The sequence below is a fragment of the Thermoplasmatales archaeon genome, from assembly GCA_026127925.1.
Classification (GTDB): domain Archaea; phylum Thermoplasmatota; class Thermoplasmata; order Thermoplasmatales; family Thermoplasmataceae; genus JAKAYB01.
Genome location: JAJSLM010000004.1, coordinates 1 through 57,671, shown reverse-complemented (window position 1 = coordinate 57,671; position 57,671 = coordinate 1). Strand labels below are relative to the sequence as shown.

Genomic DNA, 57,671 nt, shown 5'->3' with positions numbered 1-57,671 from the left:
CCAGAGTGATTTTCGGCTTGAAATTTTGAATAATAGAAATCCACAAGTCTATGCTCACTGTCAAATCCAACAAGTAATCTACCGTTACCCAACGGAAGATATCTAACCATTGGCTCTGCAATCGCACTTCGGTTTAAATCTTTGCTTATAATGCGTTAAAGATTCATCTGCCCAAATTTCACTAGTAAAAGCTCTGGAAATAAGTAACCCGAACTTTGGTTCTGTGGTTAGAATTCTTTACTCGATTTATTATGGTGAATTCATGAGATAAACTTTCAACTGTGTAAAGGCGAATAATTCTTTAAAGATCATAGGATTCACATGCTGTGAATATAAACAAAGAATGGCTTTTGGCGAACAGGAAGGGGAGTTATTCATCCTCCACTGTTAGTTTTGCGAACACAAGATCTTACCACGGACTTCTTGTTTCATCCATAAATGAGCATCATGATAGGTGGGTACTGTTATCCAAGCTTTTTGAAATATTCGAGAACAAAGGAGTAAAGTTCAGCCTGGATACGAATTATTACCCAAATACTGTATACCCTCTCGGTTACAAATTAATAAGGAATTACGCTTCATTCCCTTATCCGATCGTTACGTTCCAGCATGGGGACATCGCAATTCAGAAGGAGATAATAATGCACCCTCAGGAAGACCACTTGGTGATACGCTATACATTCCCCAAGGTCGTTCCGGAGAAAATATCTCTCTTCCCTCTTGTTGCTTTTCGGCCTTCTTATAGTTTGTTCGAGAAGCGCTCGTTCGATGCTGCGGAATCAAAAAGTGCGAGAATAACCTCCTTCAGATCAGGTGAACTAAAGTTTAACGTGATCTCACAGCTTAAGTATGTGCCTGGTGGTGACTGGTACAGGAAACTTGAGTATCCCGAAGAGAAGGTTCGTGGATACGCCTGGCAGGAAGATCTCTTCAATCCAGGTCATTTTGAGGGCGAATTGGTGAATCGGCAGCTTGAAATAAATATCTCCGAAACAGATCGCCCAATCGACTTCGAAACTGTCAAGAGCTATTACTTTAATGAAATGGGCCTAAGAAAGCGTGTGTCCGGTATAGAGGAAATAAAGGCAAGTTCGACTTTTTTCCTCACTAATGATAATATCATCGCAGGATTCCACTGGTTTGGAACGTGGGCAAGGGACGCACTGATATCTGTTCCGGGCCTGTTATTATGCCGCAGAAAATACGATCTCGCCAGGAAGATCCTGTCCAACTACTTGGAGCACAGCGAGAATGGCATAGTTCCAAGAAGCCTGGATACGAATGATAATAAAGTCACAGCCGATTCAACACTTTGGCTTTTCTATGCATTTTACAAGTACTATGCTTATTCTCGCGATAAGGAATTCCTTGAGGAGTTGTATGAAAAACTGGAAAGGTTGATTTATGACTATTCCAAAGGCAATGAATTCTTCGAGCTTGATGGTGGTTTTGTAACCCTCAAAAAACCTGGCTTGACCTGGATGGACGCAAGGATCGGCGATATTTCAATGACTCCAAGAATCGGAAAACCGGTTGATATTAATGCCCTCTGGTTTAACGCGCTCAGCACGATGAAATATTTTTCTGCTGAATTGGAGAAAGACTTTCCAAAGGACCTCGAGCAGATGATGACAGAGTTGAAGGATGCGTTTCCGCGAAAATTCATACGGGGCAAGAAATTTCTGGACACATACGATCCAGACGATTTCTCTCTAAGACCTAATTTCCTCTTTGCCTATTCTCTTCCATTTCCGGTGATGAAAACTCAATTCCATGATTACATTTCACAGGTTGATGAGTTTTTGTTGACACCTTACGGTCTCCGAACACTCTCTTCTGAAGATCTGAATTTTGAACCGATTTATGAGGGCGATCTTCACTCCAGGGACAAAGCGTATCACAACGGCACTGTTTGGCCGTGGTTAGTTGGGCCGTATATAACTGCTGCTAAGAGATTTGGCGTGAGTGCCAGTGATCTTTTTTCATATTTTCGTCCACTTTATGAACACAGTCTTGTGCCTGAGATATACGATGGCGTTGATCCACAGGTAGGGAGAGGATGTATTGCACAGGCTTGGAGTCACGCAGAGCTTATACGTGCTTACGAAGAAGATCTTAAGCCAACGTGAGGAACAGCCTCATCGAGATATCCGGATCGCAATATTATCCACCAACAACAGTCTGGGAAATCAATCGGAAAACAATAATAAGCAACTATTGATTAAGTTATTGTGAGGCATTGTTCATTTCTTATGTCTAAACAATATTCGACTTTTGATTACTTTTGTTTTAATAATGGAACGTGTTTACTGGACTCGGTGATTGGGCGGATATGAAAATAGCTGTTATAGGATGGGAACTTCCTCCTGCATTCTCTGGCGGTTTAGGAATACACACGCTCAACCTGTTCTCAGAGATAGCAGACTATGTTGACATCGATCTCTATGTTCCAAGCTTCAAAGGTTTGAAGCTCACCTATAAATTTAACGTAATTCCTGTTCCAATCGAGCATGGTATAGCCGGAAACCCGTACGAGATCACCTCGTTTCCGGACTTTTACGAATCCGTTTTGAGTTACAACGAGCAGGTTGTGAAGGCATTTGATCCAAGGGGTGTGAAGATTATACACTGCCATGATTGGATAACGTACCTGTCAGGGGTGCAGCTGTCAAAAAAGTACCACATCCCTCTTGTCGTAACGGTTCACAGCACGGAACTTGACAGATCAGCATATTTCAACCCACAAAAGAGGATAATGGAGATAGAAAAAATGGGTGTTATCGGAGCGGATCGCGTTATAGCTGTATCCAATTATACAAAAAGCATAGTTGTAAAAGAGTATGGCTGTGATCCAGATAAAATTAAGGTTGTATACAACGGCGTTAACAAAGATTATTACATATCTGAGGAAAAGGACTATGAATTGAAGAACAGGGTCCTTTATTTTGGCAGACTTACAAGCCAGAAGGGTGGAAAATTTTTCATGGAGACTGCAGCAAAGGTACTTAAAATAAAGAATGACATCGAATTTACTGTAGCAGGTAGCGGAGAACAGTCAAGCGAAATGAAGTGGATGGCAAAGGAATTGGGCATAACAAATCAAATTAAGTTCGAAGGTTTTGTGAGTTTCAGGGAGTCTGCCAAGTATTACAGGGACAGCGATATCTTCGTACTTCCTGCTGTTTCTGAGCCATTTGGTATGACTGTTCTGGAATCGTTAATTTCCGGAACGCCTGTCGTCATAAGTAACACGACTGGAGTCGGGGAAACACTTAGGAACGTCTTGAAAGCTGATTACTGGGACACTGATCTATTCTCCCAGTACATACTTTATGTAGTTAAGTACAAGAGCCTTAGAGGTACTCTCGGCTCGCTGGGGCAGATCGAAGCGTCGAGGTTTACCTGGAGGCGAGCTGCAGTGCAAACAATGGGGGTGTATACAGGTTTATGAAATCCGTGGTATTCTTTTTCGAAGCACATCAACCAATGAGGATAAGACCGTACAGAATAGCAGAAATAGGGGTTAATCATGATTATTTCTGGGAATCCAAAAACAGGGAAATTGTGCAGCGCGTCGCTGAAAAGTGTTACACTCCTGCCACTCAGATACTTATTGATAGCGGAATAAAAGCCAGCATATCCATTTCCGGCATTCTACTCGATCAACTCACAGCGACGGACTCCGGATCTCTTGATGTTTTCAAGGAATATTTTCGATCAGGATTGGGCGAACCTGTAGCTGAGACATACTACCATAGCCTATCGTCTATCTGGAACAAAAAAGAATTCATTTTTCAGGTGAACAAACATAGAGATGCTATATCAAAACTTTTTGGGCATGTACCGCAAACTTTCAGGAACACCGAACTGATCTATAACGACGACGTTTCTCGATTGGCAAAGGATCTAGATTTTAGGAATATTTTAACCGAAGGTACGGATAAAATCATTGCTTATAATAATCCGAATGTAAAGTATTCCTCTGTTTCTGGGATGAATCTTTTGTTGCGAAATTACAAGCTTAGCGATGATATTTCATTCCGTTTTTCAAATCATTCATGGAATGAATTCCCTCTTTATGCGGATAAGTTTTCTGACTGGGTGGCCAGATCGCCTGGTGAAGTTGTAAACTTATTCATGGATTATGAAACATTTGGTGAGCACCAGTGGAGGGAGACTGGCATATTTGAATTCCTAAAGGCGCTGCCTAAAGAACTTGAGAAACGCAATATATCCATACAGACGGTAGATGAATTCTGTAATAATAGTTCGAAAGGCAATACTCTCTCAATACAAGATTATGTTTCATGGGCGGATGTCGGGCGCAATCTTAACGCGTGGCTTGGAAACGACATGCAGAGAGATGCTTTCGATCTTTTGAAATCGCTGGAGATCAATAGCAACCCGGAGATCTGGAGGCGGTTGCAGGTTTCTGATCTCATTTACTATATGTCTGTATCCCGATTCAGTGATCAAGAGGTCCACGATTATTTCAATCCCTATGGATCACCGTACTACGCCTTCATGAACTACATGTCTGTTCTAGAGGACTTCCGCAGAACTTACTCATCAAAGTAATTTCGCCTAACGATTCCGATATTTCATTTAAACGAGAAGAAATTACTATTTCTTCATTACAAATTATTAACACAAAAATCTCTGGAATTCACTCTAAACGCATTTTAAAAGCAATTCAAAACGTATTCATGGCTTTGTAAAGTTCGAGTGCCTTCATGAAAATTTCCCTATGGTTTAGGAGTTCATCAACAGTCTTTTCCACATATTCGTACGTAGGTTCCATAGAAGTTATCTCGGGCTCTATTTTCGGAAGCCTGAGAATTGCGGTTTTCTCTGCCTTATAATTATTTTCTCTCAGTAAAATATCATACGCAGATAATTGGGAATAGTACTCATTGCTGATTTGGTTTGATGTTTTAAAGTCGATTATCGTTGGAATATCGTCCACGAGCAAAAACGCATCTATAGTTCCGCCAAACTTATGTTCTTCGCTGATCAGTGATTTTTCGGTTAAAATACGCTTTATAGAGTGGCCATTGTACCATTTCATAAAACCGTTAAAGCAGGAAAGAGATATGCTAATCTCCCTTTCTGTGTAGCCGCTGTCATCTATCGGAACTCCTTCCAAAAAGGCCTGGATTCTTGCATGAGTGAGCGTGCCGATTCCTGTTATACCTCGGTTATATTCCTCGACATTGATTCCCTGAAGACCCATTTTGTTAGCCCATTTCACAAGATATGGCTTGTTTATAATGCTGAGAACTGTTGTTACACTTGGGAGTTTTGTCCCATCAGCGGAAAAGTATGATGGATGCAAACTTTCTTTTGGAACAATCACTTTTCTATTGGAATAATCATCGTCAAGGTTAAGCCCACTCATACAGATACCCTTAGAAGAAATGTTCATGTTCTATTAAAACAGATCCCTGGGTAAAGCCTATGGCATCAAAGGTTAATGATGAAGCAACAAATACTGAAAAAAATTCATACCAAATCTTTGGTTCCGAGAATTTGGGATTCTAGATCATGTATCCATTTTTCTAGGTGATAATTAATTAGCCGTAACATATTTATAAGCCTCATGAATGAATACATATATGGATGGTTCTCAATTTAGGATGCTGGCTGCGATAAAAAATCTTCGTTCAGGTATGATTTTACTGCTTGTTTCCGTCTTATTGAGTCTCTTTCTTTCGGAATCGTTCATGTACGGTCTGGTCCAACCGCCAGAGATAGGGGTGCCAGCAGAAATACCTACCAATCTTGTCTTTTATAGCGGGATTTCTCAGACGGCATTTATTGTTGCGATGGTTTTACTTACGGTCGCTGGCATAACGTATGTCTCGTCATTCTATTTTTTTCACAGAGTATATGGAGTGAACAAGAATACGCCCAAGGAAATACGTTTGGGGAATCTGGGGTTATTGATCCTTTTCTCAGGATTTTTGGTTTTGATTCTGGCGTTTTATTTCACTACACTTTGTAGTCTCCTATATGCAGACACATATAATCAAATGATCACATTCTCTGCTTTGGATTTCTTTGTACTCCTTGGAAAGCATGTAACTTTGTTCGAGATTCAACTGTCATACATTTTTTCATCCATTCTGATATTTGTCGGATTCTTTATTATGGCCAGTGAAAATTTCAAACTTTCAATGAAATTCTCATCTCCGATGACAGCAGTAGGTTCCATTGCGCTGCTATCTCTTGGTTATTTCATTTGTACTCCATTTCCACCATCATATTCATCACTGATATTTCTAGGCATTATTCCTTACCTCATTCCAATTGTATCGGTAGGTGTACTTCTTGCTGGCTTTCGTGATATAACCAAAAAGATAAAAGGTGAAAGATCACCGGAAATATCCCTATATTATCTCTAATAAACAGGCCAGGGATATTGGATTAATGGATTATGGTATTTTGCATTCTCAATGGAAGGATGCCAGAAACAGTCCGGTTGATCATTCAATTACTAAATTGTATCACGCCCGAGCCGGGATTCGAACCCGAATCTGAGGCTCCGCAGGCCCCTAGGATATCCAGATTACCCCACTCGGGCTGGACATTTTCCGAGAGAGGAATCATTTCCTCTGTAATAATAAGATCGCATTTGTTCGACCTTAATCCTACTATACATTCCGTAGAAATTATACATTCCGTAGAAATTTTGTCCTTATCTCTTGTATTCCATTATGCTTATCATTCATCTAATCCTAGCAAACTGCTTCAATAATCTTTTAAGTGCCCTCATCGGTTAAAGAAGATGTTTTAATATACAGGAAAATGTTAATTTACCAAAGGATATGATGTACTATGGTCGAACTTTATGATGCCTTACATGAATTACGGAATGTTCCAGAACCCCCGGAAAGAATTATAAGTTTAAGTCCCGCAGTTACAGAGATTCTATTCGAGCTTGGGCTTGAAGATAAAATTATTGGCATTTCTGCCTTCTGCGCAAGGCCCATTGGGACGAAGAACATAAGGAAAATTGGAAGCTACGGCAGTGTGAGAACGGACTTGCTTGAGGAACTGAAGCCAGATTTGATTGTTATGGTCTCCGGTTACCAAAATGAATTTGCCAAAAATCTTTCCAAAAGATTTCCAGTGTATGTCTTCGAACTACCCTCCAGCGTGGGAGGGATATTAGATCTGGTTTCAAAAGTAGGAGTTGTGATGAATAAAATGGACGAGGCACGATATCTAAATTTTGAACTCTCAAAATATTTGGGAAGCATGCGGAGACACCTGAGCATTCGTGGGTACATAGAGATCGACCTTGCTGAACCGGTTACATTCGGTGCATTAAGCTATATAACTGATGCATTATCAATGCTTGGCGTCAACACTCTTTACCGAAATAGATACAAGGAATGGATTTCTCCAGATTTGAATGAAGTGGTACAATACGACCCTGAAGTTATTTTCTATGAGGCGAAAATGTATTCTAATTTTAATGATGAAAATCTGCGAAGATTGATTGATTCGAGAGGCTGGCAAAAGCTTTCAGCTGTAAAGAATGGGCGCGTTTTCCTTACGCCTGGAAAACTTGATTTTTTTGCACATCATGGCCCCTCTTTCATTAGGCAGGTAATACCATGGACTATGGAAAGGTTAGATCTTGTCGGTTTCTAATTCTAATCACTATCTTTCACCTTTATTCAATGCTACGTGGTCAGACGGTAATTGAATATATGCAAATTAGCAGCAGAATTGATAGGTATGCTGCAGTAATCGTTCTGGCAACCTCGAGAGACAATGGGCAAGAAATTACGTAATTCGCAAAGGGAATTAATTTTATCTTAATATACGGATTAATAGAAGTATTTAAATATCGAAATTGAATAGCAGTTTGTCTTTTTTCATAGAAGAAGAAAGGATGTAATAGAATGGAAGGCGTTACGAAAATAAAAGATCTCACGCCAGAATCGAGAAGTGTAAATATTCTCGCGAAGGTATTGAGCAAGAGTGAACCAAAGGCTATACAGACAAAATTCGGAGAAGAAAAATCCGTCACTGAAGTATATATTGGTGACGACACAGGAAAAGTTATTCTTTCTCTATGGGGCGACCAGGCCGCACAGACATCTGACGGGCAGGTTGTCTACATAGACAACGGATACGTTTCTCTTGTAAGAGGGCACATAAGACTTAATGTCGGAAAGTATGGATCCCTGAAACCATCCGAAGAGGAACTCGGCGAAGTTAACACCGAGCTTGATGTTAGCGAAGCTGAACACGAAAACACATACAGGAAAAGTTACAACAGAAGCTACGGTAACAGGGGAAACAGAAATTATAGGGGACGCAACGACGAAAACTGATCCCCATTATTGTTAGAAATTATTATTTTATACTTTTTTTCTGGGAGTTAAACATCTCCAAAATTTCTTTTGATGTTGTAGCATCTTCTGGTTTTTTATCCTCACGCCATCGTCCAGTGAATCTTGGAAATCTTATTGCCAGTCCAGCCTCTTTCTCGACTTTGCCATAGTCGCATGTGTGTATGGGTGAAACAGTTATCTCCGCACCTTTAACCTCCATCACCTGTTCGGGGTCAATCCAGAAGTCCGGGGTAAGCTTCGATTCGACTCTCGCTGGTTTGTCTTTTATAATCTTGTCTGCGAATTTTTTTGGAAGATTGAATAGTACGTCATCTGTAAACCCTGAACCAAGTTTGCATATGGTCTCGAACGAGTCATCCTCCTCATTGTAGGATGCTAGTAATAGGGCACCGTATGTCCCCTTCCTTCTGCCATGGCCCGTGAATGCGCCAACGACGACAAGATCGAGGGTATCATTGAACTCTGATTCATATTCCCTTTTCAGTTTGATCCATAGCCATCCTCTTGCGCCTGCACGGTAAACGGACTGATCTGATGTGTTCTTTGCGACCAAACCTTCACAACCGGAAGAAATGGCCTCATTGAAGAATGCAGTAACCTTCTTCTCATCTGAGCTAACTAGACGAGTTGCAAGTTTGAATTTGTCATCCTCTGTGAATAGGCCCTCAAGTATTTTCCTTCTCTCAGGATAGGGTACCTTGTGGAGCTGTTTTCCATTCAGGTAGATTATATCAAACAGGAAAACAACGATCGGCACCTCCTTCTCCATCTCTTCCAGATCGTGTTTTCTTCCCCTTCGCTGTGAAACCATCTGAAATGGGTACATCTCTCCAGTTTCACTGTTATAAGGTACCGATTCTCCATCAAGTATGCATGATTCACAGGAAAACGTCTCTTTTGCATTTCTAACGACATCCGGAAAATTCTTCGTGGTCTCCTCAGATCCTCTGGAATATATCCTCACTTCTCCCTTCCTTTTATGTATCTGCGTTCTGATGCCATCGTATTTGAATTCAAATGCTGAGTTTCCAGACATTTTTTCAATTATCTCGTGAACTCCTGGCAGCCTTTCGGCAAGCATAACTTTAGCGGGGACAAACAGTTCAGGGCCCATTGCACGTACTTTTTCTATTTCACCAGATCTGAGCAGTTCTGCTATAAGGCCAAGATCTGGGTGAAAATTATAAGCTTCATTGATTTCTTCTGCATGTTCTTTGTCCGCAAACGCTGAAATCAGTGCATCAAGGATTGTAGAGTCTGAAACTCCGAGTCTTAATTTTCCCGTTATTATGCGTGTTATGTACATCGCATCTTCTGGCGTGGAATTCAAGAGAAGATCCTCATATATTTTGAGTTTCTGTTCCACACTCCCTTTTCCTGATGTTCTGGAGAGGTTCATAAGCTGCTGATGAAGGTGCTTTACAGTCATTTCTTCACCGAAAAGGGCGTTCTGAGCTCTTGACGACATAATTTCTTTTGCCACGTTTCCAAGATCCCCCTCCTTAGCAAACTTCTCGTCAATAAAAGACTGTGGTTTTCCCGAGATCGCTGAAAGTCCCTTCGCAAGTTGCTTGTCTGCCATCCCAAGCTGTACGCCTTCATAATCAGGCGCAAGTTTTCCCTGGATTAGGTAAATGAGTTCTTTTAAATCATCCTCTGCCTCTTTTATTATATCAACAAGGATCGAGGTAAGTTCAAGTCTCTTACGCGTTTGTGACATTTCTGTGAATTTTTCTGAAACTTTTGAAAACTTCATCAATTGAAATTGAAGTGGTTATATTAAATATTGCCTGACAAGTGAATCGCTATGGCATTTAGGGCAATTTCAACGGGAGTGGTTTCCTGCATCCATAGACCGGAGTAAGTATATTTCACTGCGTAGCAATCTCGCTATTTCTGCGCTCTTTCCAGAACTCTCTCCGAACAGGTATTATGAGAAACGTGCAGAATATGCCTATGATCCCAATGGTTTCCCAGGATATCGGATAACCGTAATAATGAGAAAGTATCCCAAAGAAGAATGGCGTAGTTGATCCGATTATGTTCTGTATAAAATTCACTATAGAAAGCGAAAATGACACCATACCTCTGTCAGTTGTTCTCAGGACAATGAGCGAATAAAGCATGGAGAATCCATTGACAGTGAATATTCCAAGAAGTATCATGAGCGCAAGAAGGTAATAATAAGATCCGGAAAGCGGAATCATAGCTGTCATTACGGCGACTATGATAGAAACAATTAAGAAAGATATGAATTTCCTCTTCGTTTTCCCAAACACATATCCTCCGAGGATCCCTCCTACGAAGCCGATCAAGAGGAAGATACTCCCCAGAGAACTTGCCTCTGGGGAACCATAGTGCAGGTATTTTTCAGCGTAATAAACAAAAAGGTTCCCTATGATGGTCTCGGATAGGATTGCGGAGATAGCGACTATTGAAAATATCCATATCTCCCTGTTTTTGAAAACCTTCCATGCTCTCCTGCCTATATTCATGCTGGAGCTTAATGGATTCACCCCCCTTAGTACGAACCAGTTTTCTATTGCAACAGCAATAAGCAGAGCGCCAGCCATGATCAGAGGAGAACGCCACCCGTATGCGCTATCCAGAAAGGACCATCCTATTACGCCAATTCCACCGCCGAGGTTGAAGCTACCATTAAACAGACCAACGTGAAATGCATACTTTTCTTGCGGAACAATCTCGGAGACAAGGCCAAGCGCAGGGGAGAAAAAGAACGCAGACCCGAGTCCGGCGAAAAACCGCGAGGAAATAAGCTCTACGAGATTCTGGGATAAACCGGTAAATATCACAGCTGCCCCAAGTACCATTATCCCAAAAATTGCAGTATTGCGGTTTCCTATCTTGGAAGCCAGAAGCCCTCCAGCCATCTGAAAAACAGCAAGGCCAACATAGAAGGCTGTTGTCATCGCGCCGAGCTGTACAATTTCAATGTTGAAATCATGTGCAATGTAAGAGAGCCCCGGGGCTATGTTGAACCAGTTAAGGGCATAAAGGGCCCTTGACGCGTTTATGGATGATGTTTGAATCCGGTAATCCAAATCTATCGCTTATCCATTGGGAACTATTTATTTCATCTGTTTCAAAATTGAGTTAAATTGTTCAAATATCTGGGCACGCATCGACAATTCATTGATCATGTGTTCGAACGTCTCTATTTTTGACCTGTTCAAACAGCTCTTGAAGGTTCTATCTTTATAGAACACGTCCAGGAGAACGAGGGAATCAGGGTTCGATATAGCAGGGAATCTGGAATCCAGTTCGAACGGGTCGACGTTATTGCTGTCTGTTGAGTTTTTTAAGGCATAGGCAATCATTATCCTTATCTGATTCCATAGGAAACTCTTTCCTGCTATGTCAATGGCTAAAAACCTCCTCCCCTTGTGAAACTTGATGGAATTCACGGTCCTTATGGTGTTTCTTGTATCCCTTTTGCAAAAATATCTGAAGTCATGTGTACCAACAAACTCCAGCATGATCCTTTCGAAGTTTTCCTCGTTCCCAGAGATCATGCTTCTTGGAAGAATATATCTATAAGTCTTGAAATCACAATGCCTTGGATTCGTATCCTCTTCAGCTTCTGCCCAAGAGTGGAAAAGCATCCCATCAATCCTATGATTGAGGATGCCTAGAATTTTTTCCGGTTTTTCCTCTGCATCTATCTTGATAACATTGCCAAGAGCCGATACACCACGATCTGTTCTTGCAGCCGAACTCAGTTTATCTGAAATCCGCTGATCGATGAGCACTTTAAGGATCGTGTCCTCGATACTCAAACTCCCATTTCCTTTCTGGAAGCCGGTATAAAGCCATCCAATGTAACCAAATTTTATCAGGACGGAGGCCATAATTTACTAAACTCTATCTCTCTACCAAACTATATTACTCCGCCATCAACCGGTATCATGGCATCAGTTGTGACTCCGAATGTATCTTCGTCGAGAAGCGCGAGAAGAACATTTGCGACATGATCTGGCAGTACCTCTCTCCCCAAGAGATTCTGCGTTTTATATTGTTCCACAGTCTGTCCTTTTGCTTTTGCTCTGGCTTCAAGAACACCACCCTCCCAGATCTTTGATCCACGAAAGACCTTGTCTGGATTGATAATGTTCGCTCTGATACCATACTTTCCACCCTCCTTGGAAACGTAATGGGATATATAGGCAGCAAATGCTTTTGTTGTACCATATGAAAGCATTCCTGGGCCCGGATTTGTCAGGTTTTTGGACACATTGAAGACGATATTCCCGCCGTTACCTTGTGATTTCATGATCTTGAACGTCTCTCGAGTCATGAGAAATGTTCCCCTCGCATTCACCCTGTAATGGAGATCAAGTGTATCTGAAGTTATTTCCTCGATCGGCTCGCTCTTGAGTACTCCAGCATTGTTGAACAATACATCTACACCGCCAAATCTTTTCTTGATATATTCAAATGTTTCAATGATTTGATGCTCGTCTGATACATCGATTCTTCTTGGAACAACGAGGCCCCCTTTCTTTTTGTTTATCTCCTCGCTAACCTGATCCACGCTGCTGTCTAAGTCGCAGGCGATAACGATGCTTCCCTGTTCTGAAAGTTTCTCACATGCAACAAGCCCTATCCCGCTGGCTGCCCCTGTCACGATAGAAATCTTTCCTTCAAGCTTCTTTGGTTTCTTGATCTTCGCCTCTTCCAGGGACCAGTACTCCATATTGTATGCATCTTCTTTTTCCAGAAACTCATTCTTCGCTACATGACTCGCCATGGCGTCAACCTTAACGCTATGAACTATCTGATCCATAATAATGCCAGCCTCCTTGTCGTTTGATCCTGCGGTTATTATTCCGAAACCTCTGACGATTATAGCTGCGGGATATGGATCATGCATTTTATAGCCTTTGACATATTTCTTATACTCATCCTCGTAGTTTTTTCTGAAACTTTCTATGTCTCCAAGTATATTCTCTGGCTTTTCTGAATAAAGATAGGTGTACTTTGTGCGTATAAGCATATCAGGCGTTGCAACACCTACATTTTTCATTTCCTCTGCTTCGGAAGACAGTGCAATCTTCTTTCCGACACCCTCGCTGTCTATCCTTAGTACCTTGTGGTTCAATCTGGAGAGCGCGCCCCTGATCTGTGGCATCATACCATACACGGACGCTGCCTCAACGGCTTCAAATTTTTTCTGGAGAATATCGTCTGCTCCTTTTGACTTTAGAAATTTTTCAGCCTGGGAAACAACCGAAAGATGCTTTTCATAACATCGTTTTGGATCATCGGAGAACGTAAACAGTCCATGTTTTGATAGAATAATGCCGTTAATGTTCTCAGATAGCTTGTCAACTTTAGCATGGAGCGCTTTTGCAAGTGAAAATCCTGGTGGAATATATCCGACGACTATAGTATCTGGGAATATGGCCTCAATTTCTTTGGCTTTCAGGGTTGTGTTTGTTATCGAAAGAATGGCGTCGGCATGAGAATGCATGACAAACTTGAAAGGCAGAAAGGCATGAAGAAACGATTCAACGCTCGGAGAAGGTTCCGAGGGATCGATCATGCTCTTTTTCATGTACGATATCATTTCCAGATCGGACATAGATTGGATACGCGATGCTGAAAGCATATCATCAAGTCGTAACCCGGTGAATCCCTTCTCGCTTATATCCGCTAGATTAGATCCGCTTCCCTTAACTCTCAGAGCGTCTATTAATTTACCCGTATGATCAAGCTCTTTGTGCTTTATGGAAGTATTTCCACCACCATGCAGGACAAGATCCGGGTTTCTGCCAAGTTCTCTTGAATAGGAAATCAGGTCCTGCATTTCACCATTGTCGACACTGTATCTGTTATCAGGCATGCCTTTGCATAGTTTTGATTAATAAAGAGTTTATGGGTTCTGCAAGATGTGAATATACGGTCTTCCAGGCCAACCTATATGTTTGTCCTCAAATGGGTCACTTTCGCCCAGATCAATATCACAGTTGAATGTGTGCTTCAGATATTCAAGGTTGTTTGCAATGACCTCCATCTCGTTCCTGATGTTGAATTTCATGTTCTTTCTGTTCTTCATGAATTCCGGGATAAACCGTTTCATTCTAGGATCTATGTGATCTTTATTGCCCTCATCTATAGTCTCAGCCATCTTTCTTACTTCCGCATCGCATGTCCTGATCGTTATCATTTTTGGGTCCAGACCTGTGGCTTTTATGATCTGCTTTACATCGTCTATGAGATCCATCACGTATTCTTCTGATGCAATGATATCCTGGTCTGGAGCCGGAACTTCCTTCGGATCAAGCTTTGATGTGCTTGCAAACCCATCGTAGCCACTCTTCTCCCATAATTCTTCGCATGTGTGTGGAATCACCGGAGTTAGAAGTGTTAGCCAAATCTTCTTCACTCTGTTAAGGCATTCTGAAACATTTCCATAGCGTGCCTCAACATGCTTTAGATCGGACAATACCTCGTAGAAGATTGAAATGTAGGCGTCTCTTATACTGAACTGTTCCATCTTTTTGAAGTACTCGTGGACATTCATATAGAATTTTGACACAAACCAGTCTTCTATATACTGGTTTTTTTCATATTCTCTGGTGTCCGTGAAAAGGTCAACGAAGGCGTTGTATTTCTTTGTTAGCGTCGATATCTCGCTTTCGTTCCAGTCTGACGTGGACGATATGTCAGCATTCATGGCCACGAAGAGTCTGTAAATATCTGCCGAATACTCGTTTATAGTTTTTAGGAGAGTTATGACATTACCCTTGCTCTTTGAAATCTTTGACCCGCCAGAAGTGACCAACCCAGAAATTACAAGTGCTTTTGGCTGTTTATCAATGCCAAAAAGAGCAGCGTGATTCATAACATAGAAAGAAAGATGGTTACTGAGATGAGGGTACGCTGTTACCCTAAGATCAACACCGTACCAGTAATCCATCTGTCCCCTCGCTTCTTTAACGAGTTCCGAATTATGTTTATCTGTGTTTTCGGCACGTTCCGGCTTCCCGTTGAAGTATATGAAATCGAGAGTACCCTCGTCGATCCTCTTTCCATTTCTTTCGAAGACCTCTTTCACAAGAAAAGAATTAGTATAGACTGCAGGATATATTGTAGAGTCCGAAAGCGACTCTATGACCCATTCAGGATCGAAGGGTAACTTTGTTCCAAGTCCTCTCCTTCTTGCGCATGGGCGTTCCCGGAGCCACTCTATCGCCGCCTTCATTGCGTCCTTGTAATACTGGGGATAAAATTGCATTTCATCCACCACATTCAGCGACTTGTCCTTCCACCACCTGACTGAATAATCAATAAACCACTGATTGTGCATCACGGCCACGATAACCTTTGATCCGCCTCTGGTCTTGGCTTTCCTAGAGCATTCATAAACAATGAAACCAAGATCCTCTGAGAAGAGATCGGATTTTATCTTTTCCCTTGCTTCCTGTACGGAAAGGCCGCTGTATTTCTCATTCCTATCGTTCATGGCGCCGTTGTAGAATTCTTCCTTGTACAGTACCTGAGTAGCCTCTGATATTTTGTCCCTTTCGCTTATGGACGATATTTTTCCAGAGGTGACGAGGCTTTCAACGCTCGTTTTGGGCTTCGTCTCTATTACCTTGATGGGATCGATGTCTATTTTTTGCTCTTTCATTGCAACGTAATCCCACACTGCATGTCCTGGAACTGAATACACTACACCTGTGCCATTATCCGGATCCACGAATGCGGACGTGTAGACACCAACCTTCCTGTGCTGGAACGGCAACTTATACTGGTGGCTAACGATTTCAGGTACAGGTACATCCGATATGTATTCTACTTTGCTGTTCTGCAGCCTCAGCTTCTCATAGGATTCTGAGGAGACAACAATTTTTTTATCGTTAAATTTTAACAGAACGTATCTTGAATCAGGAGAAATCCACAGGTTTGTTATTCCAAATATTGTTTCAGGCCTCAAGCTTGCAGCGACTAAGGAATACTTTTCCCCCGTGAAGAAAACGCCAGTGAACTCCTCAATAGTTACCTTATTTATGTCTCCGTCCTGTATATCATCTTCTCCCACTGCGTTCTGGTCCTCTATACTGTAGAGTATAGGATAGTCCCCCTGCTTTATGAGTCCGAGCTCCTTCAATTTAAGAAATTGTATTTTAACAAACTCCTGATAAAATGGATCAGCAGAAGTGAATCTCCTCCGCCAATCAATAGAGTAACCGAGTTCCGTAAAGTCCTTTACGATTCTCTCTGAGAAATATTCGGCAATCTTCCTTGGATCTTTGAATTCCTCAATTCTTCTATCAATTTCCGTTTCTTCTTCATAGCCGGAAAGGTAGTCTCTGTACTGTTGTACGGTATCAGGGTCGTTATTTCTTAAACGCTCAGAAAACGCAAGAATAGGGGTCCCGCTCTGGTGAAATGCCATAGGAAAGAGAACGTTGTAATTCCTGATCCTCTTGTACCTTGCGATTATGTCGGCAATAGTGTAGGTTCTCCCGTGCCCTACATGAAGGGCTCCGTTAGTATATGGCCACGGTACCGTTATGAAATATTTTTCTCTGGAATGATCTATATCGGGCTCAAATATGCGTGATTTTTGCCATCTTTCTTGCCATTTTTTTTCTGTCTCATGATCCATGTTAATCTCCCATAATCATAACTGCTGCGGCAATAACCGTTGTCCACTCTCCAGGATTCAGGACCACAGCAGTCGAGCAAATGTTTTTCGTTGTCAAAATTTTATCCTTCAGAACGTATTCCTCTTTTTCCTGATTCCATTTCAGTTCAGACGCCTGGCCCATCGTGCTTGCAAGCATTTCTGCCGCAAGTTTTTCAGCAAAGAAGCCAGCTACTTTCTCTGTCTCCCCAAAGCTATGATGCTCACTCAGATAACCCCACTTGCTCCTATCCGTGGGGATGGCGTAACCGATGGCGGCAGATATCATCCTGTTGAGTTCATTTGAGGAATTTCGAGCAAGAACCGTAAATAATATTTGACCGGGCGAAAGCAGCTTGAGACCCTCATCCCTAGTCACAGTTTCGGCGAAGGGCGGAAAAATAGAGCTTATTCCAACTATATTGTATGGTGCGATCCCGCCATCTCGCAAAGCCTCCTCAAAAGATCTGAGTTCGCTCTGCCCCCTTCCAGTTCCTCGCGTAAAAAATACCTTCTTTGCAACAAGTGAAGACATACTCAGCGAAATGCTTTCACATTAAATAAATTCACGTTATGCTATCTTAGAAATTAAAAATTCACAGAACGAAACGTGGAGAACTCGAATTGATCAGCGAAAATGAATCTAATATCAATCTCTAATGTTATGGGAGAACGCGAACAAATAACAGGAGTTAACTCGTAAGAAGCCGTCGATCAGTGAACCGTATTCTCTTATGGAATTCGGCTTTGTTGGAAAAATAACCCTGTTTAGATGTCATAAATAATTTCTCCATAACCTTTCTCCGGAGAAAGGACAAAGTCATAATATGTTGGGGATTTGAGCAGATAGCGATAATTAAATTTTGGTCCAACTTTATAACCGGTAAGGGTTATTCTGGCTTGACCTGGAAATATTTCAGGAATATTTTCGGCATGATTTAATATTATTCGCTCTGTATCAAAGAAATATACCACTTTAGCCAGGATCTGTATCATAAGGTCCTCAGGTGTTTTGAACCGGAGCCGGACAGTTTTCTTAATTGGCATCGAATATGCATCGCGATCACCAATGAGATAAGCCGTTCCTTTCATCGCACTATTCAGAAGCGCCTTAAAACTATGCCCAAAGAAACGCAGGCCGACATCCGAAACATGATCTAAAACTTCAAATTTCAATAAAAAGGAAATTGGATTGTAATAAATAAAAAGTTAGGTTCAATTATCGGGTCTCTGAGATGATATGACCGGAATTGGTTCATCCAGGTTAAGACCTATCTCATCCTCTGATAATTTTCTTCCTATGCTGTTTTCGTAGAAAGCGAGAATTCTTCTCTTGTCTTCCTTCGAGTATTCCCTGAAGTACTTCTCTTTCTTGAGGATCTTTCCTGTCCTTTCTTCATACATTTTCGCTGGGATAGAATACTTCCTCTGAGTAGCATCTCTGTAAAGTTCAGGAATTACGTTAAACGCACAGAAGGGAACGACCCTGCCATCTGGCATCGCGTAGTGTATGTCGCATCTTTCTACTCTGTCAACATCGTATGTATATGGGTCCATAAAGTGCATGAAACCAATGAACATAGATTTATAATGGAAAGCTTTCAGTCCGTGGTAATCGCCTTCGGTGAAGGCGTTGTATATCATGTCCTTCAGCTTGAAATCCTTTGGTGCCTTTTCCTTGTCTACGAACTTTCCAATCTTCATAAGCAACTTTGGAACCGTCACTGCCTTTGTAAGAGATTTAAAGTTAGACACTTTAATTTCATCAGCCAGTTCGCCTATATACTCGAACATTCCTCTAACATCGATAAACCTTGTTATAGGTACGATCTTTTCATCGTCCTGGAACAGGTAAGTTCCCATCCCGCACGCAAAGTGTATTGAGAGTTTATAGGTTTCCTTGCCCTTCAGTTGTTCGACGAAGTTTGAAACCTTCGCAGTAGAAGGAACAGTAAAGAAGTCTTCCCTACCTATTAGCCCATCAGTTTGTTGCTCTATCTTCTTTATGCAGCCGGGAATTGTTACTCTCTGCTTTTCCCTCATTCTGTCTGGCATCCTGCCAACCAGACTGACTGGCTGGAAGTTAACTGCTCTGACAACATCTATGTTTGATAGACCGAATCTTATAATATCTCCCAGATACTGGTCGTTTATCCCACCGATCACTGTAGGAACAAGGACAACACCCAACGGTGCCTTCTTGTAATTCTCAAGTGCCGCAGGTACTTCCCAGAAGTTCTTAGGATTAGACCTTGGTGTAGGCCCGTCGAAACTCGTATAAATGACATTTGAACCCGCTTCTCTGACTTTTTTTGGGAAATCAGGATCGAAAGCTGCACGTATACTGTTAGTGTTCAACTGAATATGTTCATATCCTTCTTCTCTTGCAATCTTGATAACATCTATAATGTCATCACGGATCGTTGGCTCGCCACCTGTGATCTGAACTGCATTTGCCCCGACAGGTTTCTCGTTCCTCATTCTTCTGAGCATCATCCTTATCTGGTCCTGACTTGGTTCATAGATCGGCTCGTTTTCCTTCGCATAGAAGAAACAGTACCAACACGATAGATCGCACCTGTTCGTTACAACAATATTTCCGAGGCCGGTGTGAGATTTATGCTTAACGCAAAGACCACAGTGTGTTGGGCAAATTATCTTTGACTCATAGAATGCAACATGGGGATTAAGAATCTTTACTCCTGGGTCAAGCCACTTCTTTGCTTCTTCGTACATCTCATAGTCTTCCCAGTACTTCTCTTTTGTAACTCCATGTTCAGCGCACTCTTTTATTAGTTTGACTTCCCCGCCATTTTCGTACACAATAGCAGGAATCCTCATCTGATCAAATTTCTCGTCATCAACACAGATAGGACAAAGGCTTTCTGTGACCCTTATTATCATCATATCTGGCGTTATCAAATGCCCCATGGCATTTACAAATTCGTCTACCGTTTTAAAAGGAGCATTCTTACTGATCTCGAAATCACTCGCGAAACGGATTTCGGCATACTTGTTCCTTTCTTCTTCAAGTATCATCTAACTCAGTCACCTTAAAACCTATAGAATCATAATTGTTAAAAGAGTTTTGTAGTTATATGAGCTAATTGTCTTTCATTTTATATAGCGCCAACTGCTACAAACTATATTATTTCATCCATTAATATTTGCACGGAGCTCTGTTTTTACTGATTTTTGATAACATCCTCTTTATCATTTAATGGAGGATGCGGAAAATTACCGTATCCCTGAAATGCGTTACACTGGAAACGTGTGAAATTACCGCATTACGTAACTAGTCGACAATATGACGACTTAATTAGTGAATATAGCTAATTTCATGCCTCAAGCATTATTTGGTATTTTTGGAGGTGAATTTATGTGACTTATTGAGGACAGGCCCATGCTTAGATATGAACACTCTATAAGCGTTCTTAAGAGTTAACGAAGAAGCTGACCGGTTAGACAATTGTGACCTCCTCTCCCAGCTTTCGCAGGGAGCTTCCCACTTCAAAGGTTACTGGCGAAATCTCCATGGGCTTGAATTCCCCTCGGCCCGAAGGTACTCTGTTCTTCATGCTAAGCCATCTGACTTTACGGACGCAGGCACACATGAAGCAATATGCTGTCCGACCTCCTTCACTTCCATCTGCCAGCGGACAGTACTATCTGTTGGTAGAACAAATAAACTTTCACTCGCTTTCATCCCCTATCTTGCGGAAGGAGAATTCTCGCTCGCAAATGTTAAAAATTTTTGGATTCAGTAAAAGATGTGATGAAGTGTTTGAGAACTTTTTAATATCATATCTGTCAATTATATTTTTGTACCCACGGAATACGGTCAGTTCCTCAAACATTCCTTTACTACCTGTGTGATCAAATAAGCATGGAAAACTTAATAGTGATTTCTGAGTTTAACCCCTTGAGCGGGCGTGGTGTAGCCTGGTAACACGCGAGCTTGCCAAGCTCGTGCCTCGGGTCCAAATCCCGGCGCCCGCATATTAACTTTAGAGGGCTATATAATTTAAACTAGTGATTTGGGGAGATGAAAAATGTTTCCAGATAAGGTGATAAGATCCAACAGAAAAACGGTTTCTCTCCAAATTAATGAAAATGCAGAACTGGTCGTAAGAGTACCAGCTCAGCTAAGCACTGAAAGCATTCTTCGGATAGTCGAACAGAATAGCAACTGGATTGCCAGAAACAGGAGAACAATGCTATCTAAAATTTCCGAGTCGCAGCACAAAAATTTTACCGAAAACGAGGAATTTCTATATTTAGGGAAGAGTCTTAAGCTAAAAAATTCAAGAAAATTGAATGATCAATTGCACATAGAAGAGGATCACTTTATCATAGGCACAAAGGTTCTTGATCGAAAAAAGGTATTCATTGAATGGTACAGAAACGCCGCCTTTTTGAAGCTTTCAGAAAGAACAGAAATCATTGCCAGGAACACAGGATTAAAATATTCTGCAATAAAGATTACATCCGCTCAAAAGAGATGGGGATCTTGTTCTAAAAATGGAAATATTAATTACACCTGGCGGCTAGTAATGGCACCGATACCAATAATAGACTATGTTGTACTTCATGAACTGGCACACACGGTAGTAAGAAATCACTCCAGCAGGTTCTGGAACATTGTTAAGAAGAACATGCCGGATTATTCGGTCAGGCAAAAATGGTTGAGAGACAATGTATTCAGTTTAAGAATCTAATTATTTCATAAATTTGACTTAAATTGTAAATTACGCTGCATTTGTCTTATAATTTGCGGAAATACTTTCAGATTTGAATATTTAAGAGGAAATGGCAGTTAACATTGATTTTACTTATCTACACCCCATTGTTTCATTAGGGCTGTTTCAATTCCAAGCATGTTCAGTGCTCTTCCTACAGTAAGATCTACCATCTCATTTATATTCTTAATTTTAAAATAAAAAGGTGGCATCGGAGGCATAATAATACCTCCGGCTTCTGCCACGCTGACCATGTTTTTCAGGTGAATGATATTGAAAGGTGTTTCCCTTACCATAACAATTAATGGTCTTTTCTCTTTTAAGCTTACCATGGCTGTTCTGGAAACTAGATTCTGTTCATATCCATTGGCAATGGCGGAGAGCGTTTTCATCGAGCAAGGTGCAATTATTGTTCCATCCGTAATGAACGAGCCGCTCGCTATTGGCGCTTGAAAATCATTCTCATCGTAAACATGAGTTGCCAGTGCGGAGACGTCGGCGTAATCAAGGTTGGTTTCTAGTTTCAGTGTTGTTTCCGCATCTTTCGTTATAATCAAATAACTTTCTATACTGCTCAGATCTTTAACAGCAAGTAGAAGTCTGTAACCATAAATTGCACCGGTTGCACCTGTTATGCATATTACTATTCTCATGTAATGGAGTAGTACAGTCATACGAATATTCTTTTTGCTTAATAATTTAAATCCAGCCCTAAAATATAAAACTAACGGAATATTCAGATTCAGATCGTTATTGGAAGCGCTACTGTGAGTATAATCGCCAGTAGAAAAGTGAAGCCAATGAATGAATTGGGCCTGAAAAACGAGGTCCGAACCGAATTCAAATCGGATGGGTTTATGATAAAGTGTTGATATACTACCAGGAAAGTTATGATTACAAGCGCAGCCATGTACCAGGCAGTTGGGTAATAGAATATCAAAGCGTAGAAAGAGATCAGCGTAATCGCGTGAAAAATGTCGGATATCTGCAAACCCCTCTGCACGCCGTATTTTGTCATAACGGTCTTTAGTCCATTAATTTTATCATATTCAATATCTGGGAGAACGTATATCATGTCAAATCCGGCAATCCAGAAAGATGTAGCGACGAAAATAAGGTAAATTGGGGGATTCAGGGGAAAGGACGGAATTACAGAAAGGTAGCCTGCGAGTACTCCTATTCCAATAGCCGATCCCATGTATAGGTGTCGCCATACAGTGTACCGCTTAAGTAGCGGGTCTGAAAGGAACAGAAAAATGACCACAGGCGAGAGAAGCAAAACGAAGGTGTTGAGCAGATATGATGAAAGCTCAAAAATAAAAATAAAAAAGGCCGTTAAATAAACGGCGTTTCTTAACTTAATCTTCCCGGATACGAGAGCCCAATCCTTTTTTCTTGGGTTTGTGCGATCATACTTCAGGCCAAGTATCCTGTTAAGAGACATAGCTGCTGACCTTGCTGAGACGGCAGCGATCAATATAAGCAATATTTTCACCGGGTAAATATGAGTTCCGGCCGCAATTACGTAGCCGGTGAAGATAAACGGAATATCGAAAACGGTGTGCTCAAGTTTTATGTAATCAATGATATCGCTGAATTTCATTTGCTAATCTACTTATCCATTAACCTGTCTTTTAGCAATTTTTTCATTCTGTCCTCAAGATCTTTCGGCATTTCAAGAACATCAGGCCACCTCCTTGTGTAGCCTTCCGATGCACCTTTGCGCGTAGCATCGATACCCAGCTTTGAGCCATAATTGAAGATTCTAGAAGCATGATCTAGGCTATCAGTTACAGTACCGGGTATAATTGTTACATCCCTCTCCGGATCGATCCTTGTTGTCATTGCCCATATTACTTCCTTTCTATCATGTATGTTTATATCATTGTCAACAACCACGATAATCTTGGAGAACATTAGCTGTCCAAGGCTCCAGAGGCCAAACATGACCTTTTTCGCGTGTCCGGGATACATCTTCCTTATTGAAACAATTACCATGTTGTGAAAAACTGCCTCCTCCATAGTGTTTATGTCAACGATCTCCGGCATTACCATCTGTATAAATGGAAGGAACATCCTCTCAACTGTTTTTCCGATTACAACATCTTCATGCCATAATTTTCCCACGATTGTGGTCGCATATATTCTGTCCTTTCTCTCTACGATTTTCCTGACATGGAACACAGGAAATTCCTCCTCTAGTGAGTAATAGCCGGTATGATCTCCGAATGGCCCCTCTACTCTGGTCTCAGAGGGGTCGACATAGCCTTCAAGCACAATTTCAAAATTTCTGGGATATTCCAAATCGACAGTTTTCCCCTTAACTAGTTCAGATCTCTTCTTTGAGATGAGACCACGAAACATGAACTCATCTATTCCGCTTGGTAGAGGCGCGACAGCAGAAAATATCGTTAGAGGATCACTGCCTATTACTACTGCCACGTCCATAATTTCTTTCCGCCATTTTTCTTTTATATAATCCTCTGAACCACCCTTATGAATATGCCAGTGCATACCTGTAGTCTCAGAATCGTAGACCTGCATGCGATACATGCCCATGTTCCTGTTTCCTGTTTCAGGATCCTTTGTGATGACAAGCGGAAGAGTAATAAACTTCCCCCCGTCCTGTGGCCAGGTCTTGCAAATAGGGTACCGAAATAGATCGACTTTTTCCAGTTCGATCCTATCATTTGGAAGGGTATTCGAAATCTTGGGGCGAAGACCGCCAAGTTCCTTCATCATTTCTAGTCCTTTTCCAATGAATGAGCTTTTCTCTGGAGGTGGTTTGACAAGGTTCGTTATTCTCGAGCCAAGGGTATTAGGATCTTCTCCCAAGACATATCCCATTTTTTCGTGTGTTGAAAAGAGGTTACCAACAGCACTTACGCTGCTTCCCTTAATATTGCTAAACAATATAGTTCGTCCCCGCCCTACGCGTTCCTCTTCACTAAGAATATAAGTAAGTTCGAGGTCTGTATCGACGGAGTCATCGATTCTAACTAGATCTTTCTTATTCGACAGAAATGATATATAATCGTGCAAGTCTTCGAAAGACATGGATATGTATCGGGATTACCTTTTTGAACCTTCTTCATTTGGCATGGACCCCTGAAACCGAAAGTACTCCCTTAATCTGGTGCAAGAAAGTTTCTGGATCTGGATTCTGGCGCATAAGCAGTTTAATTGTACATTAACACCAATCTGTGGAGAATCTCGATGTTCCTATGTTCTTCTTTTGATGCGAGAACATGATCGGCCCTATCATTCTCTCGTCTGCGGAAATCCGATTTTGAGTTTTTTCTTCTGACGCATTTCTCGGGAATAGGATTAGACCTCCCATGAATCTCATAATTGTGTCATTCCAACCATTTGGACCCAGTATTATGAAATTATTACCGGGAATGCTGAATATACCTTTTTTTGCCAAAATCATTAAGGATGCTCTGATCGGAACAGTATCTGTCAGATTTCCATGGCATGTCCATGGTTTTCCTCTTCGTAGAGGATGTTATACCTGTTTGTGATCTTTTCCCTGTGCGGTTCATTCTGGCATAGTTTTTCTCAAACATGTGCCGACAGATGCAAAAAATTAAGCATCATAATCAACAAGGTTATTACCTCACATTTGATCAACTTATGGTTTAAATGACGAAGCAGGTCCATATTTGGGAAATAACATGCTCTTCGTGCGGCGAGAAGTTCCTACATGAGTTTAGGGCAAGTGACATACTGCGTCCACATCTTTTTGCAAGCCTTTATTTCAAGTGTCCTAAATGTGGAAAAGGTACATTTGATCATGTTGCAATAATAGGGAAAATGCCCATAGAAGAATGGGAAGAAAAACATCCTGATAGGAGTATTCACGGTTTGCCGGAATATAGTGAATGAACTAGGTTGGATAAACTCACTATAGTCCAAAAAAAGTTGAACCATAGTTCTTAAATCCAGTTTATATTAAAAAAGATTGTATTTTTTTTATCCGATTAACTTTTCGTCGACGGTTTCTATGCTCAGTGGTTTTCCGGAATAATCGACGTAAACATTCTTTAGTTTTACATATTCTTCTATTCCATACTTGCTTCCTTCGCCAGCCTGCCCGGTAAGCCTGAATCCGGTGTGGTATCCTTGCGAAGATTCCGGTCCCGGCATATTTACGTAAAGTTCCCCAAACCTTATTCTCTCGGCTGCAGTGAATATTAAATTTGGATTCGAAGTGAAGAGATAGGAAGCAAGCCCGTATTTTGAATCGTTCGCTTTTGTATACATATCCTCCTCATCCTCAACCTCCATTGCGCCAAGGACCGGGCCGAAAACCTCTTCTTGGAATAGGTTAGACTTCTGCGTAACATCTTCTATGATTGTAGGTTCATAGAAATAACCGTTTGCAAGATCTCCCTTAAGGTTCGGGACTTTTCCACCGTAAGCTATCTTCGCGCCTGAATCAATAGCATCGGATACAAACTTCTCAGTTGTCTGAAGTGCACTCTTGTTTATTAGAGGTCCCATTCTCGCGGACATAGGGTCACCAACCGTTATTTGAGAAGTTGCTTTCACGAACATATCCATGAATTTTTTGTACACACTGGAATGAACGTACAGACGTTCTGCAGCAATACAAGACTGGCCTGAGTTCCAGAACTTTGCCCAGAGTAGTGTTCTGAGTGCGTTTTTCAGATCAGCATCCTTCCAGACCATGAACGGCGCCTTTCCACCAAGCTCAAGAACCAATTTCGACATGTTGTTGGAAGCATTCTTCATTATTCTCTGGCCCGTAGAGGTCGAACCGGTCATCGTTATTAGATTGACTTTCTTGTGAGCGACGATGTAATCACCTATAACTGATCCTTTGCCTGTGACAAAATTGAGAACCCCCTTGGGCAAACCAGCTTCGGTAAACTTTCTAACAATCCACTCAGCACTGAAGGGCGTATCGCTGCTAGGTTTCATAACAACGGAATTGCCGGTCATCAATGCAGGGGCCAATTTCCTTGCCACCATTGCTGCTGGGAAATTCCATGGTGTCAATGCTACAACAACCCCTACAGGAACTTTATACTGAAGGATCTTTCGCGTCGATGTATCTCCTTCTACCAAGTCACCTGTGATTTTCCTTGCGAATTCAGCATAATATTGAATCTGATCTATAACACCATCAACTTCTTCCTTCGTTTCCAGTTTGATCTTACCATTCTCCTTCATAAGGAGGGCTTCAAGTTCTTTCCTGTTCTGTTCAATAAGCTCCTTTGCTCTGTATATTATTTTTGAGCGTCCCACGGAACCCAGAGAAAACCAACTCTCGAAGCTTTCATCTGCAGCATCTATCGCCCTATCAACATCGTCTTTCGTTGCAGAGGGGAACGTGCCAATGACTTTACCATCAACCGGGCTTATCTTCTCTAAAGTTTCTCCACTGCTTGAATCTATCCATTCGCCATCTATAAAATTCTTCATAAAACTTAATCGACACATCCGATAAAACTTTTTAGCAGGATTCAAGAAATTATATCCGGATCTCCAATTGTGTTAACATCTCTCTTGTTTATGAAAAGAGAGAAAATAAGTGAAAGGAGTACTGATGCGAATATCGCAACTGAAAAAAGATCAACAGATAGGATACCCGCGTTGAATGCAACAGTTGCTATAATGATCCCCACAGCCCCTCTTCCACCAAAAATGCCTGCAGCGGTCCTACCCTTGATATTTCTAAATACCCTACGCCCAAGATAAAGATCTAGCGCACCCCCTATGATGCCGGTGGTGGCTATAAGAATTATTAGGATAGCAACGTAATGCATCGATGGTATAACTGCAGATAAGCCGTCAATGCTGAAGAATATAGGTATGAAGAAGCTGTCGTCCAATCGTGTCAGTGTTCTGGTAAGTATGCCTTGCAGCGATTTTCCAACAACAACGTCACTGATAAGAAGACCTGCGAAAAATGCGCCAAGAACATAAGTTATACCTATAAATTCAAAAAGACTCGATATAACAAGACCGCCTAGAATAATTGCACCAAATATGATCTTCTCTCCTCGGTCAGCAGCGTGCAATCTTCTGAAAATGTTTGCAACTCTTTCTGAATTTGCTCTTATGAAATGGTCAAGCAGAAAGAGGAGGACAAGAAAAACAACAAGGGCCAATACCACGAGATAAATATTCTTTCCAATGTATATCGACGCAATTACAAATGCGGTTACGTCCGTAATGACAACACTGGCAATAATTATGTTTCCATCATCCACTTTCAACAATCCCAGCCTGTTCGTTATAACAGAAATTATAGAGATTGACGGAACGCCTATTGCAACTGAAAGTATTGTCGCAGTCTCCTCCTTGAGTTGGAGCAGGAAAATCGAGATCAAGATCATGGCAATTACAGGGATCACGAAACTTGTCATGGAAAAAAGTACACCCGTCTTGTAGTGTTTTCTTAGTGATTCCGTTGTAAGCTCTATTCCGATGAGCAAAACGATGAAAAAGAGGGCTATCTCGGAGAACCCGGAAAGTATTGGACCCGGTTTTATAAAATTCAATACAGCCGGGCCGAGGATCACTCCTGCAAGGATCTCCCCCACGATCGACGGTAGACCAAATTTTTCAAACAGCTCACCAAATATGAGAGCAAACAACAGGAGCAGAAATATTGCTAAGATTATGTCCATACCTACTTTGTATGAGCAACAACTGCCTTATAATATTTTTTATACAAACAACCACCAGTATATGTATGTGGTCGACCAGATCAGGCATTCTTGTCCAGTTCAACGCCGAGATAATACCCTTGCCTCAAATATATCTTTAAACAAACTCAACTTACCCCTACAGTGAAGGAGCTAAAATTCCTGCTACCTTATGTGGTATTTACTGCCCTGAGCTATTATTTTGCCAAGAATGGGCTTCTCTTCTCATCTCCTCTGGTGTACATGGGTTTAAGGTTCTTGATAGGGGGCGTTATTCTCCTTGCTATCTCACGAAAGCTTGTTTTTAGTAGAGATATAATCATATTTTCCCTTCTAACTGCGTCGAGTACTATCCTATGGGCATATGGCCTCACTATAGTTTCTCCATCAGAGTCGGCGGTTCTTAGTTATTCCATGCCACTCTTTTCTCTCCCGATAGCGTTTATACTGATCAGGGAAAAGCCAACTCATCTAGAGATCATAGGTACTGTGACTGGTTTTTTCGGCGTTATTATTTACAGTTTGCCGCTCTTGGGTGGTTTCGATCTTGCAGGCATACTATTGACTGTGGGCAATGCGGTATTCTGGGCATCATATACCGTAATGTATAGGAAGATGAAGTCCCAGGACCCCATAGCACTGAACGCCTCTCAATTCCTTATAGGAGCAGTTATCATGCTTGCTTTGAGCCCTCTGGACTTTAGGCTTGTCCCAACAGGAGACTTCGTAATAGACCTTCTCTGGCTCTCCACTCTTGGAGGCGTCGTAACCTTCCTTATGTGGAACTACATGATTAGAATAAGCAAAGTGAATCGAATCACGGTTCTTTCTTTCAGCGTTCCTGCCCTTACCATGGTTATTGGGGTGTTCGTCACAAAATCCTTACCGGAGCTACTTTCAATAATAGGTGTAATAATAATGTTCATCGGCATATTTATGTCGAGATTCAAAAGAGGAATCAGTTTCGTTAAGCCTTTTTACAACAACAATAAACCATAGTAGAATTTGGGTAATATATTAGGGGAACGGCGTAAATAATCGATTGTACTATGATAACATGTACTTGGAGGTTGTTGTTATGCAGTTCAAATACACTGATGATGAAATCTCTGAAATGCTTAAAAATCCGTATTTTACATCTCACACAGATTTTAAATTTGATCCTCGCATATTCAATTACTGGCTTGAAGATCTATCGACTGGAAACCCTTATCCAGAAATTGATTTCAAGTATCACAGATATCTTTTGATCTATCCGTTTGGCTTTGAAGACAGGAGCGAGTTTTACGTCAACGATATAAGAAACCCGTATTTTTCTGTCCCGCTTGAAACCTTCTTTGATCTGGATGCCAAGGGTGAGCTTCCAATAGAACGAACAAGAAGCCAGCGGATGAAAACAAACCTTAAAATTGTTCTGGCAATTCTATCTCTATTCGCCCTTGTCGGTTTTACAATCGCAGAATTTCTGATATATTAGCCGGTGCCCGTAACACTTTAAAGTTCAAGGGTGTCCTGTAGTGTTTCATCCTTTGGATATAGGAGATCACCCTGACCCGTTGCGTCCAAATAGTCAGATAACGTGTAAATTGGTTTAATTTTTCCTTTTGAAATAAGTCTATGAACCGATGCAAAATTGAAACAAAGTTTGCATTTTGTTGGAAAATTCTCATGAAGCAAACACATTCCTTCTTCGTGAAAAATGCATTTACTTTCTATTGATTGTTCAGGCATTGATATATCTCCATTTTTATCAGTTTTTGCTGTAGTGGCATCCTATCGCGAGAAATGTTGCGACTTCCTGTTTCAGATATTATTGCAAAGACCTCCCTGAAGTTTAATTTTCACCGGGCCGAGAGTTTTTTCCTCTCTCGATCAAGTAGACTCAATTCAGGCATGCAGACACATATGAGGCATCAGGCAATCTTAGCATTTTCGTTCTTTATCCTACACACCGGAATATTATCTCCGGTTGACATATAGGGTTTTCGATCAATTTCACCATAACAAATGAATTTTCGTTCGCGAATGTTAAATAAACAAAGCATACACTTTAACCACCGACTAATCCAAGTGTGGCATTGCAAAATTCAAAACCAGTGTTGAATTTAGATACTCACCCGCTTTCCAGAAAGCAGGAGTCTGCTCGTTCCAAATTCGGTGAAATCCCTTAAAGAATCCATGCCAAAAACCGGTCCGCTTTTGCAAATCTGTATACCATTTACGGAGCAGGAATCACAAACCCCTATAGCGCATTTCATTGGCCTTTCAAGAGAAAATTCTGCCGCAATGTTCTTTGGTCTAATGTAATCGTATATCCCCTTCATCATTTTTTCTGGGCCGCACACATATATGTTTTCAAACTTTTCCACGTCGAGTGTTCTTAGCGCATCGAGTGCATTTCCCTTGATTCCGAAGGATCCGTCATCCGTAGTCGCTGTGACCTTGGATTTTTCAAACTTGTCAAGGAAAAATAAATCCTCCATAGATCGCGCAGAAATAATGCCATGGGCATTTTTTGATATTAATGGAGCAAGGCTTGCAATTCCAGATCCACCTCCAATTAATAGGTAATCGCCTCCTATCGGCTTAGTGAAACTATTGCCATAAGGACCGCGGAAAAATATTCTCTCACCGGCATTAAGTGCAACTATCGGTGCGCTCATATCCCCGTAATTCTTTATAGTTATACCCTTCGGATCTCCGGTGTGCGAAAATGAAATTGGTATCTCTCCCTTTCCAGGCGCCCAAACCATGGCAAACTGTCCAGCGTATACGCGTCTGTCAAAGGAGAATTTTAGAGTAACTGTGTTCTTTGCTACCGTCTCCTTGCTCAATATAACTGAAAAATTCAAGACAAAGCAACTCCTGTCATTGCACTTATGGTTTCAAATCCTTCATGATTCATGAATTCCTCAAGTCCCCTAGAAAGCTCTTTAAAAATACCTATGCCTTTTTTATGGATCGCAGTTCCTACCTGGAGAGCGGATGCACCAGCCATAATATATTCTACTGCATCCTCTGCAGTTTCTATTCCTCCAACACCAACTATCTGTTGCCCTGTCTCCTTCTTGACTTCATACACATATCTTACACCTATGTTCTTTATCGCCTGGCCAGATAAGCCTCCGTATGTATTGCTTAATACGGGCTTCCTTGCGTATATATCTATGGACATTGCTCTTACAGTGTTGATCATCACTAAGGCATCCGATCTTTCTGCAGCTTTGGCTATGGAAATAATGTCAGTGACATTGGGTGAAAGCTTAGAAAAGATAGGTATCTTTGTCTTTAACTTAAGTTCCTTAATAATCTCCTCAACAAGATCCGGGTCAGAGCCTATTTCAGACCCAAAGCCTTTCACATGGGGGCAGGATAAGTTCAGTTCAATTGCATTTACTCCATAGTTCTCCATTTTAAGGGCAAGATTCACAAATTCTTCCGGAGTGGAACCGAATATACTTCCAATAACTGGCCCTTTTCCTTTAAGTGCAATCTTTATCTCTTCACCGAAGTTGTCAATTCCAGGGTTTGCAAGCCCAACCGCATTAATAAGGCCATAAGGTAGTTCGGCAATAACCGGGGTGGAATAACCGGCCCTTTCATCCGTGCCTATGGATTTGGTAACAACAGCGGACGCACCATTTTCCAGTATTCTTTTCATGGTGTAGCCGTTTTCGTCAAGTATACCAGAAGCAAGCATGAATGGATTTTCCAAAGAAATTGAGCCTACGTTGGTTCTAATAGACGGCATAATAATTCAGAGAGAAATGTCCTGCACCTTAAAGCAATTTTCTGATCTTTTTAGCCAAGAGATATATGGAGAAATATAAATCTGTTCAATTGCAAAAACATTATGATTCTTAACTATTCTTATTGTTTGAAAACAACTATTAGTTCATATTCTATTAGTGTTCCATGTCGACGGAAAATGATGAATACTGCAATTTTGAAGAAATGCGAGGCCTTCTATCTTTGAATGGAAAAAGGGCGCTTGTAATTGGCTCAGGTTCTGGAATCGGTCTCGGGATAACGTATGGCGTTCTCGCTAACGGTGGAACGGTAATGGCAGCGGACATAAATGAAAAGGCCCTTGAAAAATTAAGATTGAGTGTAGAGGAAAAAGAGGGAACTATTTACACGGAAATGTGTGATCTGACCTCTGTCAACAGCGTCAGAAACCTCTATTCTGCAGCAATTGAGAAGCTAGGAAAAATAGACGTAGTTTACGTAGTCGCGGGCATCGATCCAGTTCAAAGAATAGAGAATTTCAGTTATGAAACTTTTGACAGAACTATTGAATTGAATTTTAAGGGTGCCTTCATCGCCTTAAAGGAGATCGCCGTAAGGATCGGGAAGGAATTCAACGGAGGAAGCATTGTGCTCATAGCATCCTCTTTGACCCAGAGAACCGAAATAGGTCAGGGAGTTTATTCGGCAACCAAGGGAGCTGTAATACAGTTAGCCAGGGCATTTTCTGCTGAAATGGGAAAATATAACCTCAGAGTTAACGTGATCGCTCCTGGGATTGTTGAAACACCTATGACCGAGGGGCTCAGAAAGGACAGGAAAAGCTATTTAGAGTGTGCCTCTAAATCTCCTCTGAATCGCTGGGCACGTGTGAAAGATGTTGTGGGACCAGCATTATTTCTCGCCACAGAAGGCGCAGCATTTCTCAACGCTTCGGTAATATTTGTTGACGGAGGTGCCAGCTTCATAGACGATAGATTTATCCCGGAGATATGACCCTGTATCGGCATAGTTTGTTTCACTGGAATCTTCTGGTAAATATTGCCCACGGCTATGACAAGAGATCGAGGAGGTCTTTAAGTTCTTCTGGCTTATTGACGATGTAATCCGGATGATACATCTCAAGTGTTTCGCGGTCTCCAGAACCCCAGGTGGTACCAATGGCAACTACTTCTGCCTGGTGAGCAGCGATAATATCGTACGGCTGGTCACCAACAAAAACAGCTTCCCTTGAATGAACGCCCAGTTTATGTAGCGCAAGTTTAATAGGCTCAGGATCAGGCTTCTGGAATTCTGTGTCTTCCTGCCCAATGAAGAAATCCATATAGCCATCCAGAGCTGTATTTTTGAGGAGTATATCCGCGTCTTTCCTCTTACTTGATGTTACCACCGCAAGTCTGTAGTTTTTTACTAGGTCAGAGATAAGATTTTTCACTCCCGGGTATGAACTTATCAGACGAACTCTTTCATGAAAAAAAGATTTACTCAGTTCATAGATTTTGTTACCAGTATCCGGATACCATTCAGACAGTACCTTGCTTACCGGTCTTCCAATCAGCTTGGCGTTTTCCTCCGGAGTAAGGCCTCGTCCGAGAACAGTCCTGAAGGCATAATCCGTGGAAGCAGATGATATGGCTTCGCTATCGAGAAGGGTGCCGTCCATGTCAAATATCATTGCTTTTATCAACAAAATTCAATCACCCATTGCAACATTGGTAATTTACATTTTCTTCAGAAATACGCCACGATTAAAGAGAACCTGCTTTTAACTTCAATATCTCTTATATGATCGTATTGGAAATGGATGTGAACGTAGAAAGTGGATGGGTTTACCTTCCAAATTGACCCATGAAGGTGACTCGCTTAATGGTTTTATCTTCGATGATCTTTTCTAGGTCGGAACGCGTCATTCCCGGTGGAAGTTTCTCGGTCACTAAGGTCGCATAGAGGAAAAAGAAATACCTGTGTTTGCTCCTTCTTGGGGGGCATGGTCCATTATACCCAATTTTTCCAAAACTATTTTTCCCCTGCGTAAATCCTTGCGGAGTCTCCTCAGTTTTCGGAATATTTTCCGGAATCTCTTTGACAGTGGAGGGAATATTATACATCACCCAATGGATAAATGTTCCTCCTGGGGCATCCGGGTCTTCGACAGTTAGTATGTACGATTTTGTTGACGCTGGTTCTTCCTCCCATTTAATCTGCGGAGATAGATCTTCGCCCTCGCAGGTAAACTTCTTATCAATGTCTGCGCCATACTTGAAAGCAGGTATGTCTATCTTAAAAGTCATAACGTATAATTGCAATCCCTAAAAAAAAGTTATCCATGATTCATTTATTACCGGAGACGATTGTTGTTTTCTAAGTATTCAACAAAATCCCCACTCAAAGCGTAAGTGGACTGAACATCTGTTTTGCCTGCTCTATTTCACTTTTTACCGCAGTTGAAAACGTTACAAACTTGTCCGGATTCTTTGGGTAATTTCGATAAAGTTCATCCATGAATCTCATTTGCTGTACTGTATAAACGAGCCCTTTGAAAGCTTTGATATCTCCTAGCCCTCGTAAGGCAAATTTCAATTTTGACAAGGCAGATAGTTTTGGAACACCTCCGAGCGTGATTTCGGAAGCTTCCTCTGGTGTCAGGAATTTTTCCATGCCATAATTGAGGCTTTTGTTGCTAAGTGATTGCAAATAAATTCTGAAGAGCTCCATGCCACCCATCTTGTTTCCATAGGCATTGTTGTAGTCTAAATTGTAATTCCATAGTCCCCTTACCGACACATCTCGCTCTTCTATTGCCCTTATCGCGTTCTCCGCAGAGAGGACTCCAGCGATAACAGCAGGTCCTATACCTGCTGCGCTGAGTGGGTTCGGCATGGTCATGCTGTCACCTGCACCCATATATCCGTTGAAAACAATAGAGTCAAGCTGTCTGCGAACAGAAACTGTCCAGAAACCGGTACCGTTATTGTTCTTGTCATAGATCCTTAAATTGTGTAATTTTGAATTGAGTTTCACATAATTGTCCAGGAGCGATTTTACCGTATCATTCATCTTAAACTTCTGGTTTCTCGTTTCCATAGCCGCTTGCTGGACTCCTAGGCCGATGTTAACCCTGTTCTCACCCTTTGGGAAGACCCAAGCATAACCTCCAGGCGCTATGTCATTGTTCAAATGAATTAATGCATTGCTCTTGTCAAAAAAACTTGGGTTTTCATCGGAACGATCATACTCAAAAATGTATCTCCCAGTGAGAACTATGTCATTACGTTCTACGTTTCTCTGTATGAATGGATTTTCTGGAAGTTTTCTTCTTAGTATCGACGATATACCCAAAGCATCTATTACAACCTTCGATCTGAAAGTCATCAATTGGTTATCTTGATCTCTTCCATAAATCCCGGAAACATTGTTGCCTTCCAATATAGGGCCGTCTATTTCAAAATTATCCAGATATTTTGTACCAGTTTTAAGGGCAATTCTAAGGAGTCTGGCCTCAAATTCTGGTCTATCGAGTGCGTAGCCATCCCCATCGAATTTGAATCTGTTTCTCAGATCAGGAGAAAGAGCATAAACTGCATGAAAATCTCTTTCTATCTCTGGAGATCCAAAGCTTACCCCAATCTTCCTTTCCAGGAAATCAATATGTGGTTTCCCGATGGCATCCCCGCATACCCACCCCCAATTGGTTTTTTTCCCAACGTTCTTGCTTGGATTTCTATCTATTAGCAGAACTCGATCCAGTTTTCTGGATGCGATGATCGCGGCGGATAGGCCTGCAAAACCAGCCCCTGAAATAATCAGGTCGTAGTATTGTTCCGGATTCTGCATAACATGTAATTGATTATGCCATATTTAAGCCAAGCTTCAACGAAGTAGAAAATACCGTGACATTATTTCTAAAAGTACCAATTAACAAATTTCGTTTTACAATAGACAAGAGTTAAATAGCATGTTGAGGTTGAATGGTAGGAACTTTGGCACTGATTTGAATGAAATCTGAAAATAATGAAGAAAAGAAGATGAGTAGTGAACCGCTGCCACGGCAGCATAAAGTCTGTCCTCAATGTGGATCTGAAAATATATTCTTTGAGATAGGCTTTGTTACGGGAACATATAAATGTAACGATTGTGGGTATGTCGGTCCAGTAATATTCGAGTTTAACGATAAAGAATATAAGAAATTTCTTGCAGAATTAAAAAACAAAGAAGATGAATCTCAATAATCATTATAAAATACACGTATTATTGCAAAACGAGCGTTATTTTTGAGAGTAGATCTTAGCTCTGCTCAATTACAGTTTTTGGTATCTCAGCAAATCTTTTCTTAAATTGTCCGCTTATTGAGATGTACATAACGGCTGTAGCGATGGATCCGATCGCTATAATAATCCAATAAGTTGCAGTCAAATTTCTTAGGACTGCTAGAAGCCATAACCCTATTATGGCTCCACTGAAGGAACCTACGCTGATGTAAAGGTTGTACACACCGATGTACGATCCTCTCATGTTTTCTGGGGCTATGGAGGTTATTATGCTCTGGGTTGTCGGGGAAAGCATATCCTCCCCAAATGTAGAGATGGTCATGAACAAAAGGAGTATCTCCAATGTAGGATAATTTACCAAGACCAGGAATGCCGCAGCGTAGAAGAGGGTACCGATACCTCTCCATAGCATAGGATTGCCCACATTTGTCATGAGCCTTAAGATAGGGATCTGAATTATTACAACAAGGAAGCCATTAAGTGCCCAGATATAGCCAAGATACATGAATGGGAGATTCTCTATGGCTATGGAATAAACCGTTAGCGAACTACCTCTTTGTCTCATGAAGAATCCAAGGAAAATGCCAATAACGATGAACGCAATAAAAAATTTATCTGATCGATATGCTCTTGACAGGTCGCCCTTCAGCAGTGGTTCGTGAAGTTTCGGGAAATATGTTTCTCTCATCATTAGGTAAAGCATGACAATTTCAACGACTGTTGCTATGGCAGAAATGAGAAAAATATACTGTAACCCGTAACCAGCAAGGTAGGCTCCCAGTAATGGCCCAACTGCAATTCCTAGGTTTGCCATTATTCTCATAATTGTGTAACCGGACAACCGATCCTGAACTTCCGTTATATCGGCGACCGATGCCTGCACGGCAGGATACTGGACGGAATTGACAACTATGGTTCCGTACCATGAAAGAACTAACGGAACAAAATAATGGGGGACTGCGACGGTGTAGTATATCAAAAGATAGAGTACCACTGCGGGTATTTGCGAATAAACAAGAATAGATCGCCTGCCGATTTTATCCGTAAAAATTCCGGAAAAATATTGAATAACGGCCATGATCACTGTGGCGAATCCCAGAAGCACCCCGGTTTCAATGAATGATATCTTGTAAACGATTATGAAAATAAGAGGGAGGAATATGAATGTTGATCCCCTGCCAAAAGCTCTAATAAATCTAGTGGCACTAAGGATCCATAATCTCTTGTCGAAACCCCGAATTTTGTACTGGTACGTATTGTTACTCGTTCTACTCTTATTGTTTCCGACTATTTAATTGATTTTTACAGTTATCGTCTTATTTCTGCAAAGTATACGATTGCAAAGTCGAAAGATTGCCATTCTAATTTTGTGCTATGCAATTTTTATATTGCGTTGTTGCTAAATCATGGAATGAGTGACTGTTGAATCTTGTCGTTACTTTACTTGAAATTTTCAATTATTTACGCATGTCTAATGGATGTTGCTGGGTCGTTTCTGTAAGAATAAATTTTTCAAAAGTTCAATAACGATGAAATTCTTTGCGGTTTGTTAGATCTTATTAATCGCCGCACTTAAAATAAGCACTTTAGCAAATATTTATTTAGGTATACCTAATTTCTGCGCAGGAAGAAATACGACACGTATAAGCAATTTCAGAAAGTACATAAAGTTCTTTGGGCCTGCATGGCTTGTAATGATTGCTGATATGGATGCAAGCAGTACAATTGGCGCAGCTGAAACAGGTGCAATATTCAAGTATGGTCTTATTTGGTTCATGATTCTGCTTATAATTCCACTTTACTTCGTTCAGGAAACGTCAGGAAGGATTGGTGTTGCGACTGAAAAGGGTCTTGGGGAGGTTATTCGAGACAATTATTCACATAAAATTGCAGTGATTACAACTCTACCCATGGTACTAACTGACGTGGTAACTTACATAATAGAATACTTAGGCATTGCTATTGGGCTTTCTTTCTTTGGGGTCCCAATAATATTTTCGCTTCCAATTTTTTATATAATCCATCTGACTATTGTGATCCGCAGAAAATACGGGGCTACTGAATCGATATTGGTCGCAGTGTCGGCTTTTCTCATAGTGGCCTTCATGGCGACACTTGTCGTGAGAGGAATCAAATCTTACAACCCGGTATACCTTGTCCCATCGCCAAGTTTTCTCTTCATGCTTGCAGTGAATGTGGGTGCAGTAATCATGCCATTCATGCTATTTTTCCAAGCTTCTGCAACAGCCGAAAAAGTATCCCATATAAGAAAAAGCAATGGAGACACGGATATCTCTGGTGATAAGAGTAATGGAAAGCGATCCCATTTTACTCAAATTGCCCTGAAGTCAATGAGGATGGAAACTCTTTTTGGGGCGATCGTTTCCGAAATGCTGATGGTTATCGTGGAGATGGCCATGAGTGGAATAAATCCTGACATGGATTTTGCTTCGATCCCGGAATTATCAAAAGGTCTTTCAGCTATAGCCGGAGTATATTCTCCATATATATTTGGTATCGGTCTGATAGGGGCTGCTTTTCTGGCTCTTGTGGTAATCTCTCTTGGAAGTGCTTGGGGATTCATGGAAGCGCTTGGAATCAAAAGAGAAAAGTCATCCATTGTTTACATTCTGGAGAGTCTTCCCGCGGTCATAATAGCTTTAATTATCCCCGCAACATTATTGATAAACACGGTTCTTGATTTACTAGTTGTCTTTGTGTTTGTCCTGATTGGTCCGGGTGTGTTAATGGGTGTAATAGCCAGAAACCGATCTATAATGGGTGATTATTCTACATCGCGAAAAGGTGAAATAGCTTACTGGGCAAGCATGATCTTCGTCCTTGTTTTCGGCATCCTTGCCTTAACGTGATCCCTATCCATCTTGTTTGATTAGGGATCGGTGTTACAGTGCATTGCAATTTGAAAAATTCCGGCAGAATATGAGATACCTCCGCTATCAGGTAAGGTGGTTGGGCACAGAGAAAAGGAAAATGTGTGAGTAGCACCTGACGGACAAAAGAATGGGGTTAATTCCAAATCTATATCTGTGAGAACTTACACCAGACCAGAATCGACAAAAGGAGCCTAGTGGATTATCACTATTGGAGTAAAGAATTCAGCATATTTCAGGGCAGAGAGGATATTAATATCCGCCCTGAAGGTATTTGCTTATGACGGAGGAAATATCTGCAATCTCATATCCAAATATCTTAAATTTGTTAAGATTTTTATTGTTGGAGACTAAGACTGTAACCTTGCCTTTGAATTTTTCTTGGTCTTTAATCTGATTAATTGCTGCAACAATAAGAAGGTTATAGCCATCGTCGTTCGAGGCTATTAATACTCGTGAAGAGTTTTCCAGATTAAATGAATTTAATAAATCTTCTTCGTCTGCATTTTGATTCAGGACTATAAAACCCTCTGCTCTTAGCTTATCAGCTTCCTGCTGGTCTCTTACGACTATTACGACAACTTTCCCGCTACCTTTGATACTTGTCACATAACCGTGAACAAAATCAGAATAGCCAAGGACAAGAACGTAATTCTTCAATGACTTTAATTGACGCTCCCCCATTCTTACTACTATCCCCCCAATCCTTCTTTCTATAATAGGTGTTATGATTATAGCCATTGCCCCAAAGAATATACCTATCCCCAGAACAGAAAGTGATATCGTGAACATCCTTGCTGTAAAAGTCACTGGAAGGATATCTCCAAGGCCTAATGTCGTAACCGCTTCACCTGTAAAATATAAAGCATCCTCAATGTTCTTAATAGGCGGGACGAACTGATTGCCTAGGAGCAACGATCCTCCGATACCATAGCTCACAGTGAATATTATGGCTATTATAGCAACCGCAATTTCTGGCCTTCCGAGAGAGATAGACGGATAAACATACTCTTTCCTGTGTCTATAAAGCAATACCAGGACAAGAATTGCCAGTGCGAGCCCAATCCAAGTTATGTCATAATGCCTTAAACTACTTAGTGAAAGAATAAACAGAGTTACGATCGTAGCCGATACAATGGCTCTCCAAGTACCTCTTCCTTTGTTCTTTAATCCATATCCTACTATTGTAATGAAGAATCCGTCAAGAACAGTGAAGAAAGACAACCCTCTCTGGGAAATACTCAAAAGTTTTCCGAAGAAATAGAAAAAGTAAACATGAGTTGACGGTATTATTGTTGCTCCAATTATAATTGTTACTACACCGAGAATAACAACAAATATGTTTACTTCTGGCTTCTTCATAGCCTTACCTTTATGGCAACGATGTTTATTATAGTGATATATATTCGCTTCAATGTAAGGCATCTCCCCGGATCAAATCCTTGCGTCATCCCCTACTTTGCGCTTTTATTTTTGGTTTTTTCTTGAGGAACAAATTGTTCATGGAAATAATCAAAATCGCAAAAAGGATTAAACCTGCTCCTAAATACTGAAAAACATGAAGTCTTGTTCCAAGCAGAATGAGAGAGGAAATCATTGCGGTCAGTGGTTCCATCGTTGCAAATATTGCCGCCTCACTTCCACTGATTCTTTCAAGACTCTTCAGATAGAAACCATACCCTATTACTGTTCCAAGAACTACTACTAGCATTGCGAGGCCTAAAACAGTCAAGATAAAGTCCAGAGATCTTCCGACGAAGTAATTTGTGTCTCCTATGAAAGAGAAAGGAAAAGATACAATAGAACCTATGATGAAACCAGAGAGCATCATAGACCAGGAATTGAATTTACTCAAAAGGCCTCTGGACGCCAAAGTATAGTATGCAGCTGCGAAAGCAGACAACAATCCGGTGACAACTGCTATTATAGGAATAACTATTTTTAGTTGTAAGTCCGTGGCAATAATAAACGTCCCGGCAAATGCGAGAATAACAGCGAAAATTAACAGGGTATTTTTAATTTTAAATCTGATCATCTCAAATAAGGCCACGAGTGGTAAAAAGAGGTATTGCAGAACAGTGGCAATTGAAGCATTTGCATATTCAATCGTCAAAAGGTAGGTTAACTGAGAAAGCAGTACACCAAAGATTGCAAATAATACTATTTCCCAAGAAAAAATTGCTTTGTAGTTAAGCTTTACAAATGGAAGCAATATCAAAGTAGAAACGAATAGACGAAGAAATAATAATAGAAAGGCAGGAAAATTATATACCGAAAATAAGTACTGAGCGATCGTCGCAGAAAGCCCCCACATCGAAGCTCCAATAAAGGCTAGCAAGGCGTATGCGTATGTCTTCAACCTATCTGTACCGACAGTAAGTATAGAAAAGTTTTCAAGAAAATGACGAAGACCGTTCTGAAATCAATAAGATCCTATAAGCACCACAATCCAGCCTATAATGTTAAGAAAAGGTATTACTGTAAGATATGCTCCTGTTTTGAGTGAGGAGCTATCAAGACCTGCTCCAAGTCTATGAATACCAACAGCAACCAAAATAAGACCTATTATGGCAATCACCAGGCCGGGTATTGCTAAGAAAAGGCCATAAAATGATCTATTCAGAAGAGAAAAATAACCGCTGAAAGCCAGTAACACCCCAAGTATCTCTAAAATCACGCCCATATTACCAATAGAATATCTTTCAGATATGTATCCTAGACCTGAAAAAGTGCGGAAAAGGAAAATAAAGGCCAAAATTCCGAGAACAATTACTATTACGTCTACGGCCAGCAACTTGAGCACGAAGTTCAAATAAGCCATAAGAGTGAGGACAACCATGAGAGCCGATGCTTTCCGCAGTCTACTCAGCTCATCCTCGCAAACGGTAGAATCTAGTAAAGTTTCTTCACTTTCACTCATCTGTCAAGTGTTTTAATGAACCAACGTATTTTAAATTTCCTCTCATGCCTACATTTTTTAGTGTAATGAGAGGCAAAGTAGATTTCACAGATTAAACAGAAACTATTGTCCATTAAGGTTAGTTTTATCGTTTCATTGCAGCGCTTAGGGGAGCGGTACTCCACTTGGCCCACAACATTTACTTCTGGATATGAACAGGCTCTTATTTTCTTAATCGGAGAGCTTGTCTGTAGTTTTACTTGGTCAAGTGGTTATCTGCTATAATTTAAAGTTCTGGACCCAGTTATGTATTGGCAAATTTAATTGTGAAATTATGTGAGTTTAGTGAATTAATATTTAAACAGGTAGTTTCTAATTATAAAATTTTACTACTTCAAACGGGCCCGGTGGGATTTGGACCCACGATCACCGACTTAGAAGGACGGTGCCTTATCCATACTAGGCCACGGGCCCCGAAGCTTAACTTTATTGTGTAGTTTAATTTTAATTTTTGCTGTAGGTTAGTTAGACATTCAGGTTACGTTTAATCCACAGTCACAGCATAGAGAAAACAATAAAGAGATAAAAAGGGATACCTATTCATTGAAGTTTGAGGTCAAGATAACTGTCCAAAAGAGTGAGTTTGGTGATTATATTCGTGCTATGCAACCTGATCTCGTTAGCAACGTCGGAAGATCAAGAATAAGAATCGATGAAAATTCGAACTACTTTTATATTTATATATCATCGCCTGATATCGCAGCAATGAGAGCAGCCTTGTCTTCGTTTACAAGATGGTTCAAGGTTGTAACCGATATAATGAAAGGGGTCGAATAGAATTGGAAAATGATATAAGTCAGTATATTCAAAATCAACTTAAGCAAGCTCAACAAATTGAATCCCAGATAGAACAGGTTGTCAGTCAGAGGTATCAGCTTGATTCTCGAATTAAAGAGCTCGAGAAGTCTCTTAAGGAGCTCTCTTCGATATCCGAGGATACACCAGTATACAAAAGCGTTGGAAATATACTCTATCGGGTAGAGGATCGAAAGAAATTGATAGATGAACTTTCCGAACAGAAAGAGCTAAGCGAAATAAGAATAAAGACTCTAGAGCGACAGCAAAAAACTCTTGAAGATAAGTATAAGGAAATAGAGACGCTTGTTCAGCAGAAGTATGCAGAAGAAACTTCTAAAAGAGGAACATCACAGTGATAGAATCCCCAGACGTACAGGCAACGTCACCATATTATAAAATTTCAATAAATGAGGCAGGAGTTTCTGGCGTAAAATTTCCCATAAAGATTGAGAGAAATGGGCATATCATAGATCTTTCTGCCACTGCCAACGTTTTCGTTGACTTGCCAGAAGGGAGGAAGGGTGCCGATTTCTCAAGAGAAATAGAATCTATTTATAGTGTTATTTCGTCCCATTCGCTTCATTCTATCGAGGATGTCTCGTTCAAGGTCGCCTCTCTAGCTCTTGAAAAGATGCCTTATTCAACAGTCTCCAGAGTTTACGTATCTGCGGACTACTTCAGGAAAGGAAAGAACGATGCAGGAATGGACATATTTGTGCCTTACACAATATTCAGTAATGCAGTGGCGCGATCAAACGGCGTGCATAGACTTTCTATCGGTGTTGTTGTTCAAGGGATGAGCTCATGCCCATGTGCTATGGAATCAACTCGCGCGTTAATGGTTTCCGATTTCCCAGAGTTGGAAGTGGCATTGAAAAAAATACCAACTGTAACGCACAATCAGCGGAATAGGATCACGCTTGAGATAGAGACACCAGATGGTAGTCTACCAGAGGCGGATGATATGATCAAAATATGCGAAGATGTTCTTGGAGGTTCTCTGCAGTCATTATTGAAGAGGATGGACGAAGCCAGACTTGTATATAATTCACATAAGAAACCAATGTTTGTGGAGGACATAGTACGCGAAGTAGCTGCTAAGGCAGCTGAAAAATTTGCTGATTTTCCTCAAGAAACTATGATCAAAGTTTCATCTGAAAGCGACGAAAGCATCCATCCTCACAATGCAAGAGCGCATATCTCTCTTAGTCTTCGTGAAATCAAGGAACAGTTGGACAAAACTAAATCCTGAGTGGTTTTCCATGTCCTGGAAGTATCGTTACAGGCGAGTATGATATTATTTTTTTCTCGGACTTCTTTGCTTCATCCATGTCGGCAGTGAATTGTTTGTTTATGTTGAGTTCCCCATTGTGTACCACAACGGCATCTCCAACAAACATCATTCTCTCAGGTTCGTAAAAAAACGAGGTACTTCCCGCCGTATGTCCCGGTGTCTCCACAACGCTAAGATCCTTCATTTTAAACTTTTCGAGTGGCAAAACATCCTGAACTGGCATGGACTTCATGAGGCCACCGACAACTCTAGACATGAATGTTCCTGCCGTACGCATTTTTTCTTTGCCCTGTATGGTCGGGACTTCGATCTTATTTGCATATATTTCTGGCTTAAATCTATCGTAAATAATGCTGAGGCCACCTATGTGATCCGGGTGATCATGTGTTATCAGAACAATATTAGGTGAAATTCCTAGGACTTCAAAAAATTTTATGATCTTTTTAGCTGATGACTTCGTCCCACAGTCAACGAGAATATTCTTATCATTAATCTTGATAAAATAACAGTTGGCCATTGTTCCGTCTATAAGTTGAACGTTATCGCTGATTCGCATTGTGTGGTATTTTAATGATCAATATAGAACTTTTTCACTTTATCTTATCTCGGGGCCATTTAGTTTCTGCCAAAGCTCAAAGCACGTTGTATTCTTATCAGAATAGCCCTATACTTAAATAGTATTAATTCAATTACTTTAATATGACGCAATTTGAAGTTATTGAGCACAAGGATGGTATCAAGAAAAACGAACATATTATCTATTGCATAAATTATGTGGATCCAACTTTTGCCGTTGCAAGCATTGACAGGAAGTTGGAAAAGGGGAGCCTTGTTCTTTTAGATGGAAATAATGTAATACTGGATAACAAGGTGGTAGGCAATGTCATTAAAAGGAAAAGTTCAAGTGAGGTCAAGGTCAGCACGGATTATGACATAAAGTACACCGGTGGATATTCACTGGACGGAAAAACAATCTACCTTGACGAACACTTCCCACGTATTCTGCACGTTGAGGGCAAAGAGGTGGATGCAGTCAAAAGTATCGGTTTACATCATGAATTGCCGGAAAAGTGGCTTTCTGACGAAAAGTACGAGTATCCTTATGCTCATGAAATTGCTACGGGCATAGAGAAACAGTATGTGGAATCTTTAGGGGTTACCTGGAAAGGGTACTGCGATGAAGTGGACAAGAATCTAAGGCAGGTATACAAGAGGGAACTCGGCAAGTCTCCATCAGCTCTCGATCTAGCACCCTATCTTTATTGCAGAGATCAAGAGGCATTAAAGGAAATAAGAAAAAGCGAAGAAATATAAATTGAACTTTAAAACTATAGTCTTATCTTAGCTGTTATTAGTCTGTCTCGTTGATTCTTTTTAGCATTTTTACAACGCTATCGACGGCATCTTTTGCCATTTCGATTCTGGCCTGTGCCTGTAATCTACTCTGGTTCGGCCCAGAAATTCCCAAGGCAACCGGCTTAGAATACTCTACAGAAAGATCCTCGATCTTTCTTGCTGCATTCTGCATGATAATCTGGTCGTGATCTGTTTCGCCTTTTATCACTGCGCCCAGAGTAACCACACCATCAATCTCTTTCTTTTCCAGCAATTTTTTAACACCTAGAGGTATGTCAAAGGTGCCAGGTACCTGAAGAACTGCGCCTATCTCTACGTCAAGAAAATTTGCCTGTTCTTCCGCTCTTTTTAGCATGCTCATCGTTATGTCATAATTATATTCCGAAACAACAATTCCTATTTTCATTTTTATCATCTCAATGCCTTACTCCACTTCTTGGCTCCTCAGTTGAACCAACATCCTCGAAACCCTGTCTCAACCCTTTACCTGCATTTTTACGCAGTATGTCGGGGTTGAATACAAGATTGAAAGCATTTACTGCATGTTCACGGGAACGACGATCTGCCAAAAATGAAAGCTCACTTAGGTTTTTCGCTTCATCTTCGTGAACGAATACCTCAATTATGTGTTTGTTTGTCGCGAGTTGAACCTGCATTATTCCCATGGAAGCAACCTGTGCGGAAACCTTGTCTATAGGCTGTGCTCCTGGCATTCCGCATGCAACTATGATGTCGCACCCCTGTTCCTCAATCAATTTCTTTGCCGCAACAGGGATATCCTTAATCCCTGGAACAGTGTACCTTATAATCTCAAATCCCGTTCCTAATGATTCAAGTTCGTTGATGACTGAACGTCCCATATCGAATCTCGCAAAAGTAGTATCAACAATACCAAATTTTTTCAAAGAGAACCCTCTATAATCTCCAATAATTTTGTTCTTATCGAAGAACTACTCAGATACTTTGCATTATCAAATTTAGATATCCTTACAACTTTTGTGTTCAGTCCAAGATCCTTGCATTTCTGTTCAATGGCTTTGTCATCAAATTTCTGATCATATCCAAGAGTTATTATATCCGGCTTGTTCTCTTTTACCGTTTGGAAAATGTCCCCCTCATGTCCTACGATCGCCTTATCTACTGGCTTAAGCTGGGATACCAACGCAACACGTGCCTTTTCATCGAAAATTGGTGCTTTCCCTGACTTCATTGCTGTAGAATCCCTAGCCACAACTACCAATAATTCGTCACCCAACTTTTTTGATTCGATCAAATAATGAAGGTGCCCAAGGTGAAGAATATCAAATACCCCCGTTGCCATTACTTTGGTCATCTTTCCACTGAGCGATTATAGTATCCCCTTCTATAAATGTTAAGTTGTGTTCCTTCGCAAAAGTCTCAGCTTTATTTCGGCGAAGCGAATATCCGTCCGTATCCAACATCTCTACTATTGTAGCCGACGGTATCAAATTTGCCTTTTCCATAAGATAAGTACTCAGTTCTGTGTGCCCTCTTCTCTGGCTAAAATAACCATTTCTTGCAATGATCAGTATTACGTGGCCAGGCACTCTGAAAATCTCTGAAAAGACATCACCCGCACTTCCATTATATTGATTCAGGTTGCTAAGGAAACCAGCGAAACTTGTTATGGTCAGTGCTCTGTCATTGTCAGGTATTCCTGTGAAAGTTCTTCTGTCATTTATCGTGACCGAAAATGAACTGTTTTTATCATACCTAAGGTCGGAATTATCGAAGGCCCTAGGATTGAGCTTCAAATAATTTCTGTATACATCCTCTATAAATGGAAGCCCAATCTTGCTTGCATACCTTTCCGGAAGAGTCGTACATATCAGTCCGCCCCCAAATGATCTCATAAATTGTACTTTTTCGTGGTCAACGAACTGTGATGCAAAAACTATATCAGTTTCCCCCTCCCGCTCCGGATTATCAAAAATAAGGACAGGTTTTCCAGACTTCAAGTCATTTAACGCTTTTTTAATCATAATATGTAATTTCACGACATTAATTAAATATATTGGTAACTACTAGAATACTAGTAGATTACTTAAATTACTTATTCGCAATTGTGGAAAGTTGATTCTGAGAAGATATGATCCTTCAGATCTAGAACTAATATGTATGCTAGAAAAGAAAGCATTCGAAGTTGGTCCATATACAAAGCGTATGTTAAAAAGGATTTTCAATAGTCCTAAAGCATTTAACATTGTTGCTGAAGAAAATAAAAAGATTGTAGGATACGTTGTTGCTTTTCCCCTAGATGAAAAAAAGGCTGACATAGAAACTATTGCAGTTGATCCAGATTTTCACAGATTCGGAATAGGAAGTAAACTGCTCCTTGGCATCGAGAATGAAATGAGGAAAAGAGGTTTTGGTATTTCAGTTCTGGAAGTCCGAAGTACAAACTCAGAAGCTATAAGTTTTTACGTTAAACATGGGTACAAAACGGTAGAGCATATGCATCATTATTACACAGAGGTTTTCCGCGGTTCAAGGGGAGCTTACAGGATGGAAAAGTTATTGTAACTCTATTTATCATTTCCTGAATAAATCACACTACTGGTCGTTTTTTGAAATACTTATAACTCATATTGCCATAATTGTCTAATGTAATTCTATTATGCAACTGTTGTCTCATTCCTTATTCTAATGGAATTACATTAGGCTGTATTAACGTCCATAGGAAAAGAATGAAATTAATACATCGTGTTTCCACCAATTATTTGGGGGCTATTCTAAATTTGGGATCTACTTTAGCATAATGTAGAAAACTGGAATCCACACTTTCTCTCTTTATGTCTCAATTCCAGAAACTTTCGGAAAGCGCGTGCTCTCGTCTTATACGAAAACTTCTCCAATCAAGTGTCACAGTAACCTGAGGTAAATGTCGTCACACCGATACGCTTCAGAAACTTACTTTTAATTACTCGAGATAATTTGCTGAAACTCGAAAATGTTCCTACCAACAATTTGTATGGAATGGGCTCGACCGGATTTGAACCGGTGACCACCGCCTTGTAAGGGCGGTATCATGACCACTAGACTACGAGCCCGTCTCCAGGGATATCTCAAGAGAAGATTATAGCCTTTACTCATATGTCGCGATTTCCGGTATTCTTCTCATTTGAGATTAAGGAGACGTAGGTGTAGAATTTAAAGATATTTACTTCTGATCTATTTGGTCAACAAAAGTACATCTCAATATCGCAGCGGCTTTACTAATAGCTGGTGAAAGTGTAAGTCGTTTTACATTTTTTATTGAAACAACTCTTTTCGTGAATTCTTCGTTAGATACTCCATCAAAAGTAAGGTCATCCATGCCTTGGAAAATTATCTTATCTCCTAATTCTGTTAAAGTTTTCTCATCAATTGTAAGCACTCTTATATTCTCAACATATTTTACATTTGAGGGCTGTTTGTTCTGCAAATTTCTTGCTGAATGCCTTATGTCCTCCACGGTCGAGAGAAAATCTCTGTATGCCTCATTCGTTACTTCACCCACATTTTTTCCGGTGCTCTTCGCAAAGGATATCATTTTTTGATAGAGCTCTTTGCTTACACCTTTTATCGACACATCTCTTTTCTTTTCTTCATCGTTTGTCATGAATGATAGATTACAACTTAGTATTTAGATTTCATGATTTCCAGAAATCTTTTCAATATTGTAATCTTGTAAATCTTTCAAGCATGACCTATTTCATGAAATTTGGAATAACGGGTATTTAGCTTATTCATGCACCAAAAAAACTTATATGGTCATCGCATGGGGAATTTCATGGATGATGATTCAGTTGACAAGGGAAGACGGAATTTCCTCAAGGCAATGATTGTATTGTCAGCTGGCGTAGCTGCGGCTAGTGTTGTTAGGGGTGTTCTTGGAAATGTGATTGCACCTCGGTCAGGCTTAACTTCATTTCCAACGATGACCCTTGTTAACAGCTCGACTAATCAACCAGTTCATACGGCCGATCTTGAAAACAATAGCTCAATAGCCTACGTTTTCTATTACCCTCTTCAGAATGATCCAAACTTTCTGATTCGCCTTAGGAATAAATCAGGACAAGATGTTACAGTTCTTCCAAGCGACGTGTTAATCCCCGCTACAGGAACAAAGTTTAAGTCTCCACCCGGTGTTGGACCGTTTAAATCTGTCATATCATTTAGTGCTATATGTGAGCATTTGGGGTGCATTGTGCCAATTATCCACTATTATCCTGGAGGAGCGTCGATTCCTGGACATCCTACTTTAAGCAACGAGACCGGATATATTCACTGCAGCTGTCATGGTAGTACGTATGATCCATTGCACGGTGCGGGAGTTATTACGGGACCAACACAAAAGCCTCTTCCTAATGTAATTCTTGATTATGATGCCTTAACTGATATCTATAAAGTTAAGATGATGACTGGTCCAACAATCTACAGTAAACCAAACGATCTTTCTGGGGGGACACCATTCCCAACCGGAACCACAACAACAGGTGTTGGAGAGGTAGCAGTTTAATCTACGGAGAAAAAAATATGGAAAAAGAAGACCAAAGGCAGAAACCTGGAAAGTTTCAGATACCAAAGCTTTTTAAACCGCCGCAGAAGGGAGCCATTTTGGGTCCAGATGCTATGCATATAGACGATTTGCCATTGAAGACTGTACCCGATTATATGAGGAAAAGGGGGTCGATATGGTACTGGACTGGTGCGATCATCTCTATTGTGTTCGTCTATCAAGTGATATCTGGGTTACTGTTGCTGATATACTACAATCCTGCTGATCCCTACGCCTCAACTGAGGCAGTAATAAACACAGTACCGTTTGGTTCCCTTATGTTAACCACGCATCTCTACGGTGCTTACGCGATGATTTTCTTGATTTACATACATATGTTCCGAAATTACTTCTTTGGAGCATATAAAAAACCTAGACAGCTTCAATGGTTGAGTGGTGTTGGTCTTCTCGCTACAACCGTTGGAGTAGGGTATTTTGGATATTCAATGGTTGATGATGTTCTTGCCACAGACGCAACGGATGTTGGACGTGGAATAGCAGGTGCAGTTCCTTTCATTGGGAAATACCTGGATTCTATCTTTTTTGGAAATGGCACTAGTTTAAGTTTATTCCAGCACATGCTGGCTTGGCATATAATTCTGGTTGTTGGTATCTTTGCCATATTCGGCCTTCATTTCTGGCTGGCTGAAGCAAACGGTATGATGCCCAGACACAGAGATTCTAACTATAAGGCCCCATCTGTGGACACAGAGAAGCCATGGTACAAGAAATGGTATCCATACAATATGGCGTTTATAATTCAGATAGCGCTCTTCACGTTCGCTTTTGTAATAATCATACCCTCAATACTCGCATTAATGGGAAACGTCCCCACTTTGTTTTCCCCATTTCCTCAGGTCCCGTCATCAAGTCCTTTGGCGGCATTTGTCCCACCGTACCCTCCATGGTTCCTTTTATTCGTGTACAAAGCTGTCGATTTTCAGTTTTTTAGCTTAGCCGGTCCGTTGTCTCCATTGGCTGCTACATTCATGTTTGCAGTAATACCCCTGGTTTATTTCTTAATGCTTCCCTTTATTGACACTACCGATGATTTGCACCCTCTGTCAAAGCCAATGATAACTTCATTTGGCATATTAGGGATCATCTACCTAATCTTAATGTCCGCTTGGGGGGCATTAGCACCTGGCATAGCTATCCCAACTTCTGAGGTAATTATAGTCTTAGCCATTCCTTTCGTGGTCGTCGTATCAGGGATCTTCATACTATCGAATCAGTACAAAAGAGGCAAATTTAACATAACTCCAAAGAAGATATTCTCCTCATTCTTTCTCTTCCTTTTTGTAATGATTTTTGCTGCTTATATGTTCGGACAGGGGTTCTTTTCCGCCTTGTCGGATCCTTCAGGAATGAACGTTTTCGCTACTCTTGCATCAGGAGGAGTAATGATGTTCGGAGCAGTAGGCACGTCAAGATCGGCCAGGATATCTGAACACTTTGATGAACCACCGAAAAAGGTTTCTCGCAATCAATATCGTATGAACAAGGATCTGGCAATGGTTATATCCGGTCTGCTGTTAGTCAGTTCGATTGTAATTGCATACTTTACTTTTCAAGTACCGATTGTTGGTATAGTAGGAAACGCGCAATTCGGCATAGGCATGGGGTTCCTCATGATAATTGCAGCTATTATAGTCAGAATTTATAGGGCGGCGTTTTACAATGAATAATGTGAATGTAGATGGTTTCAGCGGAATTTCCTTCTGGAGGGAGAATAATTTAGGTGTGATAGTCATAAAGACAAATAAAAATTTTAACATGACGCGTAACACCATTGATGAAATTATTTTGGCACTCACATCGGCTTCTCTAGATAGCGAAGTGAAAGCAGTTGCTTTTACTGGTCAGAACAATTATTTCGTTAATTCGATAGAAGCAGATGATTCTGAGACATTGAATCTGCTGGAATCTGTGAGGACTCTCTCTCTTTCCTTGGCTTCATTTGATAAGCCAGTATTTTCACTTTTAAACGGTCCGTGTAAGAATAGCGGATATGAAATTTCTCTCCTTACTGATTATATGATCTCTACTACTAATAATGAGGTAGGTTTTAACAACGATTATGAATTCATCATGGGTGGTTCAATAACTTCCCAGAAATATAAATTCAGCATAGTTGGCATAGCGAAAGAAAATTTAAATGTTGATGCAGTAGTTGCAAGGGAGAATTTTCTCGGCGACTCTGTGGAATTAATAAACAGGATCAGTTCCCGTATAATGGTGCAAACTAGAAAATCGAGATTAAGACACATACGTGAAGTAATCGACGATGAGCATCTTCGCTACATTAAGAACAGATATTCAGACTTACTGAAAAATCGTGAGGTTCGTCAAAAAGAGGTGATTGATTAATGCCTTCTAGTTTAAAGGGATGGGTAGCTTTTATAATCGTTACCTTAATATTGCTTGGCGGCGTATTCAGCTGGAATCATGTATTTCCAGCTAAAGCCAGTGGTATAACCATAACTGGGATAAGTGCGTCGTCGAACTCCAGCTTTTCAGGGACCTTTGATGCCGCAAATGCAACATTTATGACAACGGTTGATAACTCTTCCTCAACTGCGTATTTCACTGTTACCCTTGTCTCAAGTGTGAGTTCCGGTCCGTTGAATATATCTATAAGGCCTGGTTATGTTATCAACATGTCAAAATTCAATAGTACGTTTGCCAACATATTCTCGAAAGTTAATGCCACAGTTAAGAATACAACGCTTGCAACTACGCTAGCAACGACATATACTTATCAGAATATAACTTACGCGCTTTATCAACCTATAAATGTAACGGGCATCTCATTAAGCGGGGGGAGCGCTACCTTTCACTTCTCTTTGTCATTAAACAAAACTGCACTTGAAAATTTTGCTGCCGGTGATATAAGCGTCGGTGCTATAAACATAAACTATAGTTCTTACGGGGACGTCGGTGCTATAGTTTTCACAATGAAATAATGATTATAGTTTATTACCTGCATTTTTTATTCATGAATTTGAGCATTCAACTTTTTGCTAATATCAGGCTGGTTGACATTTTCTCAGAGCCATCCTTAATCCCTCTCTTCATGTCATTTTAAGTCATTTTTCTCTCTATGAGATGCATCTCTTTTTTTGGCTATGAAAATGTAATACTTATAAGTGTAAATATTCTGGTAATTACTTATTTTCTAGTAGAATTTAACACAACATTGAAATAGTTAGATTTTCATCAACAAGTAGAATAAGAAGCGAAGCACAATGGAAAATAGAACAGTAAGTATCATTATCCCGACTATTAACGAAGTAGATAATATCCCAAAAATAGTGGAAAACTTAGTTAGTATAGCAAGGGGGAATCCGACATTAGGAATAACAGAAATAGTCATTGTTGACGACAAGAGCACAGACGGTACGCAGCAGGTTGTAGAAAAGCTCGCAAATGAGATTTTAGATTTATCCATTATTCTGTTAGAGCGAAACAGAAAAATGGGTCTTCTTAGTGCCCAGATAGATGGTGCCAGTGTCGCAAAGGGTGAAAAGGTAATAATGATGGATGGTGATTTACAACATCCAGTAGATATTATTCCAAATTTGATTATAAATTCCAGAGGACGGGACTTGGCCATAGCTTCTAGATACAACGGCGGTAAGTCTGTTAGGCTTCCTTTGAGGGGGTTAATTAGTCGTACAGCTACATTCATTTGTCACGTTGCTCTTCCAATCACTATAAAAGTGAAAGATCCACTTTCAGGGTTCTTTATAGTACGAAGGAAATACGTCTCAGATTTGAGAGGAAAATCTTTAGTGAAGATTAAACTTCTACCTTACCTGATTGCGAGGTACAGGGAACTTGTAATTTCTGAAGTTCCTTACTGCTTTGTAGAAAGAGAGAACGGGCATTCGAAAATTGTTGACAAAAGATTCAAATTTGTTTTTCAATACCTTTTTGATGTTTTCTACATGATGAAGGTCAATAAGGAATCAAGAGATAGGAGCACTTCCAATTATGTTAATAGACTTTCGCAGAAGGCCCGTGCTCAAAAGAAAGAAGAACCTTAGAAATTTGCAGTCAGATATTTTTCTACAATCTTATAAACCTCAGGTACGTGTTTTTGATTGGAAAGGGAACAGATCTGCCTATGATAATCTGGTGAATTGCAAGTAAGATTTCAACAGAAGTGATACAATTCAGGAGCAGGGCCGTTATAATAGCACTGTTAGCAATATTTTTACCCAGACAAAACGTGTCGCAGCGAGTTATTTTTTGGAATCACGTATTCAAAATTTAAATTGAAAATTCCAGTGCGGTTAACACGTTCAAAAACTCGTATTATCCTTGTCATACGGTAAGGTGATCACACTTTTTCTTTAACCATTTTATTATCAATCTCTAGGCAAATCATATGTATAATTGCTATATGTACTTCCTGAATTATCGGTGTCAGATCGGATTGCACAGAAAAAAGTTCGTTAACTAAGTCCCTCATCTTTCCTCCTTTTTTTCCAGTTAACCCGACTGTGTATGCACCTTTTGCTTTTGCAGATAGTATTCCATTTATAACATTCTTTGAATTTCCAGAAGTGGATATACCGAATACAACGTCATTTTTATTGGTAAGAGCCTCAACAGGTCTTGAGAATATGTCATCGAAAGAATAGTCATTTCCAATCGCTGTTATCGACGACGTATTTGTGGTCAATGCAATGGCCGGAAATGCTTTTCTTTCTACAGAAAAATGACCATCAAGTTCAGCAACAAAGTGCTGTGCATCTGCAGCAGATCCACCGTTGCCAAACGCTATTATCTTTCCACCTTCCCCAAAAGATTCGTAAATCCTATTTGCCAACAATTTTATTTTATTCAAATCGACAGCGCTTCTGGCAGCCAACCCTTCCCTGATGTATTCTTCTAATGAAATATCCATAGGTTAGATAATGATCGCATGCATAATATTCTGTTGCTACTCTTCTTTATGGATATTTATTTTACTCAGAGAAAGGATCATTGCATATTTAGCAAAATGGTTTCATGATTGAATCTGCCTTTTATTATCTCTATGCTGAGGAGAAGTGCCATAACTTCTCTGGTAGATTTGTGAGATCAAAATGCATTTCAATGATTTGTTCGCCACTTTTAGGCAAATCGAGGCACGAAGGTTTGTTACGCTCTCACGTCCGCGTTATTAGAAACTATCGTAATTTATTTTTAGTCTTTTCTATAAGCAGATTTCTTGTAATTTCTTCTGGGTCTGAAGAGCCTTCCTGCTTTTTCAGATCATCGTAGAGTTCTATCAAGGTCCTGGATTCTTCCATCATTCTTTCTTTATTTTTCTTTAAATTCAGAATCATATCAATGAAACCGTCCACTTCACATACATCTATTATATTTTCGATATTGTATCCACCTAATCCTCTGCACCCAACGGTTGTAGAAATTATTGGGATTCCGTGCGCCATATAATCAATCATTTTTAGATTTCTGCCGCTTCCTTCAGTGACCGGGTTAAGAGCAGCAAAAGAGTTACACATTAGATCCTCTTTTTGGTTGTCACTTACGATTCCAGTAAATATCACATTTTTTGGAGAATCCCTTCGAAATGGAAAAGGAAAATTTCCTAAAATATAGAACTTTACTTCAGGAATCTTGATAGCCATCTTTTTTATTGAATTTACGGCATCTATGTTCGGGGAATAAACGGATCCAATAAAAACGACACTGTCGCTTTCAGAGCCATTCCATGTTTTACCAACGTTAATCTGGAAATGTGGGACAAGAAATAACTTCTCTCTTTGGACTGAATAAATTTTCAGAAAGTCATTTAAGTCATCATTGGTAACGCAAAAAATAGCATCTGCCACAGCAGAAATTGCTAGTTCTAATTCTTTAACCTCATCGTAGAAAATGTTTTTTTCACGCAGTCTGGATTCTACGTTATGAGCATCGTAAATGACGACTTTCCCTTTAAGGTCGTTTTCAAACGTCTTAAAATGCCAGGGTCCTTCAAACACTACCACATTCGACTCTGCAATTTCTTTTTTTGAAGACTTAATAAATTTTTTTCGTAAAAATCTGGACCTGGCGATAAGTATCTCTAATGATCTATTCCCTTTCAGTATTGACAATCCAGTTAGGATTATGGACCTAAATTGGAATACAAAATCAGTACGGCGATCCTTGAACACTGTCCCAGCAACAGAAAAAATCTTTCTATCTTTAACATTCTTGAATATGCTGTAGCACCTCATTGAGTACGCACTAGTGTATTCTGGAATGATTTTGCCGTGAGATAATTGTAAAATTTTGATTTTGTTTTTATCTATACTGTCTAGATTTTTATGCGTGATTTTACGGTTTTCGTTAACCATGTTAACATTCACCTTTGGAAGTTATCATCAGTCCGAAGCTCAAACTTCTTGTGTATAACTTTATACTTTCCATTTCGTTCAAGAGGGCTTCAAGAATTGCTTTTTTCATTACGTTTTTTGACGCGTTGAGATCCGATTTAAGCAATTCTGCCATGGCAGCAATTCCATGCTCTGAGAAGTTGTTTCCTATAGTTAGAACATTCTTCACGCAAATGTAGCTACTCAAGGTATTCTGGTGCTTAGCTAGTAATTTGCCCTTTAGCTCTTTCTTATCATAACTGTACAGCTTGTTTTGAATCACAGCATGCCATTGCCCGCCGTGATGTGTATAAACATGAAGTCTCTTCCAGTATATGTGCAACAGGTTCAGACTCTCCGTGGCTGTCATCGTTGATACTATATAAATTATATGTAATTAAGAAGTGTGTTGCGTAATTCAATAGGCATATATCATCTCCCTGAGAATGTTGTAATACTGAACCTTCAAGGCAATCTCCTGTGCAATGTAATCGGGTCTTATGGCTTTGATTATTTCTCCCATGGTTCTCTTCAGGCCTGAGAAGTATATCTCGACATTCCATCTCTTTCCGTAATCAACAGATTTCTTCCATTCGCTCTCTGATGTCTTTTTGATCTGTCTGACTATCCTAGCCCTTGCAGGTGATCCCCTGCTCTTTGAAGATGCGTTGCTTCTCGGTGGTATTATCGCATCCTCTTCGAATATATTGTATATCGATTTGGAATCATATCCCTTATCGCCGAATATTCTCTTAACCTTGCCCCTGATGTTCTCCAGGATCTTCCCTCCCTCCCTGGCATCATGCACATGTTCATCTGTGATTGCAAATGACAACACAGAGACATCGTTTATGGATATGACAGCATGAAGCTTGGACCATCCCTGATCTGCGCCCTCTAATTTTGGACAGTTTTTCCGCTGTTTTATGAGACATTTTCTTTCAACCTCCTTCTCTTCTCCATTCTGTTCTTCAATATCCTC

The 57,671-nt window shown here is 40.5% G+C and carries 57 protein-coding genes and 4 tRNA genes (1 of these 61 running past the window's edge); 24 read left to right on the top strand and 37 right to left on the bottom strand.

Annotated features, from left to right (window positions below):
• Window positions 1-110: the 5' end (the start) of a glycoside hydrolase family 15 protein gene (locus LVQ96_04915; GenBank protein MCW6170494.1), read on the bottom strand. Its footprint begins 1,798 nt before the window's first position; only the first 110 of its 1,908 coding nucleotides appear in the window; the start codon lies at window positions 108-110; its stop codon lies beyond the left edge, outside the window.
• 216 nt (window positions 111-326) lie between these two features.
• Here LVQ96_04915 and LVQ96_04910 point away from each other — a divergent pair, with 216 nt between their 5' ends.
• From LVQ96_04910 to LVQ96_04900, 3 genes are all read left to right on the top strand, one after another.
• Window positions 327-2,129 carry a glycogen debranching enzyme N-terminal domain-containing protein gene (locus tag LVQ96_04910; protein ID MCW6170493.1) on the top strand — a complete coding sequence of 601 codons (1,803 nt, stop codon included), beginning with the start codon at window positions 327-329 and terminating at the stop codon, window positions 2,127-2,129.
• Window positions 2,130-2,332: 203 nt separating this feature from the next.
• Window positions 2,333-3,451, top strand: a complete 1,119-nt coding sequence (locus LVQ96_04905; protein MCW6170492.1) for a glycosyltransferase family 4 protein — start codon at window positions 2,333-2,335, stop codon at window positions 3,449-3,451.
• Window positions 3,448-4,578 (top strand): glycoside hydrolase family 57 protein, encoded by a 1,131-nt coding sequence (locus tag LVQ96_04900; GenBank protein MCW6170491.1) that lies wholly within the window; start codon window positions 3,448-3,450, stop codon window positions 4,576-4,578. Before LVQ96_04905 ends, LVQ96_04900 begins: the two co-directional genes overlap by 4 nt.
• A gap of 115 nt (window positions 4,579-4,693) precedes the next feature.
• Here the strand turns inward: LVQ96_04900 and LVQ96_04895 are convergent, their stop codons facing one another.
• Window positions 4,694-5,398, bottom strand: coding sequence for a hypothetical protein (locus LVQ96_04895; GenBank protein MCW6170490.1), 705 nt, complete (start codon window positions 5,396-5,398; stop codon window positions 4,694-4,696).
• A gap of 217 nt (window positions 5,399-5,615) precedes the next feature.
• Here LVQ96_04895 and LVQ96_04890 point away from each other — a divergent pair, with 217 nt between their 5' ends.
• Window positions 5,616-6,404: a hypothetical protein gene (locus LVQ96_04890; protein MCW6170489.1), complete on the top strand. Its 789-nt coding sequence runs from the start codon at window positions 5,616-5,618 to the stop codon at window positions 6,402-6,404.
• Window positions 6,405-6,509: 105 nt separating this feature from the next.
• Here LVQ96_04890 and LVQ96_04885 read toward each other — a convergent pair.
• Window positions 6,510-6,583, bottom strand: a tRNA-Arg gene (locus LVQ96_04885).
• A gap of 254 nt (window positions 6,584-6,837) precedes the next feature.
• Here LVQ96_04885 and LVQ96_04880 point away from each other — a divergent pair.
• Window positions 6,838-7,659 carry an ABC transporter substrate-binding protein gene (locus LVQ96_04880; GenBank protein MCW6170488.1) on the top strand — a complete coding sequence of 274 codons (822 nt, stop codon included), beginning with the start codon at window positions 6,838-6,840 and terminating at the stop codon, window positions 7,657-7,659.
• Window positions 7,660-7,913: 254 nt separating this feature from the next.
• Window positions 7,914-8,348 carry a single-stranded DNA-binding protein gene (locus LVQ96_04875; GenBank protein ID MCW6170487.1) on the top strand — a complete coding sequence of 145 codons (435 nt, stop codon included), beginning with the start codon at window positions 7,914-7,916 and terminating at the stop codon, window positions 8,346-8,348.
• A 22-nt stretch (window positions 8,349-8,370) separates the two neighbouring features.
• Here LVQ96_04875 and LVQ96_04870 read toward each other — a convergent pair whose 3' ends face one another.
• From LVQ96_04870 to LVQ96_04835, 8 genes are all read right to left on the bottom strand, one after another.
• Window positions 8,371-10,125: an ATP-dependent DNA ligase gene (locus LVQ96_04870; protein MCW6170486.1), complete on the bottom strand. Its 1,755-nt coding sequence runs from the start codon at window positions 10,123-10,125 to the stop codon at window positions 8,371-8,373.
• Between the two features lie 115 nt (window positions 10,126-10,240).
• Window positions 10,241-11,431 carry an MFS transporter gene (locus tag LVQ96_04865; GenBank protein MCW6170485.1) on the bottom strand — a complete coding sequence of 397 codons (1,191 nt, stop codon included), beginning with the start codon at window positions 11,429-11,431 and terminating at the stop codon, window positions 10,241-10,243.
• A 27-nt stretch (window positions 11,432-11,458) separates the two neighbouring features.
• On the bottom strand, window positions 11,459-12,238 hold the full coding sequence (locus LVQ96_04860; protein MCW6170484.1) for a hypothetical protein: 780 nt from the start codon (window positions 12,236-12,238) through the stop codon (window positions 11,459-11,461).
• A 29-nt stretch (window positions 12,239-12,267) separates the two neighbouring features.
• Complete coding sequence (locus LVQ96_04855; GenBank protein MCW6170483.1) at window positions 12,268-14,232, bottom strand: SDR family NAD(P)-dependent oxidoreductase; 1,965 nt, start codon at window positions 14,230-14,232, stop codon at window positions 12,268-12,270.
• A 30-nt stretch (window positions 14,233-14,262) separates the two neighbouring features.
• On the bottom strand, window positions 14,263-17,004 hold the full coding sequence (gene leuS / locus LVQ96_04850) for a leucine--tRNA ligase (GenBank protein ID MCW6170482.1): 2,742 nt from the start codon (window positions 17,002-17,004) through the stop codon (window positions 14,263-14,265).
• A 1-nt stretch (window position 17,005) separates the two neighbouring features.
• The gene (locus LVQ96_04845; protein ID MCW6170481.1) at window positions 17,006-17,557 is read right to left on the bottom strand and encodes an arginine decarboxylase, pyruvoyl-dependent; all 552 of its coding nucleotides are present in this window, start codon (window positions 17,555-17,557) and stop codon (window positions 17,006-17,008) included.
• Window positions 17,558-17,790: 233 nt separating this feature from the next.
• On the bottom strand, window positions 17,791-18,198 hold the full coding sequence (locus LVQ96_04840) for an archease (protein ID MCW6170480.1): 408 nt from the start codon (window positions 18,196-18,198) through the stop codon (window positions 17,791-17,793).
• A gap of 39 nt (window positions 18,199-18,237) precedes the next feature.
• Window positions 18,238-20,061, bottom strand: a complete 1,824-nt coding sequence (locus LVQ96_04835; GenBank protein ID MCW6170479.1) for a radical SAM protein — start codon at window positions 20,059-20,061, stop codon at window positions 18,238-18,240.
• A gap of 887 nt (window positions 20,062-20,948) precedes the next feature.
• Here LVQ96_04835 and LVQ96_04830 point away from each other — a divergent pair.
• Both LVQ96_04830 and LVQ96_04825 read left to right on the top strand, forming a co-directional pair.
• A tRNA-Gly gene (locus LVQ96_04830) sits at window positions 20,949-21,021 on the top strand.
• 53 nt (window positions 21,022-21,074) lie between these two features.
• The gene (locus LVQ96_04825) at window positions 21,075-21,740 is read left to right on the top strand and encodes a M48 family metallopeptidase (protein ID MCW6170478.1); all 666 of its coding nucleotides are present in this window, start codon (window positions 21,075-21,077) and stop codon (window positions 21,738-21,740) included.
• 110 nt (window positions 21,741-21,850) lie between these two features.
• Here LVQ96_04825 and LVQ96_04820 read toward each other — a convergent pair whose 3' ends face one another.
• The 3 genes from LVQ96_04820 to LVQ96_04810 all read right to left on the bottom strand — a co-directional run bounded on the left by LVQ96_04820 (window position 21,851) and on the right by LVQ96_04810 (window position 24,818).
• Entirely contained in the window at window positions 21,851-22,414 is a 564-nt protein-coding gene (locus LVQ96_04820; GenBank protein ID MCW6170477.1) for a UbiX family flavin prenyltransferase, read from the bottom strand.
• Between the two features lie 89 nt (window positions 22,415-22,503).
• Window positions 22,504-23,364, bottom strand: a complete 861-nt coding sequence (ubiA, locus tag LVQ96_04815) for a putative 4-hydroxybenzoate polyprenyltransferase (GenBank protein ID MCW6170476.1) — start codon at window positions 23,362-23,364, stop codon at window positions 22,504-22,506.
• Between the two features lie 8 nt (window positions 23,365-23,372).
• On the bottom strand, window positions 23,373-24,818 hold the full coding sequence (locus tag LVQ96_04810) for a menaquinone biosynthesis decarboxylase (GenBank protein ID MCW6170475.1): 1,446 nt from the start codon (window positions 24,816-24,818) through the stop codon (window positions 23,373-23,375).
• A 588-nt stretch (window positions 24,819-25,406) separates the two neighbouring features.
• On the opposite strand from LVQ96_04810, the gene LVQ96_04805 reads away from it, so the two are divergent.
• A complete protein-coding gene (locus LVQ96_04805) occupies window positions 25,407-25,649 on the top strand; it encodes a hypothetical protein (protein ID MCW6170474.1) in 243 nt (80 codons plus the stop codon).
• Between the two features lie 87 nt (window positions 25,650-25,736).
• On the opposite strand, the gene LVQ96_04800 is transcribed toward LVQ96_04805, so the two are convergent.
• Window positions 25,737-27,212 carry an aldehyde dehydrogenase family protein gene (locus LVQ96_04800; protein ID MCW6170473.1) on the bottom strand — a complete coding sequence of 492 codons (1,476 nt, stop codon included), beginning with the start codon at window positions 27,210-27,212 and terminating at the stop codon, window positions 25,737-25,739.
• 41 nt (window positions 27,213-27,253) lie between these two features.
• A complete protein-coding gene (locus LVQ96_04795; GenBank protein ID MCW6170472.1) occupies window positions 27,254-28,423 on the bottom strand; it encodes a cation:proton antiporter in 1,170 nt (389 codons plus the stop codon).
• 162 nt (window positions 28,424-28,585) lie between these two features.
• Between LVQ96_04795 and LVQ96_04790 the strand changes: the two genes are divergently transcribed.
• Together LVQ96_04790 and LVQ96_04785 are read left to right on the top strand one after the other, a co-directional pair.
• Window positions 28,586-29,440, top strand: a complete 855-nt coding sequence (locus tag LVQ96_04790) for a DMT family transporter (GenBank protein ID MCW6170471.1) — start codon at window positions 28,586-28,588, stop codon at window positions 29,438-29,440.
• 79 nt (window positions 29,441-29,519) lie between these two features.
• A complete protein-coding gene (locus LVQ96_04785; GenBank protein MCW6170470.1) occupies window positions 29,520-29,918 on the top strand; it encodes a hypothetical protein in 399 nt (132 codons plus the stop codon).
• Window positions 29,919-30,546: 628 nt separating this feature from the next.
• Here the strand turns inward: LVQ96_04785 and LVQ96_04780 are convergent.
• Both LVQ96_04780 and LVQ96_04775 read right to left on the bottom strand, forming a co-directional pair.
• The gene (locus LVQ96_04780) at window positions 30,547-31,293 is read right to left on the bottom strand and encodes a dihydroorotate dehydrogenase electron transfer subunit (protein ID MCW6170469.1); all 747 of its coding nucleotides are present in this window, start codon (window positions 31,291-31,293) and stop codon (window positions 30,547-30,549) included.
• The gene (locus LVQ96_04775) at window positions 31,290-32,192 is read right to left on the bottom strand and encodes a dihydroorotate dehydrogenase (protein ID MCW6170468.1); all 903 of its coding nucleotides are present in this window, start codon (window positions 32,190-32,192) and stop codon (window positions 31,290-31,292) included. Before LVQ96_04775 ends, LVQ96_04780 begins: the two co-directional genes overlap by 4 nt.
• Window positions 32,193-32,356: 164 nt before the next feature.
• Here LVQ96_04775 and LVQ96_04770 point away from each other — a divergent pair, with 164 nt between their 5' ends.
• Complete coding sequence (locus tag LVQ96_04770; protein MCW6170467.1) at window positions 32,357-33,184, top strand: SDR family oxidoreductase; 828 nt, start codon at window positions 32,357-32,359, stop codon at window positions 33,182-33,184.
• A gap of 55 nt (window positions 33,185-33,239) precedes the next feature.
• Here LVQ96_04770 and LVQ96_04765 read toward each other — a convergent pair whose 3' ends face one another.
• The 3 genes from LVQ96_04765 to LVQ96_04755 form a co-directional block, all read right to left on the bottom strand.
• Window positions 33,240-33,878, bottom strand: coding sequence for an HAD-IA family hydrolase (locus tag LVQ96_04765; protein MCW6170466.1), 639 nt, complete (start codon window positions 33,876-33,878; stop codon window positions 33,240-33,242).
• Window positions 33,879-34,017: 139 nt separating this feature from the next.
• On the bottom strand, window positions 34,018-34,479 hold the full coding sequence (locus LVQ96_04760) for a YbhB/YbcL family Raf kinase inhibitor-like protein (GenBank protein MCW6170465.1): 462 nt from the start codon (window positions 34,477-34,479) through the stop codon (window positions 34,018-34,020).
• A 94-nt stretch (window positions 34,480-34,573) separates the two neighbouring features.
• Window positions 34,574-36,022, bottom strand: a complete 1,449-nt coding sequence (locus LVQ96_04755) for a hypothetical protein (protein ID MCW6170464.1) — start codon at window positions 36,020-36,022, stop codon at window positions 34,574-34,576.
• Between the two features lie 161 nt (window positions 36,023-36,183).
• Here LVQ96_04755 and LVQ96_04750 point away from each other — a divergent pair, with 161 nt between their 5' ends.
• Entirely contained in the window at window positions 36,184-36,417 is a 234-nt protein-coding gene (locus LVQ96_04750) for a hypothetical protein (GenBank protein ID MCW6170463.1), read from the top strand.
• Between the two features lie 55 nt (window positions 36,418-36,472).
• On the opposite strand, the gene LVQ96_04745 is transcribed toward LVQ96_04750, so the two are convergent.
• On the bottom strand, window positions 36,473-37,669 hold the full coding sequence (locus LVQ96_04745; protein MCW6170462.1) for an MFS transporter: 1,197 nt from the start codon (window positions 37,667-37,669) through the stop codon (window positions 36,473-36,475).
• Between the two features lie 481 nt (window positions 37,670-38,150).
• On the opposite strand from LVQ96_04745, the gene LVQ96_04740 reads away from it, so the two are divergent.
• Complete coding sequence (locus LVQ96_04740) at window positions 38,151-39,326, top strand: divalent metal cation transporter (protein MCW6170461.1); 1,176 nt, start codon at window positions 38,151-38,153, stop codon at window positions 39,324-39,326.
• Window positions 39,327-39,599: 273 nt separating this feature from the next.
• Here LVQ96_04740 and LVQ96_04735 read toward each other — a convergent pair whose 3' ends face one another.
• From LVQ96_04735 to LVQ96_04720, 4 genes are all read right to left on the bottom strand, one after another.
• Window positions 39,600-40,709: an NAD-binding protein gene (locus LVQ96_04735; GenBank protein ID MCW6170460.1), complete on the bottom strand. Its 1,110-nt coding sequence runs from the start codon at window positions 40,707-40,709 to the stop codon at window positions 39,600-39,602.
• Window positions 40,710-40,794: 85 nt separating this feature from the next.
• Window positions 40,795-41,706: an EamA family transporter gene (locus tag LVQ96_04730; GenBank protein MCW6170459.1), complete on the bottom strand. Its 912-nt coding sequence runs from the start codon at window positions 41,704-41,706 to the stop codon at window positions 40,795-40,797.
• A gap of 63 nt (window positions 41,707-41,769) precedes the next feature.
• The gene (locus tag LVQ96_04725) at window positions 41,770-42,267 is read right to left on the bottom strand and encodes a DUF973 family protein (GenBank protein MCW6170458.1); all 498 of its coding nucleotides are present in this window, start codon (window positions 42,265-42,267) and stop codon (window positions 41,770-41,772) included.
• Between the two features lie 378 nt (window positions 42,268-42,645).
• Window positions 42,646-42,720, bottom strand: a tRNA-Arg gene (locus LVQ96_04720).
• A 129-nt stretch (window positions 42,721-42,849) separates the two neighbouring features.
• Between LVQ96_04720 and LVQ96_04715 the strand changes: the two genes are divergently transcribed.
• The 3 genes from LVQ96_04715 to mptA are packed head-to-tail and all read left to right on the top strand — an operon-like array spanning window position 42,850 to window position 44,356.
• Window positions 42,850-43,083: a CTAG/PCC1 family protein gene (locus LVQ96_04715; GenBank protein MCW6170457.1), complete on the top strand. Its 234-nt coding sequence runs from the start codon at window positions 42,850-42,852 to the stop codon at window positions 43,081-43,083.
• A gap of 2 nt (window positions 43,084-43,085) precedes the next feature.
• Window positions 43,086-43,460 carry a prefoldin subunit beta gene (locus LVQ96_04710; GenBank protein ID MCW6170456.1) on the top strand — a complete coding sequence of 125 codons (375 nt, stop codon included), beginning with the start codon at window positions 43,086-43,088 and terminating at the stop codon, window positions 43,458-43,460.
• Window positions 43,457-44,356 carry a GTP cyclohydrolase MptA gene (mptA, locus tag LVQ96_04705; protein ID MCW6170455.1) on the top strand — a complete coding sequence of 300 codons (900 nt, stop codon included), beginning with the start codon at window positions 43,457-43,459 and terminating at the stop codon, window positions 44,354-44,356. The genes LVQ96_04710 and mptA overlap by 4 nt, the downstream gene beginning before the upstream one ends.
• Here mptA and LVQ96_04700 read toward each other — a convergent pair.
• Window positions 44,346-44,954 carry an MBL fold metallo-hydrolase gene (locus LVQ96_04700; GenBank protein ID MCW6170454.1) on the bottom strand — a complete coding sequence of 203 codons (609 nt, stop codon included), beginning with the start codon at window positions 44,952-44,954 and terminating at the stop codon, window positions 44,346-44,348. The genes mptA and LVQ96_04700 overlap by 11 nt on opposite strands.
• 143 nt (window positions 44,955-45,097) lie before the next feature.
• On the opposite strand from LVQ96_04700, the gene LVQ96_04695 reads away from it, so the two are divergent.
• The gene (locus LVQ96_04695) at window positions 45,098-45,712 is read left to right on the top strand and encodes a hypothetical protein (GenBank protein MCW6170453.1); all 615 of its coding nucleotides are present in this window, start codon (window positions 45,098-45,100) and stop codon (window positions 45,710-45,712) included.
• 37 nt (window positions 45,713-45,749) lie between these two features.
• Here the strand turns inward: LVQ96_04695 and ribH are convergent, their stop codons facing one another.
• From ribH to ribB, 4 genes are read right to left on the bottom strand one after another with little or no spacing between them, the layout of a single operon-like run.
• Window positions 45,750-46,160, bottom strand: coding sequence for a 6,7-dimethyl-8-ribityllumazine synthase (gene ribH / locus LVQ96_04690; GenBank protein MCW6170452.1), 411 nt, complete (start codon window positions 46,158-46,160; stop codon window positions 45,750-45,752).
• Between the two features lie 10 nt (window positions 46,161-46,170).
• Window positions 46,171-46,659: a riboflavin synthase gene (gene ribC / locus LVQ96_04685; GenBank protein ID MCW6170451.1), complete on the bottom strand. Its 489-nt coding sequence runs from the start codon at window positions 46,657-46,659 to the stop codon at window positions 46,171-46,173.
• Window positions 46,656-47,087 carry an FAD synthase gene (locus LVQ96_04680; protein MCW6170450.1) on the bottom strand — a complete coding sequence of 144 codons (432 nt, stop codon included), beginning with the start codon at window positions 47,085-47,087 and terminating at the stop codon, window positions 46,656-46,658. The genes ribC and LVQ96_04680 overlap by 4 nt, the downstream gene beginning before the upstream one ends.
• Window positions 47,056-47,757, bottom strand: a complete 702-nt coding sequence (gene ribB, locus LVQ96_04675; GenBank protein MCW6170449.1) for a 3,4-dihydroxy-2-butanone-4-phosphate synthase — start codon at window positions 47,755-47,757, stop codon at window positions 47,056-47,058. Before ribB ends, LVQ96_04680 begins: the two co-directional genes overlap by 32 nt.
• A 91-nt stretch (window positions 47,758-47,848) precedes the next feature.
• Between ribB and rimI the strand changes: the two genes are divergently transcribed.
• Window positions 47,849-48,298 (top strand): ribosomal protein S18-alanine N-acetyltransferase, encoded by a 450-nt coding sequence (gene rimI, locus LVQ96_04670; protein ID MCW6170448.1) that lies wholly within the window; start codon window positions 47,849-47,851, stop codon window positions 48,296-48,298.
• Between the two features lie 454 nt (window positions 48,299-48,752).
• Here the strand turns inward: rimI and LVQ96_04665 are convergent.
• Window positions 48,753-48,825 (bottom strand) — tRNA-Val (locus LVQ96_04665).
• 110 nt (window positions 48,826-48,935) lie between these two features.
• On the bottom strand, window positions 48,936-49,376 hold the full coding sequence (locus tag LVQ96_04660; GenBank protein ID MCW6170447.1) for a hypothetical protein: 441 nt from the start codon (window positions 49,374-49,376) through the stop codon (window positions 48,936-48,938).
• A gap of 171 nt (window positions 49,377-49,547) precedes the next feature.
• Between LVQ96_04660 and LVQ96_04655 the strand changes: the two genes are divergently transcribed.
• The 5 genes from LVQ96_04655 to LVQ96_04635 all read left to right on the top strand — a co-directional run bounded on the left by LVQ96_04655 (window position 49,548) and on the right by LVQ96_04635 (window position 54,364).
• On the top strand, window positions 49,548-50,276 hold the full coding sequence (locus LVQ96_04655) for a Rieske 2Fe-2S domain-containing protein (GenBank protein MCW6170446.1): 729 nt from the start codon (window positions 49,548-49,550) through the stop codon (window positions 50,274-50,276).
• A 17-nt stretch (window positions 50,277-50,293) separates the two neighbouring features.
• Window positions 50,294-52,003, top strand: a complete 1,710-nt coding sequence (locus tag LVQ96_04650; GenBank protein MCW6170445.1) for a cytochrome bc complex cytochrome b subunit — start codon at window positions 50,294-50,296, stop codon at window positions 52,001-52,003.
• Entirely contained in the window at window positions 51,996-52,685 is a 690-nt protein-coding gene (locus LVQ96_04645; GenBank protein MCW6170444.1) for an enoyl-CoA hydratase-related protein, read from the top strand. The genes LVQ96_04650 and LVQ96_04645 overlap by 8 nt, the downstream gene beginning before the upstream one ends.
• Entirely contained in the window at window positions 52,685-53,281 is a 597-nt protein-coding gene (locus LVQ96_04640; protein MCW6170443.1) for a hypothetical protein, read from the top strand. Before LVQ96_04645 ends, LVQ96_04640 begins: the two co-directional genes overlap by 1 nt.
• Window positions 53,282-53,563: 282 nt before the next feature.
• Entirely contained in the window at window positions 53,564-54,364 is an 801-nt protein-coding gene (locus tag LVQ96_04635; protein MCW6170442.1) for a glycosyltransferase, read from the top strand.
• Window positions 54,365-54,660: 296 nt separating this feature from the next.
• Here the strand turns inward: LVQ96_04635 and LVQ96_04630 are convergent, their stop codons facing one another.
• From LVQ96_04630 to LVQ96_04615, 4 genes are all read right to left on the bottom strand, one after another.
• Window positions 54,661-55,230 (bottom strand): SIS domain-containing protein, encoded by a 570-nt coding sequence (locus tag LVQ96_04630; protein ID MCW6170441.1) that lies wholly within the window; start codon window positions 55,228-55,230, stop codon window positions 54,661-54,663.
• Window positions 55,231-55,495: 265 nt separating this feature from the next.
• Window positions 55,496-56,488 carry a glycosyltransferase gene (locus LVQ96_04625; GenBank protein MCW6170440.1) on the bottom strand — a complete coding sequence of 331 codons (993 nt, stop codon included), beginning with the start codon at window positions 56,486-56,488 and terminating at the stop codon, window positions 55,496-55,498.
• A gap of 184 nt (window positions 56,489-56,672) precedes the next feature.
• On the bottom strand, window positions 56,673-57,059 hold the full coding sequence (locus tag LVQ96_04620; GenBank protein ID MCW6170439.1) for a hypothetical protein: 387 nt from the start codon (window positions 57,057-57,059) through the stop codon (window positions 56,673-56,675).
• A gap of 48 nt (window positions 57,060-57,107) precedes the next feature.
• Window positions 57,108-57,671: transposase (locus LVQ96_04615; protein MCW6170438.1), on the bottom strand; the 564-nt coding region annotated here is incomplete at its 5' end.

What these genes read in the sequence shown, in the direction of transcription:
- LVQ96_04905 (MCW6170492.1), top strand. Translation starts at nt 2,333, where the DNA reads ATGAAAATAGCTGTTATAGGATGGGAACTTCCTCCTGCATTCTCTGGC.
- LVQ96_04900 (MCW6170491.1), top strand. Translation starts at nt 3,448, where the DNA reads ATGAAATCCGTGGTATTCTTTTTCGAAGCACATCAACCAATGAGGATA.
- LVQ96_04895 (MCW6170490.1), bottom strand. Translation starts at nt 5,398, where the DNA reads ATGAGTGGGCTTAACCTTGACGATGATTATTCCAATAGAAAAGTGATT.
- LVQ96_04890 (MCW6170489.1), top strand. Translation starts at nt 5,616, where the DNA reads ATGGATGGTTCTCAATTTAGGATGCTGGCTGCGATAAAAAATCTTCGT.
- LVQ96_04880 (MCW6170488.1), top strand. Translation starts at nt 6,838, where the DNA reads ATGGTCGAACTTTATGATGCCTTACATGAATTACGGAATGTTCCAGAA.
- LVQ96_04875 (MCW6170487.1), top strand. Translation starts at nt 7,914, where the DNA reads ATGGAAGGCGTTACGAAAATAAAAGATCTCACGCCAGAATCGAGAAGT.
- LVQ96_04870 (MCW6170486.1), bottom strand. Translation starts at nt 10,125, where the DNA reads ATGAAGTTTTCAAAAGTTTCAGAAAAATTCACAGAAATGTCACAAACG.
- LVQ96_04860 (MCW6170484.1), bottom strand. Translation starts at nt 12,238, where the DNA reads ATGGCCTCCGTCCTGATAAAATTTGGTTACATTGGATGGCTTTATACC.
- LVQ96_04855 (MCW6170483.1), bottom strand. Translation starts at nt 14,232, where the DNA reads ATGCCTGATAACAGATACAGTGTCGACAATGGTGAAATGCAGGACCTG.
- leuS (MCW6170482.1), bottom strand. Translation starts at nt 17,004, where the DNA reads ATGGATCATGAGACAGAAAAAAAATGGCAAGAAAGATGGCAAAAATCA.
- LVQ96_04845 (MCW6170481.1), bottom strand. Translation starts at nt 17,557, where the DNA reads ATGTCTTCACTTGTTGCAAAGAAGGTATTTTTTACGCGAGGAACTGGA.
- LVQ96_04835 (MCW6170479.1), bottom strand. Translation starts at nt 20,061, where the DNA reads ATGATACTTGAAGAAGAAAGGAACAAGTATGCCGAAATCCGTTTCGCG.
- LVQ96_04825 (MCW6170478.1), top strand. Translation starts at nt 21,075, where the DNA reads ATGTTTCCAGATAAGGTGATAAGATCCAACAGAAAAACGGTTTCTCTC.
- LVQ96_04820 (MCW6170477.1), bottom strand. Translation starts at nt 22,414, where the DNA reads ATGAGAATAGTAATATGCATAACAGGTGCAACCGGTGCAATTTATGGT.
- ubiA (MCW6170476.1), bottom strand. Translation starts at nt 23,364, where the DNA reads ATGAAATTCAGCGATATCATTGATTACATAAAACTTGAGCACACCGTT.
- LVQ96_04810 (MCW6170475.1), bottom strand. Translation starts at nt 24,818, where the DNA reads ATGTCTTTCGAAGACTTGCACGATTATATATCATTTCTGTCGAATAAG.
- LVQ96_04805 (MCW6170474.1), top strand. Translation starts at nt 25,407, where the DNA reads ATGACGAAGCAGGTCCATATTTGGGAAATAACATGCTCTTCGTGCGGC.
- LVQ96_04800 (MCW6170473.1), bottom strand. Translation starts at nt 27,212, where the DNA reads ATGAAGAATTTTATAGATGGCGAATGGATAGATTCAAGCAGTGGAGAA.
- LVQ96_04795 (MCW6170472.1), bottom strand. Translation starts at nt 28,423, where the DNA reads ATGGACATAATCTTAGCAATATTTCTGCTCCTGTTGTTTGCTCTCATA.
- LVQ96_04785 (MCW6170470.1), top strand. Translation starts at nt 29,520, where the DNA reads ATGCAGTTCAAATACACTGATGATGAAATCTCTGAAATGCTTAAAAAT.
- LVQ96_04775 (MCW6170468.1), bottom strand. Translation starts at nt 32,192, where the DNA reads ATGCCGTCTATTAGAACCAACGTAGGCTCAATTTCTTTGGAAAATCCA.
- LVQ96_04770 (MCW6170467.1), top strand. Translation starts at nt 32,357, where the DNA reads ATGTCGACGGAAAATGATGAATACTGCAATTTTGAAGAAATGCGAGGC.
- LVQ96_04760 (MCW6170465.1), bottom strand. Translation starts at nt 34,479, where the DNA reads ATGACTTTTAAGATAGACATACCTGCTTTCAAGTATGGCGCAGACATT.
- LVQ96_04755 (MCW6170464.1), bottom strand. Translation starts at nt 36,022, where the DNA reads ATGCAGAATCCGGAACAATACTACGACCTGATTATTTCAGGGGCTGGT.
- LVQ96_04750 (MCW6170463.1), top strand. Translation starts at nt 36,184, where the DNA reads ATGAAATCTGAAAATAATGAAGAAAAGAAGATGAGTAGTGAACCGCTG.
- LVQ96_04740 (MCW6170461.1), top strand. Translation starts at nt 38,151, where the DNA reads ATGATTGCTGATATGGATGCAAGCAGTACAATTGGCGCAGCTGAAACA.
- LVQ96_04735 (MCW6170460.1), bottom strand. Translation starts at nt 40,709, where the DNA reads ATGAAGAAGCCAGAAGTAAACATATTTGTTGTTATTCTCGGTGTAGTA.
- LVQ96_04725 (MCW6170458.1), bottom strand. Translation starts at nt 42,267, where the DNA reads ATGAGTGAAAGTGAAGAAACTTTACTAGATTCTACCGTTTGCGAGGAT.
- LVQ96_04700 (MCW6170454.1), bottom strand. Translation starts at nt 44,954, where the DNA reads ATGCGAATCAGCGATAACGTTCAACTTATAGACGGAACAATGGCCAAC.
- LVQ96_04695 (MCW6170453.1), top strand. Translation starts at nt 45,098, where the DNA reads ATGACGCAATTTGAAGTTATTGAGCACAAGGATGGTATCAAGAAAAAC.
- ribH (MCW6170452.1), bottom strand. Translation starts at nt 46,160, where the DNA reads ATGAAAATAGGAATTGTTGTTTCGGAATATAATTATGACATAACGATG.
- LVQ96_04680 (MCW6170450.1), bottom strand. Translation starts at nt 47,087, where the DNA reads ATGACCAAAGTAATGGCAACGGGGGTATTTGATATTCTTCACCTTGGG.
- ribB (MCW6170449.1), bottom strand. Translation starts at nt 47,757, where the DNA reads ATGATTAAAAAAGCGTTAAATGACTTGAAGTCTGGAAAACCTGTCCTT.
- LVQ96_04660 (MCW6170447.1), bottom strand. Translation starts at nt 49,376, where the DNA reads ATGACAAACGATGAAGAAAAGAAAAGAGATGTGTCGATAAAAGGTGTA.
- LVQ96_04655 (MCW6170446.1), top strand. Translation starts at nt 49,548, where the DNA reads ATGGATGATGATTCAGTTGACAAGGGAAGACGGAATTTCCTCAAGGCA.
- LVQ96_04650 (MCW6170445.1), top strand. Translation starts at nt 50,294, where the DNA reads ATGGAAAAAGAAGACCAAAGGCAGAAACCTGGAAAGTTTCAGATACCA.
- LVQ96_04645 (MCW6170444.1), top strand. Translation starts at nt 51,996, where the DNA reads ATGAATAATGTGAATGTAGATGGTTTCAGCGGAATTTCCTTCTGGAGG.
- LVQ96_04640 (MCW6170443.1), top strand. Translation starts at nt 52,685, where the DNA reads ATGCCTTCTAGTTTAAAGGGATGGGTAGCTTTTATAATCGTTACCTTA.
- LVQ96_04635 (MCW6170442.1), top strand. Translation starts at nt 53,564, where the DNA reads ATGGAAAATAGAACAGTAAGTATCATTATCCCGACTATTAACGAAGTA.
- LVQ96_04630 (MCW6170441.1), bottom strand. Translation starts at nt 55,230, where the DNA reads ATGGATATTTCATTAGAAGAATACATCAGGGAAGGGTTGGCTGCCAGA.
- LVQ96_04620 (MCW6170439.1), bottom strand. Translation starts at nt 57,059, where the DNA reads ATGACAGCCACGGAGAGTCTGAACCTGTTGCACATATACTGGAAGAGA.